Origin of the sequence: Sphingopyxis sp. NFH-91 (assembly GCF_021401285.1) — a bacterium.
Classification (GTDB): Bacteria; Pseudomonadota; Alphaproteobacteria; order Sphingomonadales; family Sphingomonadaceae; genus Sphingopyxis; species Sphingopyxis terrae_A.
Genome location: NZ_JACBGA010000003.1, coordinates 167,768 through 224,949 on the forward strand (window position 1 = coordinate 167,768; position 57,182 = coordinate 224,949).

At 66.1% G+C, this 57,182-nt stretch carries 51 protein-coding genes and 1 pseudogene (2 of these 52 running past the window's edge); 26 read left to right on the forward strand and 26 right to left on the reverse strand.

Going from position 1 to position 57,182, the window contains the following annotated elements:
- Both L0963_RS08970 and L0963_RS08975 read left to right on the forward strand, forming a co-directional pair.
- Positions 1-157 carry the 3' portion of a hypothetical protein gene (locus L0963_RS08970; protein WP_234179242.1) on the forward strand. Its footprint begins 80 nt before the window's first position, so only the last 157 of its 237 coding nucleotides appear in the window; its start codon lies off the left edge, out of view; it ends in the stop codon at positions 155-157.
- Positions 154-843, forward strand: coding sequence for an ATP12 family chaperone protein (locus L0963_RS08975; protein ID WP_062901151.1), 690 nt, complete (start codon positions 154-156; stop codon positions 841-843). Before L0963_RS08970 ends, L0963_RS08975 begins: the two co-directional genes overlap by 4 nt.
- Positions 844-869: 26 nt before the next feature.
- Here L0963_RS08975 and L0963_RS08980 read toward each other — a convergent pair whose 3' ends face one another.
- The 7 genes from L0963_RS08980 to mutM all read right to left on the reverse strand — a co-directional run bounded on the left by L0963_RS08980 (position 870) and on the right by mutM (position 7,838).
- The gene (locus L0963_RS08980) at positions 870-1,673 is read right to left on the reverse strand and encodes a crotonase/enoyl-CoA hydratase family protein (RefSeq protein WP_186401256.1); all 804 of its coding nucleotides are present in this window, start codon (positions 1,671-1,673) and stop codon (positions 870-872) included.
- A gap of 11 nt (positions 1,674-1,684) precedes the next feature.
- A complete protein-coding gene (locus tag L0963_RS08985; protein WP_217373039.1) occupies positions 1,685-2,296 on the reverse strand; it encodes a 2-hydroxychromene-2-carboxylate isomerase in 612 nt (203 codons plus the stop codon).
- Positions 2,297-2,325: 29 nt separating this feature from the next.
- On the reverse strand, positions 2,326-2,976 hold the full coding sequence (locus L0963_RS08990; protein WP_062901154.1) for a TetR/AcrR family transcriptional regulator: 651 nt from the start codon (positions 2,974-2,976) through the stop codon (positions 2,326-2,328).
- Entirely contained in the window at positions 2,973-4,496 is a 1,524-nt protein-coding gene (locus tag L0963_RS08995) for an acyl-CoA synthetase (RefSeq protein WP_234179245.1), read from the reverse strand. The genes L0963_RS08990 and L0963_RS08995 overlap by 4 nt, the downstream gene beginning before the upstream one ends.
- Before the next feature lie 194 nt (positions 4,497-4,690).
- Positions 4,691-6,061 (reverse strand): chromosomal replication initiator protein DnaA, encoded by a 1,371-nt coding sequence (dnaA, locus tag L0963_RS09000; RefSeq protein ID WP_222102996.1) that lies wholly within the window; start codon positions 6,059-6,061, stop codon positions 4,691-4,693.
- 503 nt (positions 6,062-6,564) lie between these two features.
- On the reverse strand, positions 6,565-6,828 hold the full coding sequence (gene rpsT, locus L0963_RS09005; protein ID WP_003048739.1) for a 30S ribosomal protein S20: 264 nt from the start codon (positions 6,826-6,828) through the stop codon (positions 6,565-6,567).
- Positions 6,829-7,025: 197 nt separating this feature from the next.
- Complete coding sequence (mutM, locus tag L0963_RS09010; RefSeq protein WP_062901156.1) at positions 7,026-7,838, reverse strand: bifunctional DNA-formamidopyrimidine glycosylase/DNA-(apurinic or apyrimidinic site) lyase; 813 nt, start codon at positions 7,836-7,838, stop codon at positions 7,026-7,028.
- Positions 7,839-7,930: 92 nt separating this feature from the next.
- Between mutM and L0963_RS09015 the strand changes: the two genes are divergently transcribed.
- The 8 genes and pseudogenes from L0963_RS09015 (at position 7,931) to L0963_RS09050 (ending at position 15,499) form a co-directional block, all read left to right on the forward strand.
- Positions 7,931-8,668 carry a class I SAM-dependent methyltransferase gene (locus L0963_RS09015; RefSeq protein ID WP_062764412.1) on the forward strand — a complete coding sequence of 246 codons (738 nt, stop codon included), beginning with the start codon at positions 7,931-7,933 and terminating at the stop codon, positions 8,666-8,668.
- Entirely contained in the window at positions 8,665-10,212 is a 1,548-nt protein-coding gene (gene ubiB / locus L0963_RS09020) for a 2-polyprenylphenol 6-hydroxylase (RefSeq protein WP_186401260.1), read from the forward strand. The genes L0963_RS09015 and ubiB overlap by 4 nt, the downstream gene beginning before the upstream one ends.
- Before the next feature lie 112 nt (positions 10,213-10,324).
- Positions 10,325-11,452 (forward strand): glycosyltransferase, encoded by a 1,128-nt coding sequence (locus tag L0963_RS09025; RefSeq protein ID WP_062901158.1) that lies wholly within the window; start codon positions 10,325-10,327, stop codon positions 11,450-11,452.
- Entirely contained in the window at positions 11,440-12,552 is a 1,113-nt protein-coding gene (locus L0963_RS09030; RefSeq protein WP_062901159.1) for a hypothetical protein, read from the forward strand. The genes L0963_RS09025 and L0963_RS09030 overlap by 13 nt, the downstream gene beginning before the upstream one ends.
- A 52-nt stretch (positions 12,553-12,604) precedes the next feature.
- On the forward strand, positions 12,605-13,867 hold the full coding sequence (gene coaBC, locus L0963_RS09035; RefSeq protein ID WP_234179249.1) for a bifunctional phosphopantothenoylcysteine decarboxylase/phosphopantothenate--cysteine ligase CoaBC: 1,263 nt from the start codon (positions 12,605-12,607) through the stop codon (positions 13,865-13,867).
- Positions 13,830-14,291, forward strand: a pseudogene (gene dut, locus L0963_RS09040) (dUTP diphosphatase); the annotation flags it as partial. The gene coaBC and the pseudogene dut, both read left to right, overlap by 38 nt.
- A 105-nt stretch (positions 14,292-14,396) precedes the next feature.
- Entirely contained in the window at positions 14,397-15,146 is a 750-nt protein-coding gene (locus tag L0963_RS09045) for a HesA/MoeB/ThiF family protein (RefSeq protein WP_186401263.1), read from the forward strand.
- Complete coding sequence (locus L0963_RS09050; protein ID WP_234179251.1) at positions 15,125-15,499, forward strand: DsrE family protein; 375 nt, start codon at positions 15,125-15,127, stop codon at positions 15,497-15,499. Before L0963_RS09045 ends, L0963_RS09050 begins: the two co-directional genes overlap by 22 nt.
- Here L0963_RS09050 and L0963_RS09055 read toward each other — a convergent pair.
- The 7 genes from L0963_RS09055 to L0963_RS09085 form a co-directional block, all read right to left on the reverse strand.
- Positions 15,496-16,239 carry a class I SAM-dependent methyltransferase gene (locus L0963_RS09055; protein ID WP_186401264.1) on the reverse strand — a complete coding sequence of 248 codons (744 nt, stop codon included), beginning with the start codon at positions 16,237-16,239 and terminating at the stop codon, positions 15,496-15,498. The genes L0963_RS09050 and L0963_RS09055 overlap by 4 nt on opposite strands.
- Positions 16,239-17,366 (reverse strand): peptide chain release factor 2, encoded by a 1,128-nt coding sequence (prfB, locus tag L0963_RS09060; protein WP_040590389.1) that lies wholly within the window; start codon positions 17,364-17,366, stop codon positions 16,239-16,241. Before prfB ends, L0963_RS09055 begins: the two co-directional genes overlap by 1 nt.
- Before the next feature lie 61 nt (positions 17,367-17,427).
- Positions 17,428-19,944 (reverse strand): penicillin-binding protein 1A, encoded by a 2,517-nt coding sequence (locus tag L0963_RS09065; protein ID WP_234179253.1) that lies wholly within the window; start codon positions 19,942-19,944, stop codon positions 17,428-17,430.
- A 58-nt stretch (positions 19,945-20,002) separates the two neighbouring features.
- Positions 20,003-20,626, reverse strand: a complete 624-nt coding sequence (locus L0963_RS09070) for a TetR/AcrR family transcriptional regulator (protein ID WP_186401266.1) — start codon at positions 20,624-20,626, stop codon at positions 20,003-20,005.
- Positions 20,623-21,768: a DSD1 family PLP-dependent enzyme gene (locus L0963_RS09075; protein WP_062901167.1), complete on the reverse strand. Its 1,146-nt coding sequence runs from the start codon at positions 21,766-21,768 to the stop codon at positions 20,623-20,625. The genes L0963_RS09070 and L0963_RS09075 overlap by 4 nt, the downstream gene beginning before the upstream one ends.
- Entirely contained in the window at positions 21,765-23,033 is a 1,269-nt protein-coding gene (locus L0963_RS09080) for a D-arabinono-1,4-lactone oxidase (protein ID WP_062901168.1), read from the reverse strand. The genes L0963_RS09075 and L0963_RS09080 overlap by 4 nt, the downstream gene beginning before the upstream one ends.
- 71 nt (positions 23,034-23,104) lie before the next feature.
- Complete coding sequence (locus L0963_RS09085) at positions 23,105-24,373, reverse strand: N-acetylmuramoyl-L-alanine amidase (RefSeq protein WP_234179255.1); 1,269 nt, start codon at positions 24,371-24,373, stop codon at positions 23,105-23,107.
- 602 nt (positions 24,374-24,975) lie between these two features.
- On the opposite strand from L0963_RS09085, the gene L0963_RS09090 reads away from it, so the two are divergent.
- The 6 genes from L0963_RS09090 to L0963_RS09115 all read left to right on the forward strand — a co-directional run bounded on the left by L0963_RS09090 (position 24,976) and on the right by L0963_RS09115 (position 36,546).
- A complete protein-coding gene (locus L0963_RS09090; protein WP_234179256.1) occupies positions 24,976-27,594 on the forward strand; it encodes an Rne/Rng family ribonuclease in 2,619 nt (872 codons plus the stop codon).
- 168 nt (positions 27,595-27,762) lie between these two features.
- Positions 27,763-29,169 carry a M48 family metalloprotease gene (locus tag L0963_RS09095; protein ID WP_442800560.1) on the forward strand — a complete coding sequence of 469 codons (1,407 nt, stop codon included), beginning with the start codon at positions 27,763-27,765 and terminating at the stop codon, positions 29,167-29,169.
- Between the two features lie 56 nt (positions 29,170-29,225).
- Positions 29,226-30,839 (forward strand): DsbA family protein, encoded by a 1,614-nt coding sequence (locus tag L0963_RS09100; protein WP_234179258.1) that lies wholly within the window; start codon positions 29,226-29,228, stop codon positions 30,837-30,839.
- Positions 30,840-30,850: 11 nt separating this feature from the next.
- Positions 30,851-32,665, forward strand: a complete 1,815-nt coding sequence (locus L0963_RS09105) for a tetratricopeptide repeat-containing sulfotransferase family protein (RefSeq protein ID WP_186401270.1) — start codon at positions 30,851-30,853, stop codon at positions 32,663-32,665.
- A 142-nt stretch (positions 32,666-32,807) separates the two neighbouring features.
- Positions 32,808-35,195 carry a TonB-dependent receptor gene (locus tag L0963_RS09110; RefSeq protein ID WP_186401271.1) on the forward strand — a complete coding sequence of 796 codons (2,388 nt, stop codon included), beginning with the start codon at positions 32,808-32,810 and terminating at the stop codon, positions 35,193-35,195.
- Between the two features lie 4 nt (positions 35,196-35,199).
- Positions 35,200-36,546 (forward strand): amino acid permease, encoded by a 1,347-nt coding sequence (locus tag L0963_RS09115; RefSeq protein ID WP_062901174.1) that lies wholly within the window; start codon positions 35,200-35,202, stop codon positions 36,544-36,546.
- On the opposite strand, the gene L0963_RS09120 is transcribed toward L0963_RS09115, so the two are convergent.
- Genes L0963_RS09120 through L0963_RS09130 form a run of 3 tightly spaced genes read right to left on the reverse strand, consistent with a single transcriptional unit; the run spans position 36,523 to position 40,507 of the window.
- A complete protein-coding gene (locus L0963_RS09120; protein ID WP_234179260.1) occupies positions 36,523-38,127 on the reverse strand; it encodes a phytoene desaturase family protein in 1,605 nt (534 codons plus the stop codon). The genes L0963_RS09115 and L0963_RS09120 overlap by 24 nt on opposite strands.
- Positions 38,124-39,344 carry an FAD-dependent oxidoreductase gene (locus L0963_RS09125; RefSeq protein ID WP_267960593.1) on the reverse strand — a complete coding sequence of 407 codons (1,221 nt, stop codon included), beginning with the start codon at positions 39,342-39,344 and terminating at the stop codon, positions 38,124-38,126. The genes L0963_RS09120 and L0963_RS09125 overlap by 4 nt, the downstream gene beginning before the upstream one ends.
- Positions 39,341-40,507, reverse strand: a complete 1,167-nt coding sequence (locus L0963_RS09130) for an aromatic ring-hydroxylating oxygenase subunit alpha (protein WP_234179262.1) — start codon at positions 40,505-40,507, stop codon at positions 39,341-39,343. The genes L0963_RS09125 and L0963_RS09130 overlap by 4 nt, the downstream gene beginning before the upstream one ends.
- A 21-nt stretch (positions 40,508-40,528) precedes the next feature.
- Here L0963_RS09130 and L0963_RS09135 point away from each other — a divergent pair, with 21 nt between their 5' ends.
- On the forward strand, positions 40,529-41,131 hold the full coding sequence (locus tag L0963_RS09135; protein ID WP_186401275.1) for a TetR/AcrR family transcriptional regulator: 603 nt from the start codon (positions 40,529-40,531) through the stop codon (positions 41,129-41,131).
- A gap of 45 nt (positions 41,132-41,176) precedes the next feature.
- Here L0963_RS09135 and L0963_RS09140 read toward each other — a convergent pair whose 3' ends face one another.
- From L0963_RS09140 to L0963_RS09155, 4 genes are all read right to left on the reverse strand, one after another.
- Positions 41,177-42,550 carry a M20/M25/M40 family metallo-hydrolase gene (locus tag L0963_RS09140; protein WP_234179263.1) on the reverse strand — a complete coding sequence of 458 codons (1,374 nt, stop codon included), beginning with the start codon at positions 42,548-42,550 and terminating at the stop codon, positions 41,177-41,179.
- An 84-nt stretch (positions 42,551-42,634) separates the two neighbouring features.
- Positions 42,635-42,826 carry a DUF2945 domain-containing protein gene (locus L0963_RS09145; RefSeq protein ID WP_234179264.1) on the reverse strand — a complete coding sequence of 64 codons (192 nt, stop codon included), beginning with the start codon at positions 42,824-42,826 and terminating at the stop codon, positions 42,635-42,637.
- A gap of 26 nt (positions 42,827-42,852) precedes the next feature.
- A complete protein-coding gene (locus L0963_RS09150) occupies positions 42,853-43,248 on the reverse strand; it encodes a bactofilin family protein (protein ID WP_086457467.1) in 396 nt (131 codons plus the stop codon).
- A gap of 1 nt (position 43,249) precedes the next feature.
- Positions 43,250-44,455: a M23 family metallopeptidase gene (locus L0963_RS09155; protein ID WP_062901181.1), complete on the reverse strand. Its 1,206-nt coding sequence runs from the start codon at positions 44,453-44,455 to the stop codon at positions 43,250-43,252.
- A 242-nt stretch (positions 44,456-44,697) separates the two neighbouring features.
- Between L0963_RS09155 and L0963_RS09160 the strand changes: the two genes are divergently transcribed.
- On the forward strand, positions 44,698-46,110 hold the full coding sequence (locus tag L0963_RS09160; protein ID WP_234179265.1) for a methyltransferase family protein: 1,413 nt from the start codon (positions 44,698-44,700) through the stop codon (positions 46,108-46,110).
- 19 nt (positions 46,111-46,129) lie between these two features.
- Here L0963_RS09160 and nth read toward each other — a convergent pair whose 3' ends face one another.
- The 3 genes from nth to dapB all read right to left on the reverse strand — a co-directional run bounded on the left by nth (position 46,130) and on the right by dapB (position 48,748).
- Positions 46,130-46,786, reverse strand: a complete 657-nt coding sequence (gene nth, locus L0963_RS09165) for an endonuclease III (protein WP_234179266.1) — start codon at positions 46,784-46,786, stop codon at positions 46,130-46,132.
- Positions 46,783-47,943, reverse strand: a complete 1,161-nt coding sequence (locus tag L0963_RS09170; protein ID WP_234179267.1) for a M48 family metallopeptidase — start codon at positions 47,941-47,943, stop codon at positions 46,783-46,785. The genes nth and L0963_RS09170 overlap by 4 nt, the downstream gene beginning before the upstream one ends.
- A 79-nt stretch (positions 47,944-48,022) precedes the next feature.
- Positions 48,023-48,748 (reverse strand): 4-hydroxy-tetrahydrodipicolinate reductase, encoded by a 726-nt coding sequence (gene dapB, locus L0963_RS09175; protein ID WP_062901184.1) that lies wholly within the window; start codon positions 48,746-48,748, stop codon positions 48,023-48,025.
- A 127-nt stretch (positions 48,749-48,875) separates the two neighbouring features.
- Here dapB and L0963_RS09180 point away from each other — a divergent pair, with 127 nt between their 5' ends.
- Positions 48,876-49,580, forward strand: a complete 705-nt coding sequence (locus tag L0963_RS09180) for an NAD-dependent deacylase (RefSeq protein ID WP_234179268.1) — start codon at positions 48,876-48,878, stop codon at positions 49,578-49,580.
- A gap of 3 nt (positions 49,581-49,583) precedes the next feature.
- Here L0963_RS09180 and tadA read toward each other — a convergent pair whose 3' ends face one another.
- Complete coding sequence (gene tadA, locus L0963_RS09185) at positions 49,584-50,039, reverse strand: tRNA adenosine(34) deaminase TadA (RefSeq protein ID WP_062901186.1); 456 nt, start codon at positions 50,037-50,039, stop codon at positions 49,584-49,586.
- A 129-nt stretch (positions 50,040-50,168) separates the two neighbouring features.
- On the opposite strand from tadA, the gene rpmB reads away from it, so the two are divergent.
- Positions 50,169-50,462 carry a 50S ribosomal protein L28 gene (rpmB, locus tag L0963_RS09190; protein WP_003050690.1) on the forward strand — a complete coding sequence of 98 codons (294 nt, stop codon included), beginning with the start codon at positions 50,169-50,171 and terminating at the stop codon, positions 50,460-50,462.
- A 37-nt stretch (positions 50,463-50,499) separates the two neighbouring features.
- On the opposite strand, the gene L0963_RS09195 is transcribed toward rpmB, so the two are convergent.
- Positions 50,500-51,501, reverse strand: a complete 1,002-nt coding sequence (locus tag L0963_RS09195; protein ID WP_234179269.1) for an esterase-like activity of phytase family protein — start codon at positions 51,499-51,501, stop codon at positions 50,500-50,502.
- A 173-nt stretch (positions 51,502-51,674) separates the two neighbouring features.
- Between L0963_RS09195 and L0963_RS09200 the strand changes: the two genes are divergently transcribed.
- From L0963_RS09200 to L0963_RS09225, 6 genes are all read left to right on the forward strand, one after another.
- A complete protein-coding gene (locus tag L0963_RS09200) occupies positions 51,675-52,076 on the forward strand; it encodes a glycine zipper 2TM domain-containing protein (RefSeq protein WP_062901188.1) in 402 nt (133 codons plus the stop codon).
- A gap of 175 nt (positions 52,077-52,251) precedes the next feature.
- Entirely contained in the window at positions 52,252-53,343 is a 1,092-nt protein-coding gene (locus L0963_RS09205) for a Ppx/GppA phosphatase family protein (protein ID WP_082819843.1), read from the forward strand.
- A complete protein-coding gene (locus tag L0963_RS09210; RefSeq protein WP_062901190.1) occupies positions 53,340-54,062 on the forward strand; it encodes an RlmE family RNA methyltransferase in 723 nt (240 codons plus the stop codon). The genes L0963_RS09205 and L0963_RS09210 overlap by 4 nt, the downstream gene beginning before the upstream one ends.
- Positions 54,063-54,066: 4 nt before the next feature.
- A complete protein-coding gene (locus L0963_RS09215; RefSeq protein WP_234179271.1) occupies positions 54,067-55,527 on the forward strand; it encodes a S41 family peptidase in 1,461 nt (486 codons plus the stop codon).
- 19 nt (positions 55,528-55,546) lie between these two features.
- The gene (locus L0963_RS09220) at positions 55,547-56,710 is read left to right on the forward strand and encodes an iron-containing alcohol dehydrogenase (protein WP_234179273.1); all 1,164 of its coding nucleotides are present in this window, start codon (positions 55,547-55,549) and stop codon (positions 56,708-56,710) included.
- A 260-nt stretch (positions 56,711-56,970) separates the two neighbouring features.
- Positions 56,971-57,182, forward strand: partial view of a tyrosine-type recombinase/integrase gene (locus tag L0963_RS09225; RefSeq protein ID WP_186401279.1) — the beginning only. 1,057 nt of this gene lie beyond the right edge of the window; the window shows 212 of its 1,269 coding nt (coding positions 1-212); it begins with the start codon at positions 56,971-56,973; its stop codon lies beyond the right edge, outside the window.

Here is a 57,182-nt window from a genome sequence, read left to right on the forward strand (position 1 = left end):
CATGGCGGGCTTCGTGCTCATACGGGGCGGCTGGGCAATCGCCGGTCAGCCCACCGATCGCTGGATCGGTGTGATCGTTGTCCTGACCGGCGTGTTCGATTTCGCAATCATGCCGCGCATCCTGGCGCGCCGCTGGCGGACACCGCCCGCGCCATGAAACGCTTCTGGAAGAATGCCGCGACCGTCCCCCAGGACGGCGGCCGAGGCATCGCGCTCGACGGGCGCCCCGTGCGCACCCCCGCGCGCGCGCCGCTGGTGGTGCCGAGCGAGAGGCTCGCCGAAGCGATCGCCGCCGAATGGAATGCGCAGGGCAGCGACATCGACCCGGCGGCGATGCCGATGACCGGTATCGCCAACGCCGCGATCGATCTGGCGACGGGCGACCGCGCGGCCTTTGCCGAGACTATCGCCGCCTATGCCCAGACGGATCTACTGTGCTACCGCGACGACCGCGATGCCGCGCTGCAAGGCGAACAGGCTTCGGCGTGGAATCCGCTGCTCGCCTGGGCGGAGGCGCGGCACGGCATCGAATTCGCGCTGGCACAAGGCGTGCTGCCGATCGACCAGCCCGCCGCGACGGTCGCGGCGCTGCGCGAGGCGGTGCACGCGCTCGATCCCTTTCGCCTCGCGCCGCTGTCGCCTCTCGTCACCATCGGCGGGTCGCTCGTCGCCGGGCTCGCGCTCGTCGAGGACGCCTTCGCCGCCGACATGCTGTGGGAGGCGGTCAGCCTCGACGAACTATATCAGGAACGCCGCTGGGGCGCCGACAGCGAAGCGCAAAAGGCGCGCGACCGCCGCGCCGCCGACTGGGGCAATGCGGCGCGGTTCTTGCGCTTACTCTGACGAATCCGATGCTCTGACGCCTCCGCTCAATCGGCGAAGTCGGGCTTGCGCTTCTGCATATGCGCCATCACCGCCTCCATCTGATTGGGGGTGCGGATGACCTTTATCTGTTCGTCGCTTTCGGCCTGCAGGATTTCGGCATCGCTCGCGTCGGCGAGCATGTTGCACAGCCGCTTGGCGCCGCGGATCGCATGTGGATTCTTGCCCGCGATCACCCCCGCAAGTTCCATCGCCTTGGCGAGCGGTTCTTCGGCGACATGCGTCGCAAAGCCCAGCGCCTTTGCCTCGACGCCGTTGAATTCGCGGTTGGTGTAGATCATCTCGCGCAGCACGTCGTCGGCGACCTGGGTGCGCCACAGCGCCATGCCGGCGACATCGGGGACAAGGCCCCAGCGCATTTCCATGATCGCGATCCGCGTATCGGGATGAACGATGCGGATATCGGCTGCGGCCATGATCTGGCTGCCCGCGCCAAAGGCGACGCCGTGCACCGCCGCGATCACCGGCACCGGCAGTTCGCGCCAGCCCCAGGCGGCATATTGCGCGTTGTTGGCAAGGCCGCGCGTCCGTTCGGCGAGCCCGCCGCCGGCGCTGCTCGCGCCCGGATCGCGCTCGCCGCCGAGGCTGGAGAGATCGAGCCCGGCGCAAAAGGCGCGCCCCTCGCCCGACAGGACGACGACGCGCAGCCCCGCGGTCGCCTTGAGCTGGTCGACCGCCGCTGCAAGCGCCTCCCACATCGCGCCGTCGAGCGCGTTCATCTTGTCGGTGCGGATCAGGCGGACGTCGGCGATGCCGTCGTCGAGCATGGTGATCGAAATACGGTCCTGCATGGAGAGTCCTCTCAGGCTTTCAAAAGCGCCGCTTCGACGAGCGGCAGTTGGTCGTTGCCGAAATACATATCATCGCCGTCGACGAACATCGACGGCGAACCATAGCCGCCGCGCGCGATCACCTCGTCGGTATTGGCGCGCAGCCGCGCCTTGACCGCATCGCTCGCCGCCGCGTCGCGGATCGCCGCGCCGTCGAGGCCCGCACGCGTTGCTGCCGCTTCGAGCACCGCGGGGTCGTCGAGATTGTCCTGCGCGCCGAAATAGGATTCGAACGCCGCCCGGGCGAAGGCGATCAGCGCCGGCTGATCGGGCTCGAGCGCGGTGGCGAAGCGCATCGCCGCGACGCTCTTTGCCGGATGCCAGCGGGAGGGGAAATTCATCTCCACCCCCGCAAGCCGCGCCCAGTCCCCCAGCACCTTCCAGCTATGTTGCAGCTTGCGATTGCCGCTCTGTTCGCGCGCCGCGTAGACCGATTGGTTCACAGCGTTGAACACCCCGCCGACCAGGATCGGCCGAAAGGTCGCGCTGGCGCCGGTGCGCGCGATCAGCGGCTGGACGTTGGTGAACGCCAGATAAGTCCAGGGCGACGATAGGTCGAAAAAGAATTCCAGCTGGCGCGGCATGATCGGTCCTTCGGAAATGGAGGGGCGCGTCAGGCCTGCAGGTCGGCCTGTTCGATCGCGCGGTGGAAGCGGCGCGCCGCAGCGGGATCGAGCCGGTCCTCGAACAAGGTCAGATGCCGTTCGACCGTCCAGCGCGCGCTATCGAGGTCGCCGACCGCCGCCGGGTCCATCTCGCGCTGATATTCGAGGCCGAAGCGCAGGATCACCAGCGCATTGGTGCAAAGATCGCCGAGCCGCGCGCGCGACCAGTCGAGGTAGCCGCGATCGATCATCGCGCCGAGATAGAGCATCAGCTGGCCGTGCACGCGTTCGTACCAGCCGTCGATGTGGTCGAGAATGATCGGGCTCGATTCGCCATAATCGGCGCGGTCGCGATAGAGAAACCGGAAGGTATGGAGTTCGCGCTGCATGCAGGCGAGCAGTGCGACATATTCTTCGATCAGATCGCCGTCGTCGGACGGCTGCAGTTGTAGCCGCTCTTCGATCGCCTCGGCGAAATCGGCGCTGATCGCGTCGAGGAGTGCGCGCTTGCTGCGGAAATGATACCAGAGATTGCCCTCGGCGATGCCGACATCGGCGGCGATAGCCGCGGTGGATACGCTGCCGAAGCGCTGTTCGTTGAACAGGCGCAGCGCGGCAGCGAGAATGCGGTCGCGCGTCTTGACGCGGGGTGCGCTCACGCCTTCTTTTCCCAATATTGGTCGCGCAGCAGCCGCTTGTAGAGTTTGCCCGTATCGTGGCGCGGCAGCGCCTCCATGAAATCGATCCGGCGCGGCACCTTCACGCCCGACAGTTTCTGGCGCGCATAGGCGCCGAGCTCGTCGCGGAATTCATCGGTCGCGTCGGCCATGTCGGCGGGCTGAATCACCGCGATCACCTCCTCGCCCATTTCCTCGTGCGGGCCGCCGACGACCGCGACATCGGCAACCCTGGGATGGGTGACGAGATGGTTTTCGATCTCCTGCGGATAGATGTTTACCCCACCCGAAATGATCATGAAGCTCTTGCGGTCGGTGAGATAAAGGAAGCCGTCGGCATCGAGCTTGCCGACGTCGCCGAGTGTCGACCAGCCCTTCGAATTGCGGCTCGACGCGGTCTTTTCGGGGTCGTCGTGATATTCGAAGACATTGTCGCTTTCGAAAAAGACCGCGCCCTCCTCGCCGACCGGCACTTCGGTTTCATTATCCTCGCCGACGATGTGGACGGTCCCCAGGATCGCGCGGCCGACGGTGCCCATGTGCGCCAGCCAGTCCTGGCTGGTCGCAAAGGTCATGCCATTGCCCTCCGACCCCGCATAATATTCGAGCAGCACCGGCCCCCACCAGTCGATCATCGCCTGCTTGACCGGAACCGGGCACGGCGCCGCAGCGTGGATCGCGCTCTTCATCGACGACACATCATATTGCGCGCGCACCTCCGCGGGCAATTTGAGCATGCGGACGAAATGGGTGGGCACGAACTGCGCCGCATTGCAGCGATAATGCTGGATCGCCGCCAGCGCGGCTTCGGGGTCGAATTTCTTCATCAGCACGACGGTGCCGCCAAGCCGGTGGATCGTCATCGACCAGCGGAGTGGCGCCGCGTGATAGAGCGGCGCGGGCGAAAGATAGATGCTGTCGGCGTTGATGCCGAACGCCGCCGAAGCGAGCATCACCAGACTGTTCGGCGCGTCGATCTCCTCCTCTTCGGGGAGCGGCACCTTGACCCCCTTGGGCCGGCCGGTCGTCCCCGACGAATAGAGCATGTCGACCCCGGCGCGTTCGTCGGCGATACGCGTCGCGGGCATCGCGGCCAGCGCGTCCTCGATTCGGGGCCATCCGTCAATCGCGCCACCCATCGAATAGCGTTCGATCCGAGTTTCGAGCTGGAGTGCCGCGGATGCGAGGCTGGCCGAGACGACGAGCATCTTCGCGCCCGAATTTTCAAGGATATAGTCGGTCTCGTCCTGCGTCAGCCGCGACGAAATGCAGACATAGCGCAGCCCCGCGCGCTGTGCCCCCCAAGTCAGCCCATAATAATGCGGCGTGTTTTCCAGCATGAAAGCAACGACATCGTCATGCTTCAGCCCGTGGCTGCGAAACAGCTGCGCGGCGCGGTTCGACGCTGCGTCGAGTTCGGCATAGCTGATCGTCTCACCGGTTTCGGTGACGATTACTGCGGGTTTGTCGGGCGAGCTGGCAGCATGAACAGACGGGTGCATCGGGCATCTTCTCCAAGAGACTTTTGGTTTCTTTATGTCCCGCGATCAGTAGCAAGCTGAAACTTTCGGTCAAGCCGCCGTAGGGTGAAGACCCTAGGATATGCCGATGTCAAAATGGGCGCAGTTTCGCTACGGCCGAAGCGCCCGCCGATCCCGGCAAAAGTCCGGGGATAAGCCCGGTATAATTCTGTGGATCAGTTGTTGAGGCTGCGCCGGATCGCGGCGATTTCGCCGTCGAGTTCGCTGTCGGTCACGCGCAGCGCCTCGACCGTGCGGACCGCGTGGATCACCGTCGAATGGTCGCGCCCGCCAAAGCGGCGGCCGATCTCGGGATAGGAGCGCGGCGTCAGTTCCTTGGCGAGATACATCGCGACCTGGCGCGGGCGCGCAACCGCGCGGACGCGGCGTTTCGACGCCATTTCGGCCTTGTCGAGCCGGTAATGGGCACAGACCGCACGCTGGATTTCCTCGATCGTGATCCGCGGGCGCGCGCTGCGGACATTTTCGGCAAGCCGATCTTCGGCGAGCGCCAGATCGACCTTGGCGCCGGTCAGCGCTGCATAGGCGAGCAGCTTGTTGAGCGCGCCTTCGAGTTCGCGGATGTTGCGCGTGAAATGGCGGACGAGATAGGCGACGACGTCGTCGGGCACTTCGACCATCGGCATGGCGGCAAGGCGCTGGCGGATGATGCGTTCGCGCAGATCGTCCTCGGGCGCCTCGATATCGGCGACAAGCCCGCCCGACAGGCGCGACAGCAGCCGCGCCTCGACCCCGTCGAGCATCGCGGGCGGCCGGTCGGCGGTGACGACGAGCCGCTTGCCCGCGGTCATCAGGTCGTCGATCGTATGGAGCAGCTCTTCCTGCGTCGAGTTCTTGCCGATCACGAACTGCAGATCGTCGAGGAGCAAGAGGTCGGCGGCGCGGAGCCGCGCCTTGAACGCCATCATGTCGCCGCCGCGCATCGCGCCGACGAATTCGAGCATGAATTTTTCCGCCGACATCAGGATGATGGTCGCGGTCGGGTGCGCGGCAGCATAGTCCTGCGCGATTGCCTGCAGGAGATGCGTCTTGCCCTGCCCGGTGCCCGAGCAGAGATAGAGCGGGTTGAACTGCGGCGTTTCCACCATCGCCATGCGGCGCGCCGCATTGGCAGCGAGGATGTTCGAGCGCGCGACGACGAAGCGATCGAAACAGAGCCGCGGATCGAAGCCGAGCAGCGCGGGATTGGCGGCGGGCACAGCAGCAGGCGCTGACGCCTCGAAGCTCGGCAGCGGCGCCGAGGCGAGCACGCTCGCCCGCTCGGCAGCGGCAACTCCGCCGCGCACCGACACGCTGCGCACCGCGGGCAGCAGCTGGCGCCACGCCAGTTCGAGGCGCTCGCCGAATCGTTCGTTGATCCAGTTGGCCGAAAAGCGGCTCGCGGTTTCCAGCGTCACGACGCCCGACAGGGTGCAATATTCGGCGAAACGGACGGGCTTCAGCCAATGATCGAAGGTGCGCGCACCCAGATCGCGGCGCAGCCCTTCGGCCACGCGCGGCCAAAGCGTCGCGGCATCGGCGTTCATCGCTTCCATGCCTGCCTTGTCGTCACGCCTGTCCCCGCTTTGCACCACAATCCATGCCCCCAATATGCCCCCACGGCGGCCCGATCGCCCCGCAGCCCACCACATGCCGATCCGGGCGCCCACGCCGGGGCGCAAGCATCCTGTCCCGGGCGCGCAGCCCGAAGCTTTCCGAATCATGTCGATGTGGCGGCCGCCGGCGAAGGCCAACGACGCCTTTTTCTAGGCAGGGGGAGACGAGTCGATCAAGGGTGCGGAGCGTAAAAAATCTGAAATAAAATTCTTGACTCGCAAGGGGACGCGGAAACGCGTTGCAGGGCAAAATTTCTTATATTTTTCAGATATTTAGTGCAGCGTAAAAACGTCATGGTAAACGAATCGCGATAAATCCGTCACTTACCGCGCTGCAACAGCTTTGCCATCGCGCTGTAACAAAAAAGGACCCGCGGGCGCTTGGCCGACGGGTTCTTTTTTGTGCCCTTTCGGGACGGTGCGGCGTGCGCGGATCAGGCGATCGCGTTCACGCTCTTGGTCAGGCGCGAATATTTGCGCGCAACCGTGTTCTTGTGGAGGACGCCCTTGGCAACGCCGCGCGCCATTTCGGGCTGCGCCGCTGCGAGCGCTGCAGTCGCGGCGGCCTTGTCGCCGGCGGCAACCGCGTTTTCGACCTTCTTCACGAGCGTGCGGATGCGCGACACGCGATTCTTGTTGATCAGCGTGCGCGCGCTGTTGCGACGGATGCGCTTTTTTGCCTGCGGCGTATTGGCCATAAGTTCCTCAAAATATCCAATCGGTTCAACGGTCGGAGCACAGCAGCAGCGGAGCAGCCGAATCGCGCGTGGACGGCGAATCAATGTCCGGATGCGGCCGGTTCCGGTTGACCGGACCCTGCTCGAAGGGTGGGCCCATAGCCAGCATGCCTCCGAAGGTCAACGCTTTTCGCTGGAAAAGCGGCATCCGATCACGCTCACCGCTGGCATTTGGGGCAATAGAAGGTGGACCGCCCCGACTGGACGATCCGCACGATCGTGCCGCCGCATTCGCAGCGCTCGCCCTCGCGGCCATAGACGCGCCAATCCTTGGCAAAATAGCCGAGGTCGCCTTCGGGACTGAGGAAATCGCGCAAGGTCGAACCGCCCGCAGCAATCGCCGCCGCCAGCACTGCCTTGATCGCCGGTACCAGCGTGCCGAGCTTTGCCCGCGAGACGTCGGCCGCAGGGCGGGTCGGCGCGATTCGCGCCATGTTGAGCGCCTCGCAAACATAGATGTTGCCGAGTCCCGCGACGATCGTCTGGTCAAGCAGCATCGCCTTGATCGGCGCGCGGCGGCCGGCGAGCGCGCGCACGAGATAGGCGGCGTCGAAATTGTCCGACAGCGGCTCCGGTCCCAGCGTTACGAACGCGGGAAAGATCGCGAGCGGATCGCCATTCACAAGATCGACCGACCCGAACCGCCGCGGATCATGGAGAAACAGGCGGTGTCCGGCGCCGGTTTCGAGCAGCAGATGATCGTGCTTGCCCGCCTCGCCGCCCTCGGTGCGCCACCGCCCCGACATGCCGAGATGGAAGATCATATGGTCGTCGCGGTCGGTCGAGACGATGCCATATTTGGCGCGCCGCGCGAGATGGGTGACCGTCGCCCCGGTCAGCCGCTGCGCAAGGTCAGCGGGAAAGGGACGCCGCAGATCGGGGCGGAAGGTGCTGACCGTGACGAGCCGCTGCCCCTCGAGAAAGGGCGCGAGGCCGCGCACGGTGGTTTCGACTTCGGGAAGCTCGGGCATTTCGCGCCAGCGGTATCTGGCATTTGCGCGCGCGGCAAGGCCCGGCTAAAGGCGCTGCTGAAAGAGGCTTTCCCCGCAAAGGCGCGCACCCGATGACCACCCCCGACACCGTCAGCTTCGGCTATGAACAGGTCCCCGCGACCGCGAAGACCGCGATGGTCGGCGAGGTGTTCAGCCGCGTTGCGCGCAAATATGACATCATGAACGACGCGATGTCGGGCGGGATGCACCGGCTGTGGAAGGACCGTTTTGTCCGGCGCGTCAAGCCGCGCGCAGGCGAGGCGATCCTCGACATGGCGGGCGGCACCGGCGACATCGCCTTTCGCATGGAGCCGTCGGGCGCGAGCATCACGGTCGCCGATATCAATCCCGACATGCTGGGCGTCGGCATGGAACGCGCGGCGGAGCGCGGCATCGACACGCTGGTATGGTCCGAACAAAATGCCGAAAAGCTGAGCTTTCCCGACCAGTTTTTCGACGCCTATACGATCGCCTTCGGCATCCGCAACGTGACCGACATTCCCGCCGCGCTGAAAGAGGCGCACCGCGTTCTGCGCTATGGCGGGCGCTTCTTCTGCCTCGAATTTTCGACCAACGAATGGCCCGGCTTTGCGCAGGTCTATGACGCCTATTCGCACCATCTGGTGCCCAAGCTCGGCAAGCTGATCGCCGACGATGAAGACAGCTATCGCTATCTGATCGAATCGATCCGCCGCTTCCCGCCGATGCCGCGCTTTGCGCAGATGATTCGCGATGCGGGCTTTACCGCGGTGAAGGTCGAACCGATTTTGGGCGGACTGGTCGCGATCCATAGCGGGTGGAAGGCTTGACCCGACCCGTCACCCATATTGCCCGCCTGCTGAAGTGGGGCCGCATCCTGGCGCGCCACGGTGCGCTGCGCGGGATCGAGACCGCGCCGCAGACGCCGCCAGGGGTCAAGCGGCTGTGCCGCATCGCGCGGCTCGGCACGGTCCAGCCCAAGGTGCCCGATTATGCCGCCGCCTTCCAGGCGATCGGACCGGCGGCGGTCAAGCTGGGACAGACGCTCGCGACGCGTCCCGATCTCGTCGGCGAAGAGGCGGCGCGCAACCTGCTGACCCTGCAGGACGCGCTCGCGCCCGTGACCTTTGCCCGCATCCGTGCCGAGATCGAGGCGACGTTCGAGGCACCGCTCGAAAGCCTGTACAGCGAATTTGATCCCGAACCTGTCGGTTCGGCCTCGATCGCGCAGGTTCACCGCGCGGTGACCACCGAGGGCCGGCAGGTCGCGGTCAAGGTTCGCCGACCCGGCATCGACAAGCAGTTCGCGCGCGACATCGAAACCTATGAATGGGCCGCCGCGCACCTCGAGGCACTGGGCGGCGAAGCCGCACGGCTGCGGCCGCGGCAGGTGATCGCCAATTTCCGCCGCTGGACGCTGCGCGAGCTCGACCTGCGCCGCGAAGCCGCGTCGGCATCCGAACTGCGCGAGGCAATGGCGGCCGAGCCAACCTACGAAGTGCCCGCGATCGACTGGGACCGCACCGCGTCGCGCGTCATGACGCTCGACTGGATCGACGGGATCAAGATTTCGCACCGCGAAGCGCTGGTCGCGGCGGGGCACGACATGGAAAAGCTGGCGACCAATCTGGTCCAGGCCTTTCTGCGCCAGGCGATCGCCGAGGGGTTCTTCCACGCCGACATGCACCAGGGCAATTTGTTCGTGAAGGCCGACGGGACGATCGCGGCGGTCGATTTCGGCATCATGGGGCGGATCAACCGACAGGCGCGCTACTGGCTCGCCGAGATCCTCTATGGGCTGACCACCGGCAATTACCGCCGCGTCGCCGAGATTCATTTCGAGGCGCAATATGTCCCCGACTATCACAGCGTCGAGGAATTCGCGACGGCGCTGCGCGCGGTCGGCGAGCCGATGCGCGGCAAACCGGTGAGCGAGCTGTCGGTCGGGCAGATGCTCGACGGACTGTTCGCGATCACCCGCGACTTCGACATGCAGACCCAGCCGCATCTGCTGCTGCTGCAAAAGACGATGGTGATGGTCGAGGGCGTGGCCACGATGCTCAACCCGCGGATCAACATGTGGGATGTATCGGGACCGTTCGTGCAAGGATGGATTCGTGACGAACTGGGCCCCGAAGCCGCGCTGGCCGATGGGCTGCGCGAACAGGGGCGGACGCTGGCGCTGATCCCCGACATCATCCGCCGCCTCGACGCGCAATTGCCGAAGCCGGGCGCTGCTCCGCCCGCGCCGCCGCTCCCCGATGTCCGGCTGATGTGGGAAAAGGGCGAAAAGCGGACAGCATGGCGCTATGCGCTGACCGCGCTCGCCGGGGCGGCCGCAGGCGCTGCGATCCTCCTTGCGCTGGGCGGTTGATCGCCGCCGCCAAGGCCGATTGTGATTACCAAAGATTTACCTTAATTCGCTAGCGTTTTTGAGGACCAACAGGGCGGTACCGCTCGATCGAACCGAGGCATCTTCACCCGATATGCACCACGAAACCGCCCTTGCCGACCCGATCGTGTCGGTTGACACCCTCCCGCTCGAAGTCGCGGTCGTCGTCCCGACGCTCAACGAGGCCGCCAATGTCGAGCGGCTGGTCGAGAAGCTGACGAACGTCCTTGCCGGTCGCGGCTGGGAAGTGCTGTTCGTCGACGATAATTCGCCCGACGGTACCAGCGACGTCGTGCGCCGCATTGCCCGCAACTCGCGCCACGTCCGCATCGTTCAGCGCGTCGGCCGCCGCGGCCTGTCGTCAGCGGTGATCGAAGGGGTGCTGGCGACGGCCGCTCCGGTGATCGCGGTGATGGACGGCGATCTTCAGCACAGCGAAGACGCGCTGCCGCGCCTGATCGACGCGGTGGCCTCGAACGACGCCGACATCGCCGTCGGCACCCGCTACGTCGATGGCGGCGGCGTCGGCGAATGGAGCGCGCTGCGCGTGTCGATGAGCCAGTTTGCGACAAAAATCGGCCAGATCGCGCTGCGCACCAAGGTGAGCGATCCGATGAGCGGCTTTTTCGCGATGCGCCGCGAAGCCTTCGACGCGGCGCTGCCACGCCTGTCGGCGATCGGCTTCAAGATACTGGCCGACATATTGGCGTCGTCGCCGACGCCGCTGCGCGTCGCCGAAATTCCCTATCAATTCCGCACCCGCGAAGCGGGCGAGAGCAAGATCGGCGCGCGCGTCATCGCCGAATATGCCGAACTGCTCGCCGAAAAGACGATCGGCCGCTTCGTGCCGGTCCGGCTGCTCAAATTCCTGATGGTCGGCGGACTGGGCGTCATCGTCCACCTGTCGGTGCTGTGGGCGCTGCTGACCGCCGGCAACAGTTTCATGATGGCGCAGACCGGAGCGGTCGTGACCGCGATCGCGTTCAATTTCTTCCTCAACAACAGCTTCACCTACGCCGACCGCAAGCTCAAGGGCTGGGCGGTGCTGGGCGGACTGGCGAGCTTCTATGCGATCTCGGCGGTCGGCGCGCTCGCCAATATCGGCATCGGCACCTGGCTCGCCGGGCAGAATGAGCGTTGGTGGGTCGCGGGCGTCGCCGGGGTCTTGGTAGGCGCGATCTGGAATTTCGCCATGTCTTCGGCGCTGACGTGGCGCAAATAGCGCCGACGGCCGCCACCGGCTGGAACCGCTTTTCGGCCATCCCGCGGCTTTGGGCCGCGGCCGTGCTGGTCCTGCTCGCCGCGCTGATGGTGGCCGGATGGAGCGGCGGCGTGGGCGGCAAGCGGGTACAGCCCGCCAAGCCCACATCGATGAAGTTCGAAGGCATGGTCGGCGATCATGCGCTGTACCTCAACATCCTGCGCAAGATGGAGGCGGGCCAATCCTATTATCCCGCCGCGACGGAAACGCAGCGCGCGCATCGCTATCCGCTGCATCCCTTCTTCACCGTACGCCTGCCCACCCAGGCCGAAATCATGGCGGTAATCGGCCTGCGCGGGTCGGTCGCGCTGCTGACGTTGACCGGTCTTGCGGCGTTTCTTCTGTGGCGAAAGCGGTTGATGGCCGGTGATCTGCCGCCTTATGCGCGCTTCGGTGCGTTCCTCATGGCGGTCAACATGTCGCAGATCGTATCGCGCCAATGGGTGCTGATGCACGAAGTGGTGGCGGGCGTGCTGATCGCGCTGGCGCTCGCCCTCTATCGCCCTGCCCGTCCCTGGCCGGCGATGGCGGTGATCGCGCTCGCGCTGGCGATGCGGGAAACGGTCCTGCCCGTGGCGATGTTGCTGGGCCTGTTCGCGCTGATCGACCGCGATTGGCGCGCCGCCACCGGCTGGCTTGGTATCGGACTGGGCTTCCTGGCCTTGATGGCATGGCATGCGACGACGCTGACCGCCTTCGTCCGTCCCGGCGATATGACCACCCCAGGCTGGAGCGGGATGGGGGGATGGCCCGCCTATCTGTCCTTCGTCCATGTATCATCGGTTTTCCGCTTTCTTCCGGCTTGGACGATGGTGCCGGTGGTGCCGCTGGCATTGCTCGGCTGGGCCGCATGGCGATCGCGGCTGGGCACGACGATGCTGATCGTCCAGCTCGGCTATGCAGCGATGCTGATGCTGTTCGCCCGCCCCAACAATTTTTACTGGGCGATGCTGATCGAACCGACATTGTTCGTGGGGCTGATCTTCGCGCCCGCCGCACTCCTTGCTCTGTACCGGTCGATCCGGGCGGTGCCGTCCCCAGTTTCCGTACCCGCGGTCTGAGCGGTCAGAATCTGCGTGGATCGCGGGCGCGGACATCCTATAGGATAGGGTCATGACCCATCGGCGTATCCTTCTGATCATCGGCGGCGGCATCGCCGCCTACAAGGCCATCGAGCTGGTGCGCCTGCTCCGCAAGGCCGGCCATAGCGTACGCTGCGTGCTGACGCGCGCGGGCGAGCAGTTCGTCACGCCGCTGACGCTCGCGGCCCTCTCTGAAAATAAAGTATATACATATCTTTTCGACCTGAAGGACGAGGTCGAGATGGGGCATATCCAGCTTTCACGCGAAGCCGACCTGGTCGTCGTTGCCCCCGCGACCGCTGACCTGCTGGCAAAGATGGCGGGGGGCATCGCCGACGATCTGGCGACAACCTTGCTGCTCGCGACCGACAAGCCAGTGCTCGCGGCGCCGGCTATGAACGTACGCATGTGGCTGCACCCCGCGACGCAGCGCAATGTCGCGACGCTGCGCGGCGACGGGGCGACGGTGATGGAGCCCGACGCGGGCGAAATGGCGTGCGGCGAATATGGCCCCGGCCGCTTGCCCGAGCCCGAAGCAATCAAGGCGGCGGTCGAGGCGGCGCTGGTACAAGGCACGGTTGTCCGACCGCTCGGCGGCCAGCCCGATTTCGCGCCGTCGCGCCACCGCCCGCTCTTTGGCCGACGCATCCTCGTCACCGCGGGACCGACCCACGAACCGATCGATCCCGTCCGCTACATCGCCAACCGGTCGAGCGGCAAGCAGGGCTTCGCGATCGCCGCAGCCGCCGCCGAAGCGGGCGCGGAGGTGCTGCTGGTCGCGGGACCGGTACCGCTGCCGACGCCGCCGGGCGTGATTCGCGTCGATGTCGAAACCGCGCGCGAAATGGCGGCCGAGGTCGAGGCGGGACTGCCCGTCGACGCCGCGATCATGGTCGCCGCAGTTGCCGACTGGCGCGCCGCCGACACATCGGCGCAGAAGATCAAGAAGGACGGCAGCGGCGAGGTGCCACCGCTCGCCCTGGCAGAAAATCCCGACATTCTGGCGAGCGTCGCGAAGAGCGCCAAGCGCCCGCCGCTGCTCGTCGGCTTCGCCGCCGAAACCAACGACGTGATCACCCATGCCCAGGCAAAGCTCGCCCGCAAGGGCTGCGACCTGATCGTCGCCAACGATGTGTCGGCGGACCCGATGGGCAGCGAGACGAACCGCGTTCATATCGTCAGCAAGGCTGGCGTCGAGAGTTGGGACCGGCTGCCCAAGGAAGCCGTCGCCCGCAAATTGATGGAAAAAATCGCCGATGAACTCGATACCCGCGTCCCGCTTGCCGATGATTGAGATCCGCCTCCAGCGCCTGCCCAACGGCGGCGGCCTGCCGGTTCCGGCCTATGCGAGCGACGGCGCCGCGGGGATGGACATCGTCGCGGCCGAGACGCTGACGCTGCGCCCCGGCGCGCGCCACGCGGTTGCGACCGGCTTCGCGATGGCGATTCCCGCAGGCTATGAGGTGCAGGTGCGCCCCCGCTCGGGCCTCGCACTCAAGCACGGCATCACCTGCCTCAACACGCCGGGGACGATCGACAGCGACTATCGCGGCGAGGTGAAGGTGATCCTCGCCAATCTCGGCGACGAGGTGTTCGAAATCAAACGCGGCGACCGCATCGCGCAGATCGTGCCCGCGCCCGTCCAGCGCGCGACCTTTGCCGAGGTGGAGACGCTCGACGAAACGGCGCGCGGCGCGGGCGGCTTCGGATCGACCGGGGTCGCGAGCGGCACGGCCGACGAACAGAGCGAAGGCGATCAGGATGCGCCCGCCAATGTCGGGTCGCTCACGGCGATGAAGATGCGGCGGCCGGGCGAATAGGTCTTGCTCAGCGCCGCCGAACTCGACCGCTATGCGCGCCAGATCATCCTGCCGCAGTTCGGCGGCGCGGGGCAGGCGAAGCTCAAGGCGGCGCATGTCGCGCTGATCGGCGCGGGCGGGATCGGCTGTCCGGCGATCACCTATCTGGCGGCAGCGGGGGTCGGCAGGCTGACGATCATCGACGATGATCGCGTCGAACTTTCCAATCTGCAGCGTCAGCCGCTGTTTACCGATGCCGACATCGGCCGTCCCAAGGCGGTCGTCGCGGCAGACGCCGCGCGGCGCATCAACCCCCATGTCGAAGCGGTGGCGGTCGAGGCGCGGCTCGATACGGGCAATGCCGAAGCGCTGCTGACCGATGCGAGGCTGATCCTAGACGGTTGCGACAATTTCGCCACCCGCCTCGCGGTCAACCGCGCGGCGGTCGCGCGCGAGATTCCGCTGCTCAGCGCCGCCATCGGCGCGTTCGAGGGACAGATCGCGCTCTATGAAGGCTGGCGCGGCGACAGCCCCTGCTACGCCTGTCTGGTCGGGGACGATCCCGACCGACCCGGCATCAACTGTGCCGAAGCGGGCGTGATGGGCGCGCTCGCCGGAATGGTCGGAACGATGGCCGCGCTCGAAGCGGTGCGCGCGCTGACCGGCTGGGGCCAGCCGCTGACCGGCCGCCTCGCCATCCTCGACATGCTCGATCGCCGCTGGCGCGAGGTCGGTGTCGCAAAGGAGCCGACATGTCCGATATGCAGCGCCTGAGCATCATCGTCGCGAGCTGTGACGGTGCGCGCTTCTATGCCGCGCTGGAGACAGGGATTGCTGCCGCGGCGCTCGGCCGCCCGGCCCGGCTGTTCCTGCAGGGCGAGGCGGCGGCGCTGCTGCGCACGCCCGTCACCTTTGCCGGCGACGGTGCGCGCGAGGCGGTTGGTCAGCCGGGGCTTGCCGCATTGATCGCCGAGGCGATGGCGATGGATGTTGACCTGTTCGTCTGTCAGTCGGGTATCGCGCTCGCGGGCATGACGGCGAACGACCTGGTGCCGCAGGTGCGCTCCGCCGGCCTCGTCAGCTTCCTTGCCGACGCGCGCGCCGACGACAGGCTGCTGGTCTATTAGGGGTTCTTGCAGACCTTGATGGCTGTAGGCGCTGGGCGCTGACCGTCGGGTACAAAGCGCGCGAGATAGCCGCCCGCATGTGCCTTGTCGTCATAGGACAGAAGCTTGAAACCCACCGCCTCGAATTCGCAGACGAGCAGGCGAAAGGGTGTCCCATGCTGGGCGATCGGACGATCGCCGTCGACGACGATCACCTGCCCGTCCTGGCGCAGCGCCGGTCGCAGGCGCCACAGAAAGGCATAGGGCTCGCCGATCTCGTGATACATATGGACCATGAACACGCGGTCGAAGCTGGCCGCGGGCAGGCGCGGATCGTCGACCGCACCAAGTTTGAGCGAGACATTGTCGAGCCGTTCGCGCGCGACACGGTCGGCGAGCCGCTCGATCACTTCGGGCTGGATATCCTGCGCCAGCACGCGGCCCGACTGGCCGACCCGCGGCGCGAGCCGCACGGTATAATAGCCGTCGCCGGCGCCGATATCGGCCACCGTCATGCCGGGGCGCACGTCGGCCGAATCCATGATGTCGTCAGCTTCGTTGACGCGGTCCCGCGCCTCTTCGGTCGACCATTTGGTCGAGGTGATCGGCGCGACCGGACGGTCAGCAGGCGGAAAGTCGCGCGCGGTTTCGGGGCGGTCGCTATTCTCGCTCCACGGCGCCTTGCATCCCCCGAGCAGCGACAGCGCGGCCAGCGCGGCGAACAGCGGCAGCGCCGCAGGCCGGGCCGCGCGGCGGCGCATCAGTCGATATCCTCCACCTCGACCTTTTCGCCTGTCACCTTCTGCGACAGCGCCGCTGCCATGAAGGGGTCGAGCGCGCCGTCGAGCACGTCGGAGGGCGCAGTCGAGGTCACGCCGGTGCGCAAATCCTTCACCAGCTGATAGGGCTGGAGGACATAGGAGCGGATCTGGTGACCCCAGCCGATTTCGGTCTTGGCCTGATATTCGCCCGAAGCCGCGGCTTCGCGCTTCTGGAGCTCCGCCTCGTACATTCGCGCCTTCAGCATCCCCATCGCGGTCGCGCGGTTCTTGTGCTGCGACCGGTCGTTCTGGCTGGCGACGACGATGCCGGTCGGGATGTGCGTGATACGCACCGCCGAATCGGTCGTGTTGACGTGCTGCCCGCCCGCGCCCGACGCACGATAGGTGTCGATCTTGAGGTCGCCTTCGTTGATCTCGATCTCGATATTGTCGTCGATCACCGGATAGACCCAGACGCTGGAAAAGCTGGTGTGGCGGCGCGCCGAGCTGTCGTAGGGCGAAATGCGGACGAGGCGGTGAACGCCGCTCTCGGTCTTGGCATAGCCATAGGCATTCTCGCCCTTGACCAGCATCGTCGCCGATTTGATGCCCGCCTGTTCGCCCGCCTGATATTCGATCAGTTCGACCTTCATGCCGCGCTTTTCGGCCCAGCGCATATACATACGCTGCAACATTTCGGCCCAGTCCTGGCTTTCGGTGCCGCCCGCGCCGGCGTGAACCTCGATATAGCAGTCATAGCTGTCGGCTTCGCCCGCGAGCAGCGCCTTGATCTTGTCCTCTTCGGCGCGCGCCGCCAGCGTGGCGAGCGACTGCACCGCGTCATCGACCAGCGCCTCGTCGCCCTCCATCTCGGCAAGTTCGATCAGTTCGACCGTATCGCCCATCTCCTTTTCGATCGACCGCGTCGCGGTGATCGCCTCGTCGAGACGGCGGCGCTCGCGCATGACATCCTGCGCCGCCTTGGGATTGTCCCAAAGCGTCGGGTCCTCGACCTTCGCATTAAGTTCGTCGAGGCGGCGCACCGCGCGGTCCCAGTCGAGGAAACGGCGCAAGAGCGCCAGCGCGGCGTTGATGGTATCGACATGATCCTGCGCTTCGGCGCGCATGGTCTTTGCTCCTGAAACTGTAGGCGACGGCCATAGTGGCTCCGCCGCGCGAGGCAAGCCGTCAGATGATACCGCCGCGGTCGTCGAGGAAGTCGGCGTCGCTGCGCCGGCCATTGCCTTCCTGCACCGGGGCATCGGGTCGCTTGGCGGAGGCGGCAGGCTTGATCTCTTCTTCGCGGATCGTCCGGCGCGGTTCGCTTTCGGGCTTAAAGGCTTCCCAGATGATCGCCGCCTTGGGATCGGTCCCCGGCCACGCGCCATAGACGCGGCGGCCCGACTGGCGGTCGATGCGCACCATGCGGATATTCTTCGGCGCAATGAACGGCACCGGCGGCCGGTCGGTCAGCGATTCGAGGAAGAATTGCTTGAATACCGGCGCGGCGAGGCTGCCGCCCTGCGCATAGCCGCCCATGCTGCGCGGCTGGTCATAGCCCATGTAGAGGCCGGCGACGACGTCGGGGGTGCCGCCGACGAACCAGACGTCGGTCGGGCCGGTGGTCGTCCCCGTCTTGCCGAACAGCGGCACGTTCAGATCGCGCAGCACCTGCGCGGTCCCGCGCTGAACGACGCCTTCGAGCATATGGACGACCTGATAGGCGGTCATCGGGTCCATCAGCTGCTTGCCCGACGGCGTGAAGCGCGGCATCGGCTTGCCATCCCAATCGTCGCTGTTGCACCCCTCGCAGGGCCTCCAGTTCTTGGGAAAGATCACCTTGCCGCGGCGATCCTGGACATAGTCGATCAGTCGCGGCTTGAGCTCGCGGCCGTGGTTGGCGAGCATCGAAAAGGCGTTGACCATCTTTTCGACCGTCGTCGACCCGGCGCCGAGCGCGGTCGACAGATAGGGTTCGTGCGTCCCGATCCCCATCGTCTTGATCGTTTCGACGATCGGTTCCATCCCGATCTGGCTCGCCGTCCTGACCGTCATCAGATTGCGCGACTGCTCAAGGCCCCAGCGCATCGTATGTTCGCCGCTGCCGCTCGCGCCGCCGAAGTTGCGGAAGCATTTGTTGCCGAAGCGCGCGCCCTGATAGACGCAGAAGGGGCCGTCGACGATCAGCGTCGCGGGGGTCATGCCATTGTCGAGTGCCGTCGCATAGACGAAGGGCTTGATCGTCGACCCCGGCTGGCGTTCGGCCTGGGTCGCCCGATTGAACGGCGACAGGCGAACGTCGAACCCGCCCTGCATCGCATAGATGCGGCCCGAATGGGGGCTTTCGACGACCATGCCGCCCGACACTTCGGGGATGTTCTTCAGCGTATAGACGCCGGGCCCGGTCGCCTTGACCGCGATCAGGTCACCCGGACGCATCGCCGAAAAGGCGCTGCCGCCCGTCTTGCGATAGCCCATGCTCGCGGCACCGGCGGGCAGGCGCCCCTCTTCGCCGTCGGCAAAGCCGATGCGCGCCTCGCCGGCCGTTTTGGCGAGCACCGCGGCAACGCGCCAATTGTCGTAGTCGATGCCGATGAAGCTCGACGCGAGGCGGCTGCGCCATTTGTCGTCGGCCTCGATCCGCGCGATCGGTCCCGACCAGCCCTTGCCGGTGTCGTAGCGGACGAGGCCGCGGCGCAGCGCGCCGGTCGCGGCCTGCTGCATCTTGTCGTCATAAGGGGTGCGCACCCAAAGCCCGCCGCCATAAACGCTGAGCGGGCCGTCCTCGGGGGTCTCGCCGAACTGGTCGATCAGCTGGCGGCGCACCTCTTCCATATAATAGCCGCCGACCTGCGCGACCGCCTTGTTGCCCGTTTCAGAGAGGCCGAGCGGCATCGCCTGCGCGGCGTCGCGCTGCGCCGCGGTGATCCAGCCGTTGCGGAACATTTCGGAGAGCACGAAATTGCGCCGCGCGATCGCCTTGTCGGTATTGCGCGCGCGGCCATAGGTTTCGGGTGCCTTGGGCAAAATGGCGAGGAAGGCCATTTCGTGAAGCGCGAGCTGGTCGACATCCTTGTCGAAGTAGGCGCGCGCGGCCGCTTGGACGCCGAAGCTGCGGCGGCCGAGCGGAATTTCGTTCAGATACAGTTCGAGGATCTGCTGCTTCGTAAGCGCCGCCTCGATCCGCTTGGCGAGGATCGCCTCGCGAATCTTGCGGGTATAGCTGACCTCGCCCGTCAGCAGCAGATTCTTCGCCACCTGCTGCGTGATCGTCGAGGCACCGACCGGGCGGCCGTCGCGCTTCAGATTGGTCAGGATCGCGGTCGCGATGCCGGGATAGTCGATCCCGCCATGTTCGAAAAAGGTGCGATCCTCGGCCGCGAGAAAGGCGCGGACGAGAAGCTGGGGATATTCGGCATATTCCAGCTGGACGCGGCGCTCGCGTGCATAGCTGTGGACGGGCTTGCCCTCGCCGTCGCGCACCATCGTCGGCAGCGGCGGCTGATAGTCGCGAAGCTGGTCGACCGAAGGCAGGTTACGGGCGAAAATCGTCCACAGCAGCGCCAGTGCGGCCACGCCCGCCAGCGCCAGATAGCCGAGCCAGCGGAACCAGCGCCGCGTCCACATCTGCCGGAACCAGCCAATGACGGCGTTGCTGTCGCGACGCAGGCGGTAACGGAAGTGGGACGTGCTGTCGGCGACCATGATTGGCTTGCCTCTAAAGCCTGCTTCGCCGAAAGGGAAGCGGCTTGCGCCCGGACGGTCAGCCGTCCGTCGCGAGATCCTGGAGCGACGCCTTTAGCAGACGCGCAGCGTCGGCGAGCACCGCATCGGCGGCGACCCGATCTTCCTCATAGAGCATCTCGTCGGCGGCGAAGCCGATCTCGACCGCGAGGCGCAGCCGCCGCCAACAAGTCTCGCGCGGCACGCCGACGAGCCAGGGCAGACATGCATCGGTCAGCCGGTCGGTGACGTGGCGATGCGATTCGAGCCGGACATGGACGAGTCGCGGGGTCGCGTGGAGCGCGCGCAAGGTCCACACCGCGCCCGGCTCGGCGCGCGTTACCGTGGCGGTTTTGGCGAGCAGTTCGCCGATATGATCGGCCATTGCCGCGATGCCGCCGCTCCGGTGCCGCTCGATCCACGCCTCCAGCACTGCATTCTGCCGCTCCATCAGCCGGCGGCCCAACGCTTCGAGAACCGCATATTTGTCGCCGAAATAGCGATAGAGTGCGGGCGGGCTCAGCCCTGCCTCGGCGGCGATCCGGTTGGTCGAAATGCGTTCGATGCCCTCTTCGGCGAGGAGCAGGCCCGCGACATCGAGCAGCCTGTCATAGGTGGCGCGCGCGCGGTCCTGCTTCGGCGGCGCCTTCGCCGCGACGCTCATCGCGCGCGCCCGCGCGCACTGACCGGCCAGATGGCGACGAGCGTGTCGCCTGCGACGACATGATAATGGTCATAGAGATTGACGGTCGGGTCGCAGTGCGGGACGGTCAGCGTCACCGGATCGCCCGGCGCCATCCGTTCGCCGATGCCGGGCGCGACCAGCGCCGCATGTTCGTCGCCCATGAAGGCGAAGAAGCTGTCCGTGGGCGCGCCGCGCCGCACCACGGCGACCCCGCCGTCGGTCGACAGCGATTTGAACCCCGCGTCGATGGTGACAAGGCCGCTATGATTGGCGCTGACGACGCGCGCATCGACACCGAGCGCAACCTCGAACGGCGGCGCGCCGTCGCCGGTCAGATCGCAGTCGCAATATTGCTTGTCCATGAAGACGTAGGAGCCCGCCTGCAGCTCGGTAAAGACGCCGAGGTCGAGGTCGATATGGTGCGTTCCGGTCCCCGAGCCGCTGACGATTTCCGCCGCGAAGCCCGCGTCGGCAAGCGCGGCGAGGGCCGTCTTCAGATAATCGGTGCGCTCGGCGATCGCGGCGCGGCGCTCGGCATAATCCTCGATATGTTGCTGCGACCCGCAATAATATTGGACGCCGCGCCAGCGCAGCGTCGGCAGCGCGGCGATGGCGCGGGCAAGGTCGACGGCCTTTTCGGGCGAGGCGACCCCGGTGCGCGCGATACCGGGATCGATGTCGATCAGCACGTCGAGCGTCGCGCCTTGGACCGCAAGCGCGGCATCGATCCGCTCCGCAACATCGGGATGATCGACCGTCGCCATCAGCAGGTCCGCGCGCGTGGCCAGCGCCGCAAGCCGCTCGATCGCGCGCGGCGCGGCGACCGGCGAGGTGATGAGGATGCCGGTGATGCCGCCGTCGGCGAGTGCCTCCGCTTCGCCGATCTTCGCGCAGCAGACCCCGGCGGCGCCCGCTGCAAGCTGGCGCTTCGCGATATCGACGCTCTTGTGGGTCTTGGCATGGGGCCTCAGACCAATACCGCGCGCGGCGGCCAGCCCGGCCATCGCCGCAATATTGCGGTCGAGCGCCTCGATATCGAGGACGAGTACCGGCGTATTGAGGTCGGCGCGCGACCCCTGCCGACCGACAAGATGGGCGTGCAGGGTCAGATCGTCGCTCATGAAAACAGCGCCTCCAGATGCGGGTTCAGAAATTTGCCGTGGGGATCGGCAGCACGGCGGACCGCGCGATAGCGCTCGGCCATCGGATAAAGCGCATCGACATCGGCGCGCGTCAATGTGTGGCGCTTCGCCCAATGCGGCCGCCCCCCATGCGCCCGAAAAATCGCTTCGGCGCCAGCAAAATGATCAGCCCATGGCATTTTTGCATATTGATGCATCGAGATCGCAGCGACCGGCCCCGCGTTCATCGGGCTCATCCAGATATCGTCGGCGGCGACGGTGCGATATTCAAAGGGAAAGGTCACGGGCAAACGCCGGGCGCGAATCCAGCCGATCACCGCGTCGAGCGCGGCGAGGCCGACGGCGCGCGGCAGTTCATATTCCATTTCCTCGAAGCGGATCGTGCGGTCGGACGGAAAGATGCTGTGCGCGGGCCCGCGACGCTCGCCATCGAAGCGCGTCTTCATCATCGCGCGCTGGAGCAGCGGGGTCAGAAAAGGCGCGAAGGCCGCGACGTCGAGCGCGCGGCGGAAAGCGCTTTCGTCGACATCGCTCGTCGAGCGGGGCGGATCGCACGGGTCGCACGGCGTCAACGTCTTCAGGATCACATGTTCGGCGTGCGGAAAAATCCAGAATTCGATGTGGCGGTGCTGCTCGGCAAGCTCGTCGTAGCTTTCGCGGATTTCGTCCCAGCGCCTTTTCTCGATCTGTTCGACCAGATGAAAGGCGGGGACGACGGCGACCTCGATCTCGGTCGCGATGCCGAACAGCCCGAGCGACAGCCGCTGGGCCGCGAATAGATCGGAGTTTTCCTGCGCGTCGCACCAGCGCGCCGCGCCGTCGGCGCCGATTAGCCGGAAGCCGCGTGCAAAGGTTGACAGCGAGCCGAGATCGACGCCGGTCCCGTGCGTGCCCGTCGCCATCGCGCCCGCCAGCGCCTGCGGATTGACATCGCCCTGGTTGGCGAGCGCAAGGCCGTGCTGCCACAACGCCTCGGTCAGCCGCTTGATGCTCCATCCTGCCGGGATGCGCGCGGTCTGACGATCAGGGGCGATACTGAGCTCGCCCGCCATCGCGTCGAGGCTCACGATCAGTTCGTCCGACTGGCATAGCGGCATGAAGCTGTGCCCGGCGCCGACCGCGCGCACCTTGGCGGCCTCGCGCACCAGCGCGGAAAGCGCCGCCTCGTCCGTCGGTCGCGCCACCGTTGCCGGGGCACGGACGCTACCCGACCAGTTGCTCCATCCTGCCTCCGCCGTCGCCATGTCGCTCTCCCGCCGCGAACCGGGCGAAAGCTGCGCGCACGTCAAAAGTTAGTCAAGACTAACTTTCTGGTTCAGCGGCCGACTGCGGCGATCTGCCGCGCAAAATGAAGCTGGATGGCATCGCGGACGCCCCGCGCAACCTTCTTCTGCCCCGCCGCCGAGGCGAGAAATTCCGCATCCTCCTTATTTGAGATGAAGCCGGTTTCGAACAGGATCGACGGCGTATCGGGGGCCTTCAGCACGACGAAGGATGCAAAACGGTGCGCGGTGGTGCGGAAGGTGACATCGTCCGCCGCCTCACGCTCGAGCAGACGGGCGAAGTCCGACGCGACATTCATCGTCTCGCGCTGCGTCAGGTCAAGCAGGATCGACGAGACTTCGCCGCTGTGCGCGCCCAGGTCGACGCCGTTGATGATATTCGCCTTGTTCTCGCGCGCCGCAAGCCGAGCCGCCTCGCGGTCGGAGGCGACTTCGGACAGCGTATAGACCGACGCGCCATGCGCCTCTTCATTCTCGGCCGCGTCGGCATGGATCGAAATGAACAGATCGGCCTTCAGCCGCCGCGCGATGCCATAGCGTTCCTCGAGCACCAGAAAGCGGTCGTCCGAGCGCGTGAGCGCAACGCGGACGCGGCCGCTGGCGACCAGATCGTCGCGAATCGCGCGCGCGATCCCCAGCGTGATATCCTTTTCGCGCTTGCCGCTGTGCGGCGAAATCGCGCCCGGATCGTGCCCGCCATGGCCGGCGTCGATGACGACAAGCGGCAGGCGCGGATTATTCGGCCCTTCGATCTTGGGCAGCGCCGGCGCCGGCTTGGGCGCGCCGATCGGCACGGTGACGCTGTAGCGCTTTTCGGGCGGCTTGGCGCGAAAGTTGAGCGGCGGCTGCCATTCGGTGCGCGGCGTCTTGGCGGCGCGTTCGAACTCGTCGGCCGAGACGGGACGCAGGCGCAGCGAAAGGCTGCGCCCGTCGGCGGCGAAGCGCGCGTCGGTGACCACCGCGGGCCGCGCCAGATCGAGCACGACGCGCGCCGTGTCGGCGGCCGGCCGCCCCTGGCGCACCGCGCTGACAAGCCCGCTGCCCTGCGGCGAACGGCCAGGATCGGCACCCAGAATGTCGAGCGCGATGCGGTCGGGTCCGGCGAGGACGAAGGCCGACGCGCCCGCGACGACGTCGGCAAAGCGCAGCGTCACCTCGCGGTCACCGATTTCGACCGCGCGAATATCGCCCGCGATCGCCGCCGGTATCGACAGGATCGTCACGATCAGGACAAGGATCAGGCCCATCACCCGGTTATGCCGCCCCCGGCGCGCGATGGTCCAGCGCTTATTCGAAAACATGAGCGCTCCGGCCGCAAAAAAGGATGAACCAGCCATTAGCCATCGCCCGTCAAATCGCGGTCAACCGGCACGGTTAACAGGCTATTCAGTATGAATTACGCGAAACGCCTTGTCGGCGCGCGCGAACATTCCCATGTGACTGCCGTGCTTTGGGTTGCCGTTGGTCCGTGCCGATGCTAGCACCCGACACACTGACGGTGTCCGACCCGATCCCGTCCGGCCTTTTGAGGGGAAAGGCTGACCCGCGCGATTCGCGGTTCATGGCCTCCCTGGCGCCGGACATGCGGGGAAAGGCATATCCGTCAGTCCACCCGGATGACCGGGCGGCGGCCGACCCCATTCCAGCGTCGCCTGCCATAACGGTCACCCCGTAACAGGTTGATGCCGTATGAGGCTTGCCATGCCCTCTTCCCATGCCGACGCAGTCGCATTTGCGCGGCGCGTCGACGTGACGGAAGACCGCATGCGCGTCCAGGACCGGACGCGGGCCACGCGCGGCAATAACGTCTTTTTCCGTTTGAACCCTATCGACCGCAGCCGCCCTCCACGGGCGGCGGCGGCCTTTTTGTTTGGCGCGCTGCGGCGCGCCTGGAGTAATAATAATGACCACGCGCATGTTGATCGACGCGCGGCACCGGGAAGAAACCCGGGTCGCCGTCACCAAGGGAAACCGCATCGAGGAGTTTGATTTCGAGTCCGCCGAGCACAAGCAGCTCAAGGGCAATATCTATCTGGCCAAGGTAACCCGCGTCGAACCGTCGCTGCAGGCGGCGTTCGTCGAATATGGTGGCAATCGCCACGGCTTCCTGGCCTTCAGCGAAATCCACCCCGACTATTACCAGATCCCGAAGGAAGACCGCGAAGCGTTGCTGCGCGAAGAGGCGGAGCATGCCGCCGAAGCCGCGATGCGCGCCGAGGAAGATCTCGACGAGCTGGAAGGCGATGTGGCCGATGTCGACGAGCCCGGCGACGATGACGCCGCCGTTGCCGCCCCCCAAACCATCGGCGAGGACAGCGACGATGATGGCCGCGAAGATTCCGCGGACGACGCCGACGGCGAAGATGGCGAAGAATCGCGCGACGATCGCGACGACAAGGGTCGCCGGGGCCGCGGGCGTGGCCGGGGGCGCAAGGGCGGCCGCGGACGCGGACGCCGCGACGAGGACGAAAATGGCGAAAGCCGCATGTCGCTGCGCCGCAAGTACAAGATTCAGGACGTCATCCGTCGCCGCCAGGTGATGCTGGTGCAGGTCGTCAAGGAAGAGCGCGGCAACAAGGGTGCGGCGCTGACCACCTATCTGTCGCTGGCCGGCCGCTACTGCGTGCTGATGCCCAACACGATGCACGGCGGCGGGATCAGCCGCAAGATTTCGAATGGCGCCGATCGCCGCAAATTGAAGGCGATGATCGACGAGCTCAACCTGCCGCCGTCGATGGGCTGCATCGTCCGCACCGCGGGGATGAGCCGCACCAAGACCGAGATCAAGCGCGACTTCGACTATCTCGCCCGGCTTTGGGACGAGATCCGCGAAAAGACGCTGGGGTCGAGCGCGCCGGCGCTGATCCATTCGGACAGCGACCTTGTGAAGCGTGCGATCCGCGACATCTATCACCGCGACATCGAGGAAGTGCTCGTCGAGGGCGAAGAGGGCTATAAGGCGGCGAAGCAGTTCATGAAGCTGCTGATGCCCAGCCACGCCCGGCGCGTGAAGCAATATGCCGACCCCGTTTCGCTGTATCAGCGCTATGGCGTCGAGGATCAGCTTGCGGGGATGCTCAATCCCGTCGTCCAGTTGAAATCGGGCGGCTATCTGGTCATCAACCCGACCGAGGCGCTGGTGTCGATCGACATCAACTCGGGGCGCTCGACGCGCGAGCATAATATCGAGCAGACCGCACTCAGCACCAACCTCGAGGCAGCGCACGAAATCGCCCGCCAGCTCCGCCTGCGCGACATGGCGGGCCTGATCGTCATCGACTTCATCGACATGGATCATGGCTCGAACGTCCGCAAGGTCGAGCGCGCGATGAAGGATGCGCTCAAGAATGACCGCGCGCGCATCCAGGTCGGCCGCATCTCGGGCTTCGGCCTGATGGAAATGAGCCGCCAGCGGCTGCGCACCGGCGTGCTCGAAGCGTCGACGCGACCCTGCCCGCATTGCGAAGGCACCGGCCTCGTCCGCACCGCATCGTCGGCGGGTCTCAGCGCGCTGCGCCTGATCGAAGAGGAAGCCGCACGTGGCAAGGGCAGCAAGATAATCCTGCGCGCGAGCCAGGAAGCAACCTTCTATCTGCTCAACGAAAAGCGCCGCGAACTGCGCGATATCGAGGATCTGTACGGCGTCAGCGTCGAAATCCTGCCCGACGGCGAAACCGAAGGCGCGCGCATGGCGATCGAGGTCGGCGGCCCACCGCCCGTTCAGCGCCGCAGCTTCGCCCCGATCGCGCCGATCGAGGATGATGATGACGACGATATCGTCGACGAAGAGGATATCGAAGAAGAGGAAGAAGAAGCCGAACGCCCCGCGCGCCGCGAACGCGAGCGTGAAGAGGGCGATGCCGATGGCGAAGGCGGACGCAACAAGCGCCGCCGGCGTCGCCGCCGCGGTCGTCGCGGTCGCCGCGATGACGAGGGCAACGAAACCGCCGAGGGCGAAACGGCTTCCGAAGAGGCCGAGGACGGCGACGACGAAGCCGGCGCCGATGGTGCGGTCGAAACCGTAGCCGCCGAAGCGAGCGAGGAAGGCGAAGCCAAGCCGCGTCGTCGCCGCGGTGGCCGCGGTCGCAAGAAGGTCGAGGCCGAAGCCGAAGCAGGCGACGCGGACACGACCGCGCCCGAACCGGAAGCCGTCGAAGCTCCCGCCCCCGAAATGCCGCCGGCTGACGAAAAGCCGAAGCGCAAGCGCGCGCCGCGCAAGACCAAGGCGGCGATCGCTGCCGAAGCGGCCGCTGCCGAAGCGAGCAGCGAAGCGCCCGACGCTCCTGTCGCCGAAGTGCCGGTAGAGGAGGCGGAACCTGCCAAGCCTGCGCCGAAGAAGCGCGCCAGCCGCAGCAAGAAGGCGGCCGCCGCCGAGGCGCAGCCCGCCGAAGCGACGGCAAGCGCACCGCAGGGCGATGCGGCGGACGAAGCCGTCTCCGTCCCCGCCGAGGCCGATGCCGACGGCGGCGCCCCAGCGGGCGAACCCCGCCGAGGCTGGTGGCAGCGCACCTTCGGCAACTGACGCGCCTGCATCGCGTAAAAAGATGGGCCCCCGTGCAAGCGGGGGCCCTTTTTTTGGACTGTCACCGCGGCGGCGACCATCTCTCGCCTTGCGCCCGCGCGGCTGGCGCCCCAATAAGTCTCCATGGCTTCAGTCGAGGTTCAGACGCGCGGCGCAAGACAGGCGGCGATGATCGCCCCGTCCCCGTCCCACATCCTGGCCCGGCTGGGCGCCTGGCGCGCCGCGCTGCGCCTGTTGATGACGCTCCTCGCCATGGTGGCCGTTGCCGCGCGGCCGGTGATGGCGCAGTCGATGCTGCGCGACGCCGAAACCGAGGCGCTGTTCCAGGACATGGTCGACCCGCTGCTCGTCGCGGCGGGGCTGCGTCCCGGACAGGTGCGCGTCCACCTGCTCGGCGACCGCAGCATCAACGCGTTCGTGGCGGGCAGTCAGGACATCTATGTCTTTAGCGGCCTGATCGAGACCGCCGACAGCGCCAACGAAGTGCAGGGCGTACTCGCCCACGAGCTCGGCCATATCATGGGCGGCCACGCAATCCGCGCCAGCGACGGCGCCAAGACCGCAACGGGCATCTCGCTGCTCAGTATGCTGCTCGGCGCCGCGGCGATCGCGGCGGGCGGCGGCGACGCTGGAATGGGCATCATGATGGCAGGGCAGCAGGCCGCACTCGGCAAATATCTGGCGTTCAGCCGGGTCCAGGAAGCGACCGCCGATGCCGCCGGCGCCCAATATCTGTCGAAGGCGGGGATCAGCGGCAGGGGCAGCCTCGATTTCTTCAAGAAGCTGCAGAACCTCGAATTTCGCTATGCCGTCAAACAGGATGATGATCAGGCCTACAGCCGCACGCACCCGCTGTCTGGCGATCGCATCCAGGCGCTTCGCGAAGTCTATGTCGTCGATCCGGCGTGGGACAAGCCGAGCGACCCCCAGCTCGAGGCCCGCTTCCAGCGCGTGAAGGCCAAGCTGCTCGGCTATATGGAAGAGCCCGAGCGGACGCTGCGCAAATATCCCGAAAGCGACAGGAGCGTGCCCGCGCGCTACGCCCGCGCTTACGCCTGGCACAAGAGCGCCTATCCGCAAAAGGCGCTGGACGAGGTCGATGCCCTGATCGCCACCAATCCCGAAGACCCTTATTTCCTCGAACTCGAAGGCCAGGTTCTGCTCGAATCCGGTCGGCCCAAGGAAGCGATCCCGCCGCTGCGCAAAGCGGTCGCCAACTCGAAATCGCAGCCGCTGATCGCCTCGACCCTCGGCCATGCGTTGATCGCGACCGAGGATCCGGCCAATTTTCCAGAGGCCGAGAAGGTGCTGAAGACCGCCGTCGCGCTCGATAACGAGAATCCGTTTGCCTGGTATCAGCTTGGAATTGTCTATGCGAACCGCGGCGATCAGGCGCGCGCCGCGCTCGCCTCGGCGGAACGCTACAGTCTCGAGGGTGGACAGCCGATGCTCGCGCTGCGTAATGCCGAAATGGCGATGCAGGGCCTGCCGCAAGGGTCGCCCGACTGGATTCGTGCACAGGATATTTCGATGGTTGCGCGCGCCGAGGTAGAACGGACGCGCAAACGGCGCTAGATTCACGACGAAATTCGGGGATGCATCGCAATTTCGCGAATGCACAAGGGCGACAAGTGACAGACAAGAAAGACGAATATTACCAGCCGTGGTTGCGCGACCCCACGCCGGCGCCCGATCCCCTGCCGCGCGCCGACGAGGGGCTGGCGAAGCCGAAGGACGCGCCCCCCGTCGGCATCGACGTCGGCCGCTATACGCCGCAGCCCGCTCCGGCGCGCGATCCGCGCGTCACGGGCGAGCAGCTGAAGGCGGGTGCGGCGCGGCTATGGAGTGCGATCCGGCACGGCGCTGCGGCCTTTGCCGACTGGACGATCGATGTCGGCGAACGCGCCGATATTCCCGCCCGCGTCGAGGCAATGGAGATACCGCGGCGGACGCGCGACCTTGCGCAGCGTTCGGGCCGCGGCGCCGCGCGCGCCGCGCGCGCCATCGGACGCGGATCGGCGAAGGCGGCGCGCAGCGCAGCAAGCGCGAGCGGCGAGGCGTGGGGCAAGATGGCGCTGGGCGACAAGGTCGCGAAAATTTCCAGCGAAGCCGGACGCGGGATCGGCGAAGTCGCGGGCAAGACGAAGGCCGGAATCGGCCAGGTCGCAGGTCAGGTTGCGCGCGCCGGCAAGGACGGCATCGGCGACGCCGCGAACAAGCTGCGTCCCGCCGCCGAAGAGCTTGCGCCGCCGCCCTCGGGGCTCGAACAATTGCTCGCGCGCGAAGAGGCAGAGGCGCGCGCCGCCGACGCCGGGAACGCGGGCGACCTGCCGCTCTTCGCCGGCGAAGCGATCCCCGCGACGCTGGCGGAAACGCCGGCCAAGGCAGCGGCAACAGCAATCGCGTCGGACGATGATCGCACCCCGCATGTCACGCCCCCGGCCAAGCCCAAGCCCGCGCGGACCAAGGCGATGACCGCGGGCCGCCTGCCGCAGCGCCAGGGAGGAATGATGGACGGCGTATCGACGCGAACCCTGCTGATCGGCGGCATCGCCGCGCTCGCGCTGCTCGGCGCGACCTTCTGGCTTGGCGGCCGCTTCGGCGGCGGCATGAGCAAGAGCGAGGTCGAGACGATCGTCGGCGACTATATTCGCGCCAATCCCGAAATCATCCCCGAGGCGCTGGAGGCGCAGCGCGACCGCGAAATGGCGAAGGCGATCGACGCGATCCGCCCCGCGCTCGAAAAGCCCTATGCCGGCGCCTGGGCGGGCAATGCCGACGGCGACGTCACGCTGGTCGTCTTCACCGATTATGCCTGCGGCTTCTGCCGGGCGAGCGTGCCCGATGTCGACCGGCTGGTCCGCGAGGACAAAAGGCTGAAGGTCGTGTTCCGCGAATTGCCGATCATCTCGCCGCAAAGCCGCGATGCCGCGCTGATGGCGCTCGCCGCCGCGCGGCAGGGTAAGTATGACGCCTTCCACCACGCGATGTTCGCAGCGAGTTCGCTCGACCCCTCGGCGATCGCCGCAGCGGCACAGCGCGCGGGCGTCGTTACCGACGGCAGCGCCGACGCGACCGCGAACGAGGCGTTGTTCCAGCGTGAACTCGACGCGAATCTGGCGATCGCGACCCAGCTCCAACTCAACGCGACTCCGACCTGGGTTATAGGCAACCAACTGCTCCAAGGCCAGGTCGGCTATGACACGCTGAAGCGCGCCATCGCCAAGGCCCGGTCCAAGAGCTGAGGCGCGCGGGTTTGGCGACCGTCACGCACGATCAGGCGCTCGCCAACGCCCGGCATCTGCTGGCGGGTCAGCCTGCCGCGGCGCTGGCGCAGGCTCGGGCGATTATCGAGGTTGTTCCGACATCGGCCGCCGCCCACCGCCTTGCCGCGCACGCGCTGCGCGCGCTCGGACGAGAGGATGAGGCGCAGGCGGCATCGCTCGACGCCGTCGGCGCGGCGATCCACGATCCCGAAATGATCGCAGCGGCGCTCGCCCTTGCCGAAGATCGGCTGCCCGATGCCGAGGTCGCGCTACGCGGGCGCCTGCGCGACGACGCCACCGATGTCGCAGCGATCCGCATGTTGGCCGAGGTCGCCGGGCGTATCGGCCGTTATGGCGATGCCGAAAAGCTGCTGATGCGGGCGGTCGAACTCGCGCCGGGGTTCGGCGCCGCCCGCGCCAATCTGGCGACGGTCTATTACAAGCAGAATCGCTTTGCGGAAGCCGTCGCGGCGCTCGATTCCGTGCTCGGCGACGATCCCGACAATCCGGCCCACGCCAATCTGAAGGCCGCCGCCCTCGGCCGTATCGGCGGCTATGACGAAGCGATCGCGCTGTACGAAGAATTGACCCGCCGCTTTCCCGGCCACGCCAAATTGTGGATGAGCTATGGTCATATGCTCAAGACGGTCGGGCGGCAGGACGACAGCATCGCGGCCTACCGCCATGCGCTCGCTACCGATCCCGGGCTGGGCGAAATCTGGTGGAGCCTCGCCAATCTGAAGACCATTCGGTTCGACGCCGCCGACCGATCCGCCATGGAAGCTGCGCTCGCCGATGCGGCGCCAACGGACGAGGCGCGCGCGGATGACCGGCTCCATCTGCACTTCGCGCTTGGCAAGGCCTATGACGATGCCGGCGATCATGCCGCAGCCTTTCGTCACTACGCAGCAGGCAATGCGATCCGGTCGGCGCAACTCGGCTATGATCCGGCAGATACGCGCGCCACGGTCGATGCCATCATCGCCCATTTTCCGGCCGAACGCTTTGCGGCAATGGCCGGTGCGGGCGCGCCCGATCCCGATCCGATTTTCGTCCTCGGCCTGCCGCGCGCGGGTTCAACGCTGATCGAGCAAATTCTGGCAAGTCATAGTGCGATCGAAGGCACGATGGAATTGCCCGATATTCCGGCGCTGGCGCTTAGCCTCGGGCGCGATGCGAAGGGCGACCCGCGTCGCTGGGTCGAAGCACTGGCCGATCTGCGCTCCGATGCGCTGGCCGACCTCGGCCGGCAATTTCTGGCGCGCACTGCAGTCCAGCGCAAGACGGACAAACCCTTCTATATCGACAAGCTTCCGAACAACTGGCTTTACCTGCCCTTCATTCGCCTGACCCTGCCCGGCGCAAAGGTCATCGATGCTCGGCGCCACCCGCTCGATTGCTGCTGGTCGAACTTTCGCCAGCATTTCGCCAAGGGTCAGGCGTTCAGCTATGGGCTGGCGGATATCGGCGCCTATTATCGCGACTATGTCCGCCTGATGGCGCATATCGACGCGGTCCAGCCGGGCCGGGTTCACCGCGTGATTCACGAGGCGCTGCTCGACGATCCGGAGGGCGAGGTTCGCGCGATGCTTGCCTATCTGAACGTCCCGTTCGAGGAGGCCTGCCTGGCCTTTTACACCAATGATCGCGCCGTGCGTACCGCATCCAGCGAACAGGTGCGCCGCCCCATCAACCGCGACGGCGTCGATCAATGGCGCCCCTATGACGCATGGCTCGACCCGCTAAAGTCGGCGCTCGGTCCGGTGCTGGAGGCTTATCCAGGGGTTCCACCGCTCGCCGACTAGCCCGCCGCGCGCAAATTCGTTGCCTTTGAGCAACAGCAGCCGACATTTTCGACTAACGCGCGCGCCGTTGCGATGACAATGCTTGCGCTTGCGCTGCACCGCGTCATTCTCCGTCACATTGTTGTCATCGAGGGGGGTCTCTATGCGGAATGTTTCAGCAGTGTTGGCGAAAGGCAGCGCGCTGCTGCTCGGCAGCACGATCCTGTGCACGTCGGGAACGGCGCTCGCACAGCAAACGACGCCGGCCAATGGCGACGACATCGTCGTCACGGCTTCGAAGCGCGAGCAGAATCTGCAGGACGTGCCGATGGCGATCACCGCGATCGGCACCGAAAGACTGGCCGAGTTGCAGGTCAAGGAATTTCAGGACGTCGTCAAATTCCTGCCGTCGGTAACGATCCAGACGGCCGCCCCGGGTTTTGCCCAGGTCTATTTCCGCGGCGTGTCGTCGGGCGAGAATGCAAACCATTCGGCCTCACTGCCGACCGTCGGCACCTATCTCGACGAAATGCCGGTGACGACGATTCAGGGCGCGCTGGACATCCATGCCTATGACCTTTCGCGCGTCGAGGCACTCGCCGGGCCGCAGGGCACGCTGTATGGCGCAAGTTCGATGGCGGGCACGATCAAGCTTGTCACCAACAAGCCCGACGCCAGCGGCACCTATGGCGAGATCGGGGCCGAGATCAATTCGGTCGCGCACGGCAATTTCGGCGGTGTCGCCGAAGGCTTCATCAACGCGCCGCTCGGCGAGCGCGCGGCGCTGCGCCTCGTCGGCTGGTACCGGCACGATGCTGGCTATATCGACAATATTCCGGGCAGCCGCACCTATCCGACCAGCGGCATCGTCCAGAATAATTCGGCCTATGTCGAAAACAACTACAACGACGCCGACACCTATGGCGCGCGCCTCGCGCTCGGGATCGAGCTCGACGACAATTGGACGCTGCGTCCGACGATCATGGGCCAGATCCAGAAGACGAACGGTAGCTATTCGCAGGAACGGTCGAGCGCCGTTACCGGCCAGCTGCAGACCGTCCAGTACAATCCCGAATGGAGCAAGGACAAATGGCTGCAGGCGGCCCTGACGATCGAGGGCAAGCTCGGCAATTGGGATCTGACCGTCACCGGCGGTCACCTGCGCCGCCGCACCGACGTCGCGAGCGACTATTCGGATTATTCCTATTTCTATGACGCGCTCTACGGTTCGGGCTATTATCTGCGCGACAATGCGAACAATCTGATCAGCCCCAACCAATATATCAACGGCATCGACCGTTATAAGAAGAGCTTTGTCGAGGCGCGCATCGCATCGCCAGCCGACGCACCGATCCGCTTTATCGGCGGCGTGTTCTGGCAGCGCCAGAGCCATAATATCGAACAGAATTATATCATCGACAATCTGGCCGACGATCTGAAGGTGCCCGGCACGGCCAGCGACATCTGGCTGACTAAGCAGTTCCGCGTCGACCGCGACTATGCCGCGTTCGGCGAGCTCAGCTACGACATCACCGACAAGCTGACGCTGACCGGCGGCGGCCGTCTGTACAAGTTCGACAACAGCCTGGTCGGCTTCTTCGGCTATTCGGCGGGCGTATCGAGCCGAACCGGCGTCGCCGCCTGCTTCGGTCCGGCGATCGTTGCCGGATCGCCCTGTACCAACCTCGACAAACGGACCAAGGACACCGGCTTCATTCACAAGCTGAACCTGACGTACAAGCTCAGCGACAATGCCTTGATCTATGGCACCTGGTCGCGCGGCTTCCGTCCCGGCGGGATCAACCGCCGCGGCACCCTGCCGCCCTATGGTCCGGACACGCTCGACAATTATGAGTTCGGCTGGAAGACCAACTGGGGTCCGGTGCGCTTCAACGGCGCCATCTATCAGGAGGACTGGAAAGACATTCAGCTTTCCTTCCTCGGGCTCAACGGTCTGACCGAAATCCGCAACGCGGGCGTAGCGCGCATTCGCGGCATCGAACTCGACCTCGGCTATCGCGAGGGCGGCTTCTCGATCAACGCCGGGATGAGCTACAATGATGCACAGATTCGCCGGGATTTCTGCCTGATCGCAAACAGCAGTTTCGACTGCACCCTGCCCGGCAGTGACGGCGCGACCAATGCGCTGCTCGCCCCGTCGGGAACGCAGCTTCCGGTGACGCCGAAGTTCAAGGGCAATCTGGTCACGCGCTACGAATTTCCGATCGGCGGCCTGGGCGGGCATGTCCAGTTCGCGCTCAACCATATCGGCAAGCGGCGCAGCGACCTTCGCATCTTTGAAAATGCGCTCAAGGGAACGCTTAAATCCTATACCACCGCCGATATCAGCATCGGCGTGAAGGGAGAGGATTGGAAGGCCGAACTGTTCGCGACCAATTTGTTCGACAGCAACGGCATCATCAATACGGGTGTCCAGTGCCTCGAAACCACCTGCGGCGATCCCGACGGGCTGACCGGCACCGGCGGGGTATTCTACGACACGCCGATCAGGCCGCGACTGATCGGGATCAAGGTCAGCAAGGAATTCTGACCGGGTGACGAACCCCGCACAGCAACAGGGCGAGGCCGGGCAGAAGCTCGGTCTCGCCATGTGCGTCGCGCTCGTCATGGGCAATATGATCGGGTCGGGGGTGTTCCTCCTGCCCCGGGACCTGGCGCCGCTCGGCTTGAACGCGGTCATCGGCTGGGGCGTGACGATCACCGGCACCCTGTGCCTCGCCATCGTCTTTGCGCGGCTTGCGCGGCGATTGCCCGGCGGCAGCGCGACGTTCACCTATGCCAATGCAGCCTTCGGCCCCGGCACGGGATTCACCGTCGCCTGGAGCTACTGGATCAGTTGCTGGACGGCGAATGCGACGCTCGCCGTCGCGGCGGTCAGCAATCTTTCGATCGTCATCCCCAGGCTGGGCGACAAGGGGCAGCTGCCCGCGCTGGTCGCGATCGGCTTCCTGTGGCTGTTCACGCTCATCAACCTGTCGGGCATCCGCCGCGCGGGCGAGACGCAGATCATCACACTGCTGTTGAAGCTGGTGCCGGTGATCGGCGCGGTGCTGGTCGCGGCTTGGCTGCTCGGTACCGGCGAAAGCCATGCCGCAGGGATGGCGCATACCCAGCCGGTCAGCCTGTCGGCAGTGAGCGGCGCGGCGACGCTGACGCTGTTCGCGCTGCTCGGCTTCGAAAGCGCCGCCGTCGTTGGCGACCGGGTGCGCGATCCCGAGCGGATGATCCCGCGCGCCACACTGATCGGTGCCGCGGCGACCGGCCTCCTCTATCTCCTGTCCTGCACCGCGGTCACCATGCTGCTGCCCGTCGAAACGCTGCAACAGTCGAACGCCGCCTATGCGACCTTTTTCGGAACGCTGGTCAGCCCGCTGGCGGGTGATATCGTCGCGGTCTTTGCCGCGATCGCCGCGCTCGGCGCGCTCAACGGATTCGTGATGCTGCAGGGCGAGATTCCGCGCGACCTCGCCCATCGCGGCCTGCTCCCTTCCCTTTTCGGGCGCGACAATCGTTTCGGGTCGCCGCAAATGGCGCAGATCGCGTCGAGCCTGCTCGCGAGCATCGTCGTCTATGCCAATTATTCGCGTGGCCTCGCCGAACTTTTCACCTTCATGGTGCTCATCACCACTTCGACCGCGATCATTCTTTATGTCGTCGGCAGCCTGTCGGCGCTGCGGCTCGAACAGGCGGGCAGCCTGCGCGTCTCGCCGGGCTTTGCAGCGCTGACCCTCGTCGGCTTCGGCTACAGCTGCTGGGCCTTCTACGGCGCCGGGATCGAGGCGAGCCTGTGGAGCGTCGCGATGACCGCGGCGGGGCTACCCATCTATCTGCTGATGCGGCGCCGCGGGGGCGCGGCCTCAGCGCCAGCGGGGCGCGAATAGACCGCGGTCGCGCAGGATCACCTGCGCCGCATTATGCCCCGGCGCGCCGGTGACGCCGCCCCCCGGGTGCGTTCCCGCCCCGCACATGTAGAGCCCCTTCACCGGCCCGCGATAGCCGCCATTGCCAAGCACCGGCCGCGCCGACCAGAGTTGATCGAGGCTCATATTGCCGTGCATGATGTCGCCGCCGACCAGCCCGAACTTGCGTTCGAGACCCTTGGGGCTGAGGCGCGTCTGCCCGACGATGCTGGCGCGGAAGCCCGGCGCATGCTTTTCGACCGTGTCGATGATGCAATCGGCCGCGGCTTCCTCCTCATCGTCCCAGTCGCGCCCGTCCGGCAATTCGGGTGCGAACTGCTGGCAGAAGAGGCTGGCGACATGGCAGCCTTCAGGGGCAAGGCTGTCATCGACGGTCGAGGGGATGAGCATCTCAACGATCGGTTCCTTCGACCAGCCGTCGCGCTTCGCATCCAGAAAGGCGCGGTCCATATAGTCGAGCGTCGGCGCGAGGATGATCCCCGACTGGTGATGCTCGCCCGGTTCGGGGAGGCAGGTGAATCTGGGGAGTTCGGACAGCGCGACATTCATCCGGAAGGTGCCGCTGCCTGCCTTGAAACCCTTGATCCGGCGTTCGAAATCGGCAGGCAGGTCGCCCGCGTCCACCATCCGTTCGTAAAGCAGCTTGGGTCCGACATTGGCGATCACCCGCGCCGCCGCAATCTCCTCGCCGCCGACGAGCTTGACCCCCACGGCCTTGCCGCCGTCGACGAGCACTTTCGCTACCGGGCTTTCGAGGCTGATTTCGACGCCATGATCGCGGCAGACCTTGGCCATGATCTCGGTGATCTTGCCCATGCCGCCGACGCTGTGGCCCCACGCCCCCTTCTTGCCGTTCACCTCGCCGAAGACATGGTGGAGGAGGACATAGGCGCTGCCCGGCGTGTCGGGGCTGGCATAGTTGCCGACGACGGCATCGAAGCCGAAGGCGGCCTTGACCGCCTCGCTCTCGAACCAGCTGTCGAGCATTGTACGCGCCGACTTGGTGAACAGGTCGAGCACATCGCGCTGCTGTTCGAGGCTGAGCGTCGCGAAGCGCCGCCCCTGCCGCGCGCCGTCGAGCAGCGTGCGCATGCCTTCGCCGACATTGGGCGGGACGCGCAGCGCAAGATCGCGGAGCAGTTCGGCGACATTTTCGAGCGCGTCATAATATTGCGGCAGCACCTCGGCATCGCGGGCGCTGAACTTGCGGAACTCGGCCTGCGTGCGTTCGAGCCCGGCGCCGAGTTTGAGATAGCCCCCATCCTCCTGCGGCAGGAAATTGCTGATCGGCCGTTCGATCACGCGATAGCCATGATCGGCGAGCTTCATGTCGGCGATCACCTTCGGCTGCAGTAGGCTGACCGTATAGCTCGCGACCGAATTGCGGAAGCCCGGCGCGAATTCCTCGGTCACAGCGGCGCCGCCGACGACGTCGCGCGCCTCCACGATACGGACCTTCAGCCCCGCCTTGGCAAGATAAAAGGCGCAGACAAGGCCGTTGTGGCCGGCGCCGATGATCAGCGCGTCATAGGCTTTGGTCATGAAAAATCTTTCGCAAGTGGGGACTGAACATGCTGCCGCCCGAAGCCGAGGCCGAGTATGCGGCCGGGAATCCGGCGCAGCAGCGGGATATGGTCGAGCAGGCGGATCGCGAGCGGTACATGATCGATCTTGCCGCGCAGCACAGGTTCGACGACGCGCCGGTGCGCAAAACGCTGCAGCGCCTGCATCTTTGTCGTGGGCTTCCATCGGCGGTCCTGCACCCGCGCGAGCAAGGGGTCGGGGTCGGCGCCGGCGACGAGCGGCACCGCAAGGATGTTCGCGGCGGCCACTGCATCCTGCACCGCAAGGTTGATCCCGACGCCGCCGACGGGCGACATGGCGTGCGCGGCATCGCCGATCGCGAGCAATCCGGGCTGCCACCAGCGGGTCAGCCGATCGAGCGCGACCGACAGCAGCTTGACGTCTTCGAAGCCGCCGATCGCGTCGATCCCGGCGGCGAGGCCCGGCGCTATCGAAACGATTGTCTCACGAAAGGCCGCGATACCGCGCGCCTCGACCGCCGCGAAGCCGCCCTTTTCGATGATCTGCGCGCACTGCCAATAATCGCCGCGCGGTATCGCGACGACCATGCCGCCTTTGTCGATCGTACCGAGCGGGGCTTCGGTCATGTCCAGATCCGCCGGCATCGGCACCCGGAACCATAGCACATCCATCGGTGCGCCAAGATCGTCGAGCGGCAGCCTGGCGGCATCGCGCAGCACCGAGCGGCGCCCGTCCGCGGCGATGACAAGGCGCGCGGGCAGCGTTTCACCGCTCGCCAGGGTGACGCCGTCGACGCGGCCGGCGGCATCGTGGCGCAATCCCGTCGCTTCGGTCGACATGCGCAGGTCGAAGGTGGGATATTTGCGGCCTTCGCGCGCGATGAAGTCAAGCAGATCCCATTGCGGCATCATCGCGACAAAGGGTGCGGCAACGGGCAGATGCTTGAGCGTCGCGATCGTGTAGCGGCGCCCGAGCAGGTCGAGCGTCATCGTGTCGATCGCGGCATGCGGAAGCGCGAGCAGCGCGCCAAGCAGGCCGATGTCGTCGAACAGATCGAGCGTCGAGGGGTGCACCGTGTCGCCGCGAAAATCGCGAAAAAAGTCGGCGTGCTTTTCGAGCACCGTCACCGCCACCCCGGCGCGCGCGAAGAGCAGCCCCGCGACCATCCCGGCGGGACCGCCGCCGACGATCACCACGGGCGCCGTGCCGGTCAATCGCGGCTCCACCCCGCCGCCGGCGCCTGCTCCAGCCGCGCTTCGGGGATGATCGCGCGCATCCGGGCACAGAAATGCTTGAGGCAGACTTCCTTGTCGCTGAGCGGTCCCATCTGGAAACTTTGCGATTGCATGCCCTGCTGGACGCGGGTGATCAGCGCCGTATCTTCGGCATTGACCTGACGATTGATGCGCCAGTTCAAATAGCGCGCGGCCTTCATCTCGCGGCGGGCATCGGGAAGCACGTAACTGATTTCGCGGATCAGGCAGCTCGTCGGGCCGGTCGGCAGCCACTGCATGAAATCGACCTGATCGGGGTAGATGTCGAAGGCGACATTGGGCCACAGCTTGAAATAGAGCCAGTGCCGCTGGTTCGCTTGCGGCAGGTGCGGGACCGGCGGCAGCAACCGCTGATAGAGCCGCTCGGACCAGTTCGCCGACGGTCGGTCGGCGAGGTCGCCCCACATTCGATCGACGCGATCTTCGGCTTCGACGCCATAGCTTTTTCCGAACAATCGCGTCAGGCCGGGGTGGGCGACGGGAATGTGCAGGCCGTCCGAATAATTGTCGCCGACATTCTTCCAGTTCACATCGCGCGAGCGCAGCGTGACGCGCCCCAATGCGCCGAGTTCCGCGAAACGATAGGGTTCGACCATCGCTTCATAGGGCGCCATCATCGCGGCGACCGACGGGCCGCCGTCGTCCTCCAGCCGCACGAACCAGAAGCCGCGCCATTGTTCGAGGCCGACGGGCGCGAGCCCCGCCTTTTCCTTGTCGAGCGTCGGATAGCTCGCCGAATCGGGAACGCCCGAGAGTCGCCCGTCGAGTTCGTAGGTCCAGGCGTGATAGGGGCAAACGAGCTTCTTCGCGCAGCCCGCCGCGCCGTCGACCAGCCGCGACCCGCGGTGGCGGCAGACGTTGGTGAAGGCGCGCACGACGCGGTCGGCGCCGCGCACGACGATCACGCTTTCGCCGCAATAATCGATGCTGTGCCAGTCGCCCGCCGCGGGAATGTCGCTGTCATGACAGACGACCTGCCAGCTCGGGCGGAAGATGCGCGCCATTTCGGCGGCGTAGAAATCGGGGTCGCTGTAGGTCCAGGCCGGGAGCGACCAGCCGTCGAGCGGATCGGGATGCGAATCGCGAAGAGGTGCAGTTGCCATGGCTCGTTCCTTGTTATACACATGTATAACAATATGACCGCCGCTCGCCAAGCCTTTACGCGCGAAAGTGCCGACGCCCGCCGGGCCGACCTGATCGACGCGACCGCGGCATGTCTTGCCGAGCTTGGGCTGGCGGGAACGAGCGTCCGCGCGATCTGCGCGAAGGCGGGCGTGTCGCCCGGGTTGCTGCGCCATTATTTCGGCGGCATCGACGATCTGATCGCCGCAGCCTATCAGGCGACGAGCGACCGGATGGATGCGGTCTTCGCCGCCGCCACCGACGCGGCGGGCCCCGATCCGCACACGCGGCTGACCGCCTATCTGACTGCCAGCTTCCGCCCGCCGGTGACCGACCCGCAATTGCTCGGCGCGTGGACCGCTTTCTGGGCGCTCGCGCGCAGCGATGCGCGCATGGCGGCCATCCATGCCGATAGCTATGCCGGTTATCGCGCCCGGCTGCGCGACCTGCTCGCGCCGTGCGGCGCGCGCGACCCCGACCAGCTCGCGATCCTGCTTACCGCCATGGTCGACGGGCTGTGGCTCGAACTGTCGCTCGACGCGAGCAGCTTCGGCGCCGATGCGGCGGCGGCGATGGTCGAGCGGGCGGTGGCGGCGCTCATATAATCGTCGCCCCCGCGCGGGCGGGGGCGACGGCATAGGTTCGGACGATTATTTCGCCAGGTCGCGCAGCAGGCTGTCCCAATGCGCAAGCGCGCCGGGAATGGCGTTGACCGGCACCCTCTCGTTGAGCCCGTGCGCGTAGCTGTCGCTCGCCTTCGAAAACAGACCCGCGACGCCATAGCTCGGAACGCCCAGCATACGGAAATGATAGCTGTCGGTCGCCCCTGCGCTCATCGACGGGATGATCGGCAGGCCCGGGAAGCGCCCATGGACGGCCTTCGTCACCGCCGCCATGACATCGGGGCGCAGCGGCGAGGCGTCGCTCGCGCTCGCGTCGGGATCGGGCTTCACCGCCACCGCGGGGTCGGCGATCACGCGTTCGAGTTCGGCGCGCACCGCCTCGACAGGCACGCCAGGGAAGATGCGGCAGTTGATATTGGCGGTCGCCCGCTGCGGCAGGGCGTTTTCGGCGTGACCGCCGTTGACCAGCGTCGGGACGCAGGTGGTGCCGATCTGGCCGACATATTCAGGATCGGCGGTAATCGTCGCGATCGCCGCCGCGTCGGCGGGGTTTGCGGCAAAGGTCTTGAGCGCTGCGCCGATCGCACCGCCGACCTGATCGGCAACAATCGGCATACCGACCTTGGTCAGTTCGTTCTGCTGCGGCTTGAAATGATGGGCGCCCACCTTGGCGAGTGCATTCGACAATTGAACGATGGCATTGGTCGGCGACGGGCGCGAGCTGTGACCGCCGGGGTTCGTGACCTCCAGCGTGAAGTCGGCATAGGTTTTTTCGCCGGCCTGCAGAGCGTAATATTGCGCCTTGCCGTCTTCACCGATCAGGCCGCCGCCGCCGTCGCCGTTGAGCGCGAGTTCGGCGCCCTTATATTTGGCGGCGAGCGCACGCGTCGTCATCATCGACGTTTCCTCGTCGCCCGACAGCAGCAGGATGATCGAGCGCTTGGGCTTGAAGCCGTCCTTCCTGAGCTGCGCCATGGCGGCGACCATCATCGCGACGTCGAATTTATTGTCCTCCGACCCGCGCCCGAAAATATAGCCATTCTCCTCGACCGGCACGAACGGATCGCGCGTCCAGTCCTTCGCGTCGGCCTCGACGACATCCATATGGCCGAGCAGCAGGATCGGCTTTTCCTTCGTCGTTCCCTGCAGCGTGGCGGCGAAGGTCGCGGTTTCGCCCATCGGGGTGATGACGATGTCGCTGTCGGCATAGCCCGCCGCCTTCAGCACCTCGGCATAATAGGCCGCAAGTTCGGGCACCTTGCCGCGTCCCGCGACGGTCGGGATCGCGACGCTGTCGATCAGGATCTTTTTCGCGGTACCCGCATCGGCGGGTTTGGCATGGACGGGCGCGGCGGCCAGCAAGGCGGCGGCGAGGGCGAGCGGAGCGGTAAGGGTGCGCATGGTTCGCGACTATGGCGTCTGCGCGGGGGCGCGCAAGACCCGAAGTTGGGCAGATCCCCCCTGCCCCCCAATCGCCGCCCGCGGTCAAGCCGGCGCGAGTTCACTCGCAAGCTTGAGCACGCAGCGCCCGTCGAGCATTTCGATCAGATAGGCGGGATCCCCCGCGCTCCCGTTGCGCACGATCCGGCTACCCTTGATCGTGCGTTCGACGCGGCGGTCGAAGCGCTCGGCGATCACGCCGCGACCTTCGCCGCGGCCCCATTGCCAGCACACCATCGTGCCGACCGGAAAATCGCGGTCGGTCAGGCGCCGAACGAGGCCGGCTTTTCGCCGACGACTTCGAGCGCCGGAGGCGCCTTGGCCGCACCCGCGCGGCGGTGCGACAGCTTGCCGTCGACCTTGCCGCCATTTTCGATCGTGATCGTTTCGTAGGTCACGTCGCCGGTGATCCGCGCGCTGGCGTGGATGATCAGCGTCTTGGCCTCGATCGACCCGTCGACCAGACCCGCAAGCTTAGCGGTTTCGGCGACGACACCGCCCTTGATCTCGCTCGCCTCGCCCTGGACGAGGTTGGCGCATTTCAGGTCGCCCTCGATCTTGCCGTCGACGTGCAGGTCGACACTGGCCGACACATTGCCGGTGATGACCACATCCGACCCGATGATCGAGAAAGTGGTATGACGGGCGCCGGTCGCCATCTTAGCGGGCACCGGCGGAAGCGAGGGCGCCGACCCGCTGTCGGGCGTCGTCTTTGACTTTGAGAACATCGGCTTTGGCCTCCAGAAAACGCCGCGGATTGACCGCGACCCCGTTCAAACGGACTTCGAAATGCAAATGGCTGCCGGTCGAGCGGCCGGTGCTGCCCATGCGGGCGATCTGCTGCCCCGCGGTGACGCGGTCGCCCACTTTGGCGTTGAAACCCGACAAATGGGCGTAGCGGGTCAGGATACCCTGACCATGATCGACCTCGACGACATTGCCATAGCCCGACTTCTGGCCGACGAAGCTGACACGCCCGGGCGCGGCGGCGAGGATCGGCGCGCCGATCGGCCCCGGGAAATCGAGCCCCGCGTGCATCGCACCGGCGCCGGTGAAGGGATCGCTGCGATAGCCATAGCTCGATGAGAGCATCAGCACATGCGCCGGCTGACCCGAAGGAATCGCGACGAGGGTGCGTTCGAACACTTCCATACGGAACAGCGCGCCTTCGAGCGCGGCGAAGCTGGTGCCGAGCGCGCCCGCATTGCCGCCGCGGCGCTGGAAGGGGATGAGCGGACCACCACGACCCGACGAGGCGTCGCGAACGAGCGCGCGCGGATCGAGCCCGAGCTTGGCGACCGCGCTTTCGGCCTTGGCGGCGCGGGCGTTGACCGCGGCGAGCAGGCGCGACGAAAAGGCCTCCTGCCGCGCCTCGATGCGCGCGAGCGCCTGTGCTTCGGGGGGCAGGCGCGGATCGATGGCGCTGGTCTTGAGCGGCGTCGCGGCGTCGCCGTCGGCTTTTGCACCATCGGCCGCCTTCGCCGGCGCGGGCAGCGCTTCGTTGCCGAAATAATCCTGCTGCCACTGTTCGAGCTGCTTTTGCCGCTCGTCGAGGTCGGCGGCGATTTCGCCGACGCGGTCGCGATAGCGCGCGATGCGCTGCTCGGCAGCCGCGGCAGCCGCCTGCTTCTGCGCGACTTCGGCTCGCTCGTCCGCGGTGAGCAGCTGGTTGACGAACACGGCGAGCGTAATCGCAGCCCAAGCGAGCAGCACCGCGCCAGCGATCAGCGCAACGCGCTTTTGCCAAACGGCGCTGATACGCAGAAACCGGACATGGCCGTGCGTGCGAATGAAGATTTCATGGTCCTGGAACAGCGCATTAAAACGCTGGCGCCAATGGCGCAGACCCGTCGATTGGGAAGACAAGCTACGACCCCGTCTTGTTGTTCTGATGGAGCCCTCCGCCCCGACTTGGTGGGGCCTTTACCAGCGCCGGCGGGGCATCGCGACTCTTCAGCGGCCGAGTCGGGTTGAATCGAACCTGACTCGCGGTGAACGGTGTCAAACCGTCGCAACTATTATCGATCGGGCGGCATTTTCGCCGCGAATCGGGGATTATCGTTGACGGCTTGCTTACCATTTTGGCCTAGGACGAGGGGGTGACCCATATGCCCGATCTTGCCGTTCCGGCGGCCGCCGAGACGGCGGCTGACGCCATCGAAGCGCCCGCTTCGCGCCCCCGATCGGCGGTCAGCGCCGGGGTCGGGATCGTCGGTATCCTGGGCCTGTTTTCCTATCTGCTGATCGCGCGCTACGCGCCCGAAATCGCGGCCTATCTGGGCGTCGACTGGGGACAGCGCGGGCCGATGAACGGCCCCAATTCGGCGATCGCCAGCGTCCTTGCCTGCGGCGTTCCGATGGTGCTGTGGTCGCTGTTCGTCGACAAGGTGCACCGCAATCCGTCGACCGGCATCGACTGGTCGCTGCGCCGCCCGTGGCGCGAGACGGTCGACATCAGCCTGACCAAGATCGCCGGGCTGTGGACGACCTGGGCACTGATCGCCGGATTCTATGCCGTGATGCGCTATTATTGGGAGGGCAATTACGCCTTCTCGATGGACCTGCTCGAACGGGTGGTGCCGTGGCTGCTGCTCGTATCGGTGCCCTATATGCTGTGGCTCGACCGCCGCATGGTCGAACCGCGCGACGGCTGTTACCAGTTCGGACGCTGGCTGATCGCGCCGCGCCAGTCGGGCCGCGCCCAGCCCGTCGATGGGCGCGCGATCGCGCATCATCTGCGCGCCTGGGCGGTGAAGGGGTTTTTCACCGCCTTCATGCTGTCGATCGTGCCGGGCAATTTCTCGTCACTGGCCAGCGTGCCGATGCGCGACGTCCTCGCCAATCCCTATATGACCGGCATCTGGACGATCAACCTGCTCTATCTGGTCGATGTCCATGTCGCGACCGTCGGCTATATCCTGACCCTCAAGCCGCTCGACGCGCATATCCGTACCGCCAATCCCTATGGCATGGCGTGGGTCGCGGCGCTCGTCTGCTACCCGCCCTTCATTCTGATGAACGGCGGGCCGCTCGATTATACGGTGAACGGGTCCGACTGGGGCTATTGGCTTCAGGGGCACGACACGCTGATGACATTGTGGGGCGTGGCGCTGGTATTTCTGGTCGGCATCTACGCCTGGGCGACGATGGCGTTCGGCATCCGCTTTTCGAACCTGACCCACCGCGGCGTCATCACCCACGGCCCCTATGCCTTCACGCGGCACCCCGCCTATGTGTCGAAGAATCTGAGCTGGTGGATCGGCTCGCTGCCCTTCCTCGTCACATCTGGCAGCGCCGCCGACGCGGTGCGCAACACCATCCTGCTCGCGGCGGTCAGCGGCGTCTATTACTGGCGCGCCAAGACCGAGGAAAAGCATCTGCTCGGCGATCCCGCCTATCAGGCCTATTGGGCCTGGGCGCAGCGCCACGCCCTCGTCCCGCGCCTGTTCGCGAAGCTGAGTGGCCGCGCATTGCCGCGGATACGGCTCGATCCCGATCCGCGCGTCGGGCCGGTCGCCTGACCGCCCGGCGGACGCGCTATCAGGGAGCCTGCCAGCCCTTCGGGGCGGGCGTCTTGGGCTTGTAACGGCACAGATCGGCAACGGGGCAGCGCCAGCATTCGGGGGTGCGCGCCTTGCAGATATAACGACCGTGCAGGATCAGCCAGTGGTGCGCGCCGACGCGAAAGGGCTGCGGCGTTTCCTTGTCGAGCTTTTTTTCGACCGCGAGAGGCGTCTTGCCGGGCGCAAGGCCGGTGCGGTTGCCGACGCGGAGAATGTGCGTGTCGACCGCAAAGGTTTCCGCCCCGAAGGCGCAGTTCATGACGACATTGGCGGTCTTGCGCCCCACGCCGGGCAATTCGACCAGCGTATCGCGGTCGGCGGGCACTTCGCCGCCATGGTCGCGGACGAGAATTTCGCTGAGCGCGATGACATTCTTCGCCTTCGCGTTGAACAGCCCGATCGTCTTGATGTGCTGTTTGAGGCCGTCTTCGCCAAGGTCGACCATCTGCTGCGGGGTCTTCACGTCCTGAAACAGTCGCCGCGTCGCCTTGTTCACCCCGACATCGGTCGCCTGCGCCGACAGCACCACCGCGACGAGCAGCTGGTACGTGTTGCCAAATTCCAGTTCGGTTTCCGGACTCGGGTTGAGTTCGGCAAGGCGGCGATAGAATTCGAAGATGTCGGCCTTCTTCATTCGGCCGCGGGCGGGTGCGCCGCCTTCCAGTCCATCGCGACGCGCACGCGCCGTTCGACCGAAGGATGGTCGTAAAAGATCGTCTCCTCGACCGCGCCGGGGCGCGGGTCGCGATATTCGGCGGTCTTGACGAGCGCGGTGGCAAGCGCATCGGGCCGGTTTTCGGTCTTGAGCGAATAAAGGTCGGCCTCGCTCTCGTCGATGCGGATGAGCGTGTTAGTGATCGGCAGGGTGACGAGGCCGAACAGCGACAGGAAGAAAATCAGGACAGGAAAGCCGCGCGGATCGCCGATCTCGGCATCGCTGCCGAACAGCCGTGCGAGGCGCGGAAAGAGCCGGTCGGCCAAAAAGAAAAGCAGCACCGCGAGCGCCGCAAAGACGAAAACCATGCGCCAGATATGGCCGAGCACATAATGGCCGATCTCGTGCCCCGTCACCGCGCGCACCTCGTCGAGCGAGGCCTTGCCGATCGCAACGTCCGAGATCGCGATGCGCGCCGAATGACCGATGCCCGAGACATTGGCGGTGAAATTGTTCGATTGGCGCGATCCATCGAACATATAGATACGGTCAGCGGGTATGTCGGCCTTTGCCGCCATCTCGACGAGCGCATCGCGCACCGGCCCATCGGGAACCGGTGTATATTTGTTGAACAAAGGCTCGATCGCGATCGGCGCGACGAGCAGAAACGCCGAAATGGCGATCGCCGCCAGCCCGCCCGACCAGATCCACCAGCGCTTGCCCGTGCGCCGGATCAGCGCATAGACGCCGAGGAAGAAGAGCCCGCCGAGCAGCGCGGTGATGACGGTCGAGATCGCCGCCTGACCGAGCCAGTCGCCGAGCGGCTGGCTGGTGCGATCATAGGCGGTCTCGCGAATCCAGCCGGTGTAAATGTCCCACGGCAGAGTGACGAGCGCCGAAAGCAGGAAGAAGACCGCGCACAGCACCCAGGTCCGCAGTGCCCAGCCGCGCCGCGCCAGACGCGTATCGATGCGATCGAGAACCCGCAGCCGCACGAAAAGCAGGGTCACGGCCGCCGCGACGAGCAAGCCCCACAAGAGCAGCCAGTGATTGCCGTGCGTATAGGCGGCCGCCTTCGCCAGCGCCTGCGGCCCGAGGCTGTCGATGTAGCCCGCGGTTTCGGCGGCTGGGTTCATCGCGATATCTCCCCTCAACTTTGGCAGCGATGCCGTATTAGGAGAGCAATACGCCGAAATCGGCGCGCCGCAAGCCCGTTCAGAGGCCGAGCACCTGCGGCATCGTGTAGCGACCCGGCGGCTGGTGGATCAGCCACAGCGCCGCCCGCACCGCGCCGCGCGCGAAGATCATGCGGTTTTCGGCGCGATGCGACAGAGTGATCATTTCCTCCGGCCCGGCGAAGATGACATCATGGTCGCCCGCGATGGTCCCGCCGCGCAGCGATGCGAAGCCGATCTTGCCATGGCCACGCGCCCCGGTGACGCCATCGCGGCCACGTTCGGAGCAGCGGTCGAGGCTGATGCCGCGCCCCTCGGCGGCTGCCTGACCAAGCAGCAGGGCGGTGCCGCTCGGCGAATCGACCTTCATCCGGTGATGCATTTCCAGCACCTCGATATCCCAATCGGCGTCGAGCCGCGCCGCCGCCTCGCGCACCAGATGCGCAAGCAGCGTGACGCCAAGCGAAGTATTGCCCGTCTGGAGCACCGCGATATCCTTCGCGGCATCGTCGATCAGATAATGGTGACGCTCCTCAAGCCCCGTCGTGCCGATGACGATGGGCTTCCTTGCGGTAATGCAGGCGTCGAGCGTCGCCTCCAGCGCCCCCGGCGACGAGAAATCGACGAGCACATCGGCGGCGGCAACGAGCCGTGCGACATCGCCGCCCTTGTCGACGCCGCAGCTGCGCTGCCCCGCCTCCGAAATCGCGGCGGCGAGCGCGACGCCCATCCGTCCCTGACTGCCGATGATGCCGATGCTCGTCATGACGCGTCCCCTTACCCCATCCCCCTTAGCGCTTCCGATCGCGCAAAGTCGAGGCGCGGCTCGCCCGGCACGGGCCGGATTGATGAAAAAGGATGAAGCCGCCAGTGCGTCTCGATAGAGAGGCCGCATGAGCGGCGTCCATAACATCGTGATCCTGACCGGCGCGGGCGTGTCGGCCGAAAGTGGTATCGACACCTTCCGTGACGGCGGCGGGCTTTGGGAACAGCATCGGGTCGAGGATGTGGCGACGCCCGAAGCTTTCGTCCGCGATCCCGATCTGGTCCACCGCTTTTACGATGCGCGCCGCGCCGCGATCCAGACCAAACAGCCCAACGCCGCCCATGCTGCGCTGGCACGGCTCGACGCGCATTGGCCCGGCGAGTTGCTGATCGTCACGCAAAATGTCGACGATCTGCACGAGCGCGCGGGCGCGAAGCGGTTGATTCACATGCACGGCGAACATCTGAACGCGTGGTGCACCGCGTGCGACCGACGCAGCCCATGGTCCGGCACGTTGATCGACCGGCCCGCCTGCCCGGCGTGCGGCCTGGTCGGCTATCTGCGCCCCGACGTCGTGTGGTTCGGCGAGATGCCCTATAGGATGGACGACATATATCGCGCCATCAACCGCGCCGACCTGTTCGTTTCGATCGGCACCTCCGGCGCGGTCTATCCCGCCGCGGGTTTCGTGCGCGAGGCGCGGCAGGCGGGTGCCCGCACGCTCGAGCTCAATATGGAGCCGAGCCAGGGCAGCTATTGGTTCGACGAGGCGCGGCAGGGACCGGCAACGCAGCTGGTACCGCAATGGGTCGATCAATTGCTGGGGCTCTGACGGTCAGCGACGCGCCGCGAAGAAATCGCGGAGCAACATCGCCGCTTCACCGGCACCGATCCCGTCGTAGATTTCGGGACGATGATGGATCGTCGGCTGCGCGAAGACGCGCGGACCATGCGCGACCGCCCCGCCCTTCGGATCGTCGGCGCCATAATAGAGGCGCGCGATGCGAGCATGGGCGATGGCACCCGCGCACATCGCGCAGGGTTCCAGCGTGACATAGAGGTCGCAGCCGTCGAGCCGCTCGTTGCCGAGCTTCGCCGCGGCCGCCCGAATCGCCACAATCTCCGCATGCGCGGTGGGATCGTGCGATTCGCGCGGGCGGTTATGGCCTTCGGCCACGATCGCACCGTCCTTGACGACGACCGCACCGACCGGCACTTCGCCCCAATCTGCGGCGATCCGGGCAAGGTCGAGCGCGCGGCGCATGGGTTCGGGAAGGGGGAAAGAGGGCATTTCCTACCGCTAATCGCTTGACGAATCTCCGGCAAGCCGATAAGCGCGCGCCTTTCCCGGCCCACCCGGTCCCTTCGGCGCCTTTCGCGCCAACCGGCACGCCGCCCAGATTTTGTGAGGAAGAAGACGATGTCGCGCATTTGCGAACTGACCGGCAAGGGCCGCCAGGTTGGCCACAATGTCAGCCACGCCAACAACAAGACCAAGCGTACCTTCCTGCCCAACCTGCAGAATGTGACGCTGCTGTCGGACGCGCTCGGCAAGGGCGTGAAGCTGCGCGTGTCGACCCACGGCCTGCGTTCGGTTGAACATAATGGCGGCCTCGACAACTGGCTGATGAAGACCGGCGACAATCTGCTTTCGGACAACGCCCGCAAGATCAAGAAGGAAGTCGCGAAGAAGCTGGCCGAAAAGGCCGCCTGATTCGTCCTTCGACGTGCTGCGACAAAAGGCCGCCGGTTTACCGCGCGGCCTTTTTGCTGCCCGGCAGGTCGACGAGTTCGAATTCGACGAGCAGGCTGCGCTGCCAGGCGTTGAAATTATTGTCCGCGACGAGCCAGACGAACGTGCGGCCATCCCTCCGCATAACGGCCGCCCCTTCATAATTGTCGGCGAGCGGCGCCGGAACCTGACCGATCGCCACCGACCGGACGACAGCGTCCTTCGCAATATCGGCGGGGTCGACGATCGCGAGGATCGTCGTGAAGATCGGGGAGAGGCCCAGCCGCCGGTGAACGAGCAGAACGCGGCCGTCGGGTAGCGGCGCGGCATCGCTGACCAGCCCCTTTCCTTCTGCCTCATAGAAGAAGCGCAGCGGCGCCGGCCCCGGTGCGGCCGGGTCGCCCGTGTAGAGCAGCGCCTCTCGTCCCCGCGGATCGCGGTGCGCGTCTTCGGAAAAGATCAGGGTCCGGCCGTCGGCCAACCGTGCCATCGCCTCCGGCCCGCTGTTCGACGGCCAGGCCGGTTCGGGCAAGGCGCGGCGCGATTCGATCTTCGTCAGCGCCGGATCGAGCCGCCAGACCTGATTGAGCCCTTCGAGCGCCAGCCAGGTCCGGCCGCTTAGCGGGTCGACCAGCATCGATTCGACGTCGCGCTGCGATTTTTTGCGCTCGCCGCCGGTCGGGGACGGCCCGGCCGGTGACGGAATCGTGCCGATGTGCGCGGCGCGCGGCCGGCCGTCTTCGGTCAGGGTCATGCGGACCAGGACGCCGTTATCCCCGGCTAACTGAAACCGGTCGGGGCCGGTCAGCGCCAGCGCGGAAAAGCCGCCGAACATGGCATTGGGGCTGACGAGCTGCCAGCCGCGCACGAAGCGCAGCGTTCCGGTCTGGTCCGCCGGATAGACCAGGGGCCGCGCCTCGATCCGTTGCGAGGTGCGGTCCATGACACGCAGCCGCTGCTCGGTTCCGGGCAGCGGGCCAAGCAAAAGGAAGATGGCGGCGGCGGAGAGAAGGCGGCGCATCGCCGCGGCGATAGGCCCGAACCTTCCTCGCAGGCAAGCCCGGTGTCCGGCGCGCGAAGCTGAACAAATGCCAACAATGGCGTTCAGGCTTCCCTCAAGACGAATCGGGCAAAACCCTTTCATCGACCCACCGCCCGCACCGGGCAGACGCAAGAGATTGAAGGAGAAAGACGATGAAAAAGATGATGACGCTCTCCCTCGCCGCCCTGATGTCGACCGCGACGCTGGGCGTGGCGACGCCGGCCGCCGCCCAGCAGGGCTATTACGACGGCAGCTATGGCACCTATTACAGCGGCTATGGTCGTGACGACCGTCGCCACGACCGTTACGAGCGCCGCTATGACCGCCGCGACTATCGAGCCGACCGCCGCTACGATCGTCGCTACGACCGCCGCAATTATCGCCAGTGCGACAATGGCACCGGCGGCACCATCATCGGCGCGATCGCGGGCGGCCTCGCAGGCCATGAAATCGCCGGCCGTGGCGACCGCACCGTCGGCACGATCATCGGCGGCGCCGTCGGCGCCATCGCCGGCCGCGCCATCGACAAGGGCAATGACGGCTGCCGTCGCTAAGGCAGGCCCGAGCCCCAACAAAAAACAGTCTCCCTTGCCCCGTCCGGCCCCGCGCCGGGCGGGGTTTTGCTGCGCCATGCGCCTTGCCATCGCGGCGGGCCGCGCCTAGGTTCGGTCCCAAGTGCACACCCGCGGCTGATCGCGGGTGGGTGAGTTGAGACAGGTCATTTAAATCATGCGGCAAATGGCAGCGCCATCGGGCCGACCGCCGCGGTCAGGACAGGCGGCAAAAGGACGAAACAAGACGGCACCGCCCCCGCGGCCCGTGCCGGTCGTACGGCCGCGCAGCTATGCCGCCATCGACCTTGGCACCAATAATTGCCGTTTGCTGATCGCGCGCCCGCAGGAGGGCGAACTGGTCGTCATCGACGCTTTTTCGCGTATCGTGCGCCTCGGCGAAGGGCTGCACAGCACCGGCCGGATCAGCGAAGCCGCGATGGACCGCACCGTCGCCGCGCTCGCCATCTGTGCCGACAAGCTGCGCCGCCGCCATGTCACCCTATCGCGCGCGGTGGCGACCGAGGCGTGCCGCCGCGCCGCCAACGGGGTCGAGCTGGCCGACCGGGTGCGCCGCGAAACCGGTATCGTACTCGACATCATCTCCGCCGCCGAGGAAGCGCGACTTGCCGCGCTGGGTTGCCACAATCTGATGGAACCCGGCGACGGTCCGGCGCTGATCTTCGACATCGGGGGCGGTTCGACCGAGCTGATGCACGTCGATATATCCGACCATGATGTTGCGATCCGCGACTGGATCAGCGTGCCGTGGGGCGTCGTCTCGCTGACCGAACATGCGCCGCCAGCTGAGGATAATCTCTCGGCCCGGCAGGCGAGCTATGCCCATATGCGCGCGGTGACGCGCGAGGCCTTCGCCGGTTTCGCCGAACGGGTGAAGTGCTACGAAGGCCAGCCGCTGCGTTTGCTCGGCACGAGCGGCACGGTAACGACCCTGGCGAGCGTCTTTCTTGATCTGCCTCGGTACGATCGGCGCGCGGTCGACGGGCTGGTCGTTCCCACCGACGCAATGCGCGACATCAGCCGCCGGCTCGCCGAGGCGAGCCTCGACGACCGTGCCGAAATCGCGTGCATCGGCCGCGAACGCGCCGATCTGGTCGTCGCGGGCTGCGCGATCCTTGAAAGCATCATCGATCTGTGGCCCGCATTGCGCGTCGGCGTTGCCGATCGCGGTATTCGCGAAGGGATATTGCGCACGCTGGCGATGCAGGGGCGCGACATTCCAGTCACCCGGCGCGAGTATCGCAAATGAGCGGACGCAAGGGCGGAGGCGGGGGCGGAAGCGGGCGCGGCGGACTGCACGAGCGCGTCAAGACCGCGCGTCGGCGCACCGCATCCTCGACGCGCTGGCTGCAGCGTCAGCTCAACGACCCTTATGTGCGGCGCGCGCAGGCCGAAGGCTATCGGTCGCGCGCCGCGTACAAGCTGATCGAGCTCGACGACAAATTCGGCTTTCTCAAGAAGGCGCGTGCGGTTGTCGATCTGGGCATCACGCCTGGCGGCTGGTCGCAGGTGGTACGCAAGGCCAACCCCCGCGCGCGCGTCGCCGGTATCGACCTGCTCGCCTGCGAACCGATCGAAGGCGTTGTGATCCTCGAGATGGATTTCATGGACGATGCTGCCCCCGACGCGCTGATCGAGGCGCTCGGCAGTGCGCCCGACCTCGTGATATCGGACATGGCGGCCAACACCGTCGGCCACCCGCAGACCGACCATCTGCGTACTATCGCTCTCGCCGAGACGGCCGCCGATTTTGCGGTCCAGACGCTGTTGCCCGGCGGTGCCTTCGTCGCCAAGGTGTTCGCCGGAGGCGCCGACCGCGAATTGCTGATGCTGCTCAAGCAGAATTTCGCGAGCGTGAAACATGCCAAGCCGCCTGCAAGCCGCAAGGGGTCGCCCGAGCTATATGTGATCGCGCAAGGGTTCAAAGGACGCGGCGATAGCGCGCCGGAGCATGACGAAGGGGAGTAGGGACATGGCGAAACCGAGGGTGCCGCTGACCGCATTGACGATGGCGGCGCTGATGCTTGCCTCGTGCGGCGGAGGAGGAGGTAGCAGCACGGCGGGGAGCGGGCCGGTAACGGTCACCCCGACACCCAGCCCGACCCCCACGCCCGCAAGCTGCGGTCTGTCGGCACAGCAGTCCTTTGCCAAGTCGGTGATCGACGAATGGTATCTCTTCCCGAACGATGTCGCGACGAACGTCAATCCGGCCAGCTATTCGACGGTGCAGGATTATATCGACGCGCTGGTGGCGCCTGCGCGAGCGCAGAGCAAGGATCGCTATTTCACTTACGTCACCTCGATCGCCGAAGAAGAGGCCTATTATAGCAGCGGGTCGAGCGCCGGTTTGGGCGTCCGCCTGACTTACGATCCCTCGACCCAGCGCGTGATTATCGCCGAAGCCTATGAAGGCGCCCCCGCCCTCGCCGCCGGGATCGATCGCGGCACGCAGATATTGGCGATCGGGACCAGCGCCGCCAATCTGCGCAGCGTCGCCGACATCGTCGCGAGCGAAGGGACCGCGGGCATCACCAATGCCCTGGGGCCAAGCGATCCGGGCGTTACGCGCCTGCTGCGGATCAGCGATGCAGGCGGCACCCGCGATGTCAGCGTCACCAAGGCCGACTATAATATCGACCCCGTGTCCGACCGCTATGGCGCCAAGGTGATCACCGAAGGCGGCCAGAGCTATGGCTATATCAATCTGCGGACCTTCATCAGCTCGGCCAATGATCAGTTGAAGGACGCTTTTCTGAATTTCCGCAGCCAAGGGATCACCAATGTCGTGGTCGATCTGCGCTACAATGGCGGCGGCCTTGTGGCGACCGCAGAGTTGTTCGGGGACCTGCTCGGCCGCAACCGCGCGGCAAGCGACGTCTTTTCGCGGACCAGCTTTCGCGCGTCGAAATCCGCGAACGATGAGACCCACAATTTCACGCCGAGCACGCAGTCGATCGCGCCGACGCGCATCGCCTTCATCGGCACCGGATCGACTGCGTCGGCGAGCGAACTCGTCATCAACGGCATGCTGCCCTGGCTCGGCACCAATATGACGCTCGTCGGCAGCAACACCTATGGCAAGCCGGTGGGCCAGATCGCGCTCGACAAAAGCGAATGCGACGAGCGGATGCGCGTGATCGCCTTTTCGACGGGCAATGCGAGCGGGCCGAGCGACTATTTTACCGGGTTGGCGCCCAAGATAGCGAACAGCTGTGCGGCCGCGGACGATCTCGATTATCCGCTCGGCGACGTGCGCGAGGCATCGGTACGCGCCGCAATCGATTTCCTGTCGGGACAAAGCTGCGCGGCGCACATCGCAAGCGCATCCGCCGGCATCGCCGCGCGCAACTTCGCCGCCGCACCGGCCGCGCCGGAGATGCTGATGCCGGCCGACCCCCGCGCCGCGCAGCGCGAATTGCCGGGCCTGTTTTGACGCTGCGGCGCGAAGGAGCATGACCATGGCCTCGATCTTCCTGCCGCGGTCGATCCGCATCGGCGGCGGCACGATCGCCGAGCTGCCGGCGGCGCTCGCCCAGTTCGGCCTCGCCGCTCCGGCGATCCTGACCGACCCCTTCCTGGCGCAAAACGGCACGCTCGAGCGGCTGCTCGCGATCCTTGACGACGCAGGGATTGCGGCGCGCGCCTATTGCGACGTCATCTCCGACCCCACGGTCCCATCGGTCGAGGCGGCGCACGGCTTTGTCGCCGAAGGCGCGCATGACTGTGTGATCGCGCTCGGCGGCGGCAGCCCCATCGATACAGCGAAGGCGGTGGCTGTGCTCGCCGTACGCGGCGGCACGATGCGCGCGCGCAAGGTGCCGCATCAGGAAGATGCCCCCGCCCTGCCCATCGTCGCGATCCCGACCACCGCCGGCACCGGATCCGAAGCGACCCGCGTGACGGTCATCACCGACGAGACCAATGACGAAAAGATGCTGTGCGCGGGCCTCGCCTATCTGCCGACCATCGCGATCGTCGACTATGAGCTCACCCTGACCAAGCCGCTGCGCCTCACCGCCGACACCGGGATCGACGCGCTGACGCACGCTATCGAGGCTTACGTGTCGCGGCTCGCCAATCCTTTCTCGGACGGCATGGCGCTCGCCGCGATGCGTGCGATCTGGCCCAATTTGCGTACCGCCTGCGCCGAACCCGGCAATCGCGCCGCGCGCGAGGCGATGATGGCGGGGTCGCTGCAGGCCGGAATCGCCTTTTCGAACGCCTCGGTCGCCTTGGTCCATGGCATGAGTCGCCCGATCGGCGCGCATTTCCATGTCGCGCACGGCCTGTCGAACGCGATGTTGCTCCCCGCCGTCACCGCCTGGTCGGCACCGGCGGCGCTGCCGCGCTATGCCGACTGCGCGCGCGCGATGGGGCTCGCGGCAGAGGGCGAAGGCGACCAGGCGGCCGTGGCGCGGCTGGTCGAAGCGCTACGAGACGTCAACCGCGACCTCGCGGTCCCCACCCCCAAAAGCTATGGCATCGACGAAGCGCGCTGGAGCGAATTGCTGCCCCTGATGGCCGAACAAGCGCTCGCATCGGGATCGCCGGGCAACAATCCCCGCATCCCCGACACCGCGACCATCGAGGCGCTGTACCGCGAAGCGTGGGCCTGACCGGCCCGCCGTTGAAATTCCGATGTCAGCGAAGAATGGAGCGGGCGAAGGGATTCGAACCCTCGACCCCAACCTTGGCAACTTGAACGCGATTCGCTTCGGCTTCTTCTTTTTCTACGCTATCGCCCTATAATTGCTTCTTTTCTTGATATCTATCCTACGACGCCCTATCCTCGCCTAGCCGCTGAAACACCGTACAGCGCTGACAATTTGCTGACAATGGCTCGATCCGAGATTTTGTCAGCAAGGGGATTAATAGCATGCCGACGAGCAAGTTGACAAAACGCACGATCGACGCGGTCATTTCGCCGGCCTCGAAACAGCTCATCTATTGGGACACCGAGATTAAAGGATTCGGACTTCGCGTTCTCCCATCGGGCCTGAAGACCTTCATCGTTCAATACCGCAATGCAGAGGGCATTCAGCGCCGGATGAACCTCGGCCGTTTCGGCGTTCTCACGGTTGAACAGGC

Excerpts from the sequence above, each read along its gene's own strand:
- L0963_RS08975 (WP_062901151.1), top strand. The coding sequence starts at position 154 with ATGAAACGCTTCTGGAAGAATGCCGCGACCGTCCCCCAGGACGGCGGC.
- L0963_RS08980 (WP_186401256.1), bottom strand. The coding sequence starts at position 1,673 with ATGCAGGACCGTATTTCGATCACCATGCTCGACGACGGCATCGCCGAC.
- L0963_RS08985 (WP_217373039.1), bottom strand. The coding sequence starts at position 2,296 with ATGCCGCGCCAGCTGGAATTCTTTTTCGACCTATCGTCGCCCTGGACT.
- L0963_RS08995 (WP_234179245.1), bottom strand. The coding sequence starts at position 4,496 with ATGCACCCGTCTGTTCATGCTGCCAGCTCGCCCGACAAACCCGCAGTA.
- dnaA (WP_222102996.1), bottom strand. The coding sequence starts at position 6,061 with ATGAACGCCGATGCCGCGACGCTTTGGCCGCGCGTGGCCGAAGGGCTG.
- rpsT (WP_003048739.1), bottom strand. The coding sequence starts at position 6,828 with ATGGCCAATACGCCGCAGGCAAAAAAGCGCATCCGTCGCAACAGCGCG.
- mutM (WP_062901156.1), bottom strand. The coding sequence starts at position 7,838 with ATGCCCGAGCTTCCCGAAGTCGAAACCACCGTGCGCGGCCTCGCGCCC.
- L0963_RS09015 (WP_062764412.1), top strand. The coding sequence starts at position 7,931 with ATGACCACCCCCGACACCGTCAGCTTCGGCTATGAACAGGTCCCCGCG.
- L0963_RS09025 (WP_062901158.1), top strand. The coding sequence starts at position 10,325 with ATGCACCACGAAACCGCCCTTGCCGACCCGATCGTGTCGGTTGACACC.
- coaBC (WP_234179249.1), top strand. The coding sequence starts at position 12,605 with ATGACCCATCGGCGTATCCTTCTGATCATCGGCGGCGGCATCGCCGCC.
- L0963_RS09050 (WP_234179251.1), top strand. The coding sequence starts at position 15,125 with ATGTCCGATATGCAGCGCCTGAGCATCATCGTCGCGAGCTGTGACGGT.
- L0963_RS09055 (WP_186401264.1), bottom strand. The coding sequence starts at position 16,239 with ATGCGCCGCCGCGCGGCCCGGCCTGCGGCGCTGCCGCTGTTCGCCGCG.
- prfB (WP_040590389.1), bottom strand. The coding sequence starts at position 17,366 with ATGCGCGCCGAAGCGCAGGATCATGTCGATACCATCAACGCCGCGCTG.
- L0963_RS09065 (WP_234179253.1), bottom strand. The coding sequence starts at position 19,944 with ATGGTCGCCGACAGCACGTCCCACTTCCGTTACCGCCTGCGTCGCGAC.
- L0963_RS09070 (WP_186401266.1), bottom strand. The coding sequence starts at position 20,626 with ATGAGCGTCGCGGCGAAGGCGCCGCCGAAGCAGGACCGCGCGCGCGCC.
- L0963_RS09075 (WP_062901167.1), bottom strand. The coding sequence starts at position 21,768 with ATGAGCGACGATCTGACCCTGCACGCCCATCTTGTCGGTCGGCAGGGG.
- L0963_RS09080 (WP_062901168.1), bottom strand. The coding sequence starts at position 23,033 with ATGGCGACGGCGGAGGCAGGATGGAGCAACTGGTCGGGTAGCGTCCGT.
- L0963_RS09085 (WP_234179255.1), bottom strand. The coding sequence starts at position 24,373 with ATGTTTTCGAATAAGCGCTGGACCATCGCGCGCCGGGGGCGGCATAAC.
- L0963_RS09090 (WP_234179256.1), top strand. The coding sequence starts at position 24,976 with ATGACCACGCGCATGTTGATCGACGCGCGGCACCGGGAAGAAACCCGG.
- L0963_RS09095 (WP_442800560.1), top strand. The coding sequence starts at position 27,763 with ATGATCGCCCCGTCCCCGTCCCACATCCTGGCCCGGCTGGGCGCCTGG.
- L0963_RS09110 (WP_186401271.1), top strand. The coding sequence starts at position 32,808 with ATGCGGAATGTTTCAGCAGTGTTGGCGAAAGGCAGCGCGCTGCTGCTC.
- L0963_RS09120 (WP_234179260.1), bottom strand. The coding sequence starts at position 38,127 with ATGACCAAAGCCTATGACGCGCTGATCATCGGCGCCGGCCACAACGGC.
- L0963_RS09130 (WP_234179262.1), bottom strand. The coding sequence starts at position 40,507 with ATGGCAACTGCACCTCTTCGCGATTCGCATCCCGATCCGCTCGACGGC.
- L0963_RS09135 (WP_186401275.1), top strand. The coding sequence starts at position 40,529 with ATGTATAACAATATGACCGCCGCTCGCCAAGCCTTTACGCGCGAAAGT.
- L0963_RS09140 (WP_234179263.1), bottom strand. The coding sequence starts at position 42,550 with ATGCGCACCCTTACCGCTCCGCTCGCCCTCGCCGCCGCCTTGCTGGCC.
- L0963_RS09145 (WP_234179264.1), bottom strand. The coding sequence starts at position 42,826 with ATGGTGTGCTGGCAATGGGGCCGCGGCGAAGGTCGCGGCGTGATCGCC.
- L0963_RS09150 (WP_086457467.1), bottom strand. The coding sequence starts at position 43,248 with ATGGCGACCGGCGCCCGTCATACCACTTTCTCGATCATCGGGTCGGAT.
- L0963_RS09160 (WP_234179265.1), top strand. The coding sequence starts at position 44,698 with ATGCCCGATCTTGCCGTTCCGGCGGCCGCCGAGACGGCGGCTGACGCC.
- nth (WP_234179266.1), bottom strand. The coding sequence starts at position 46,786 with ATGAAGAAGGCCGACATCTTCGAATTCTATCGCCGCCTTGCCGAACTC.
- L0963_RS09170 (WP_234179267.1), bottom strand. The coding sequence starts at position 47,943 with ATGAACCCAGCCGCCGAAACCGCGGGCTACATCGACAGCCTCGGGCCG.
- dapB (WP_062901184.1), bottom strand. The coding sequence starts at position 48,748 with ATGACGAGCATCGGCATCATCGGCAGTCAGGGACGGATGGGCGTCGCG.
- L0963_RS09180 (WP_234179268.1), top strand. The coding sequence starts at position 48,876 with ATGAGCGGCGTCCATAACATCGTGATCCTGACCGGCGCGGGCGTGTCG.
- tadA (WP_062901186.1), bottom strand. The coding sequence starts at position 50,039 with ATGCCCTCTTTCCCCCTTCCCGAACCCATGCGCCGCGCGCTCGACCTT.
- rpmB (WP_003050690.1), top strand. The coding sequence starts at position 50,169 with ATGTCGCGCATTTGCGAACTGACCGGCAAGGGCCGCCAGGTTGGCCAC.
- L0963_RS09195 (WP_234179269.1), bottom strand. The coding sequence starts at position 51,501 with ATGCGCCGCCTTCTCTCCGCCGCCGCCATCTTCCTTTTGCTTGGCCCG.
- L0963_RS09200 (WP_062901188.1), top strand. The coding sequence starts at position 51,675 with ATGAAAAAGATGATGACGCTCTCCCTCGCCGCCCTGATGTCGACCGCG.
- L0963_RS09205 (WP_082819843.1), top strand. The coding sequence starts at position 52,252 with ATGCGGCAAATGGCAGCGCCATCGGGCCGACCGCCGCGGTCAGGACAG.
- L0963_RS09210 (WP_062901190.1), top strand. The coding sequence starts at position 53,340 with ATGAGCGGACGCAAGGGCGGAGGCGGGGGCGGAAGCGGGCGCGGCGGA.
- L0963_RS09215 (WP_234179271.1), top strand. The coding sequence starts at position 54,067 with ATGGCGAAACCGAGGGTGCCGCTGACCGCATTGACGATGGCGGCGCTG.
- L0963_RS09220 (WP_234179273.1), top strand. The coding sequence starts at position 55,547 with ATGACCATGGCCTCGATCTTCCTGCCGCGGTCGATCCGCATCGGCGGC.